Below are 43152 nucleotides of genomic sequence, written 5' to 3' on the forward strand. Positions count from 1 at the left end.
GCATTTGACACGGCAGCTGCAAGCTGAGCATCGGATATCCACGCCATTCCTCCTTGAAGAATGGGAAATTCAATGTTTAAAAGATCGCAGAGTGGTGTTTTAATCATGCTATTTCACCTAAGCGATTGCTTTTTCGATCAGGGTTACCACATCACCAATGGTTTTAATTTCGCCATCCATTTCAATGCTGGTATCAAAGGCTTCTTCAATTTCCATCACCAGTTCGACGGTATCCAGAGAATCCAGTTCCAGCTCTTCGAATGTTGAATCCATGGTTACTTCCAGATCTTGTTCATCTTTGTAATTCCGTAAAATTTCCACTACTTTTTCTAATACCATTTGATTAATCCTCCTAAGATTATAAATAAATTTTTGATTAAGATCCCGTACCGACCAATTGTTAATCTGTTGTATGCTGCACTATGCGAAATTCGCCACGCTCTTTTCGCATGAGTCGCGGGCAGTCGCCAACTATAAGCAAGCTTATGATTGGCTCGTTGCCTTCGCGCAGAATCGGACAGGCTATCGCCGTGTCCGCTCTGATGCATACAACATGATGTAACAATTGTCGGTACTACTTTTGACTTTAATCTGAAGTCTTTTTAATAACTAAATTGATGCCGTATGATGATCAGGCCCATTCGATAACGCAGGCGCCGGTTGTCAGGCCACCGCCGAAGGCGGTTAAGGCAATCCGGGTGCCGGGTTTAAAAGTGTTACTGCGGTTAAGTTCGTCCAGTACCAGGGGGATACTGGCGGCTGAGGTATTGCCGCAGCCGTTGACGCGCAGGACAAATTTGTCCATTGGCAGTTTCAGGCGTTTGGCCGCCCCTTCGATAATCCGCAGGTTGGCCTGGTGGGGGATGATATAATCCAGATCGGCCAGTTCAAGGCCGGCGGCTTTTGCCACTGAGCGTAAGTCACTGCAGATGGCCGCTACCGCAAAACGATAAACTTCCGGGCCATCCATCAGCAGATAGGGGGCCGGGCTGGGCTGATTTTGAGTCAGGGGATGATTTCCTTTCGGCCAGGGAATGCTTAAGGCATGCCGGTTGCCGACGGAGGTCAACTGAATCGATTTGAGACTGTTGCCGCTGGCCAGCACCGCAGCACCGGCACCGTCGCCGAAAAGAACGGCCGTCGCCCGATCCTGCCAGTCCACCAGCTTGGACATGGCGTCCACCGCAATGACCAGAATTTTCATGTCATCATTCCGGGAAAAATAAGCATCGGCTACATCCAGCCCATAGACAAAGCCGGAGCAGGCCGCATTGAGATCAAAGCTGGGGCAGTTCGCCCCCAACTTCTCCTGAACCAGGCAGGCCAGGGATGGGGTAACGGTATCGCCGCCCAGGGTCGGGCAGATAATAAGATCCAGTTCTTCGGGTTTTATTTGGGCATTTTCCAGGGCATTTATACTGGCTGCCAGCGAAATATCCAGAATCGATTCTTCGACACAGATATGCCGGGCTTCAATGCCCGTTCTGGTCACAATCCATTCGTTGGAAGTATCCAGAAACTGGGCGAGGTCGTGATTGGTCTGAATTGTTTTTGGCAATGCAGAACCGGTTCCGATAATTGTAAAGGACATTTGTTCCTCCAGGAATCAAGGCTCAGACGTTTCATTTTCGTCAGATAATCTTGATAATTTTTTTTTGAAAAAACCATTTAATTTTTCCATGCCATGAATTAATACTTCTTTTTCTTCATCAGTCATTTCTTTAGAAATATCTTTCACCATTTTTACATGAAAATACTGGTGAATTTTATCGATCCGCAAACCCTTATCAGTGAGCCGGACGTATACAACCCGTCCATCGGTATTGCTCTTCTCTTTCTTTACATACCCTTTCTTAGCCAGTTTATTGATCGCTACAGTGACAGAAGGGAGGGTAATATTAAGACTTTGGGCAAGATCACTTATGGTTCTTCCATCATTTTTGTTTTTTCCCACATGCTCAATCAGGTGCATTTCGTTGATTGATAAATCAATATTCGTAGATCGCTTGAGTAAATCTTCTTCAAACTTTAAAATATTATTGAATGTATCGACCAGAACGGCGTTGAGTTGGGAAGAAAAAGAGTCCAAAGGGTCACCTCCAATATCATTAGATTGTCTAACTAATTATAGCCCTAAAAAAATATTTGTCAAGAAAAGCACAGATATTAACAGTTTTCTTAGGGCTCATTAAGATTTAACGGATCGATAAATGAATGTCGGACAAACAGATCATTTATTTTAATTCTTTCGTCAATTCACGCATTAAGGCTTCGACCGTTGTGATCTCATCGATCTTGTAGGCATTGGCCCCGGAAAAAACATAGCCGTTTTCCAGATCGCCCTCTTTCCCGGCAATCAGCGCCAGACCGATACAGTAGGGAGCGGTTTTGTAATCACAGGATTTAATGCAATTAATGGGACAATTTTTGGGATGTCGCAGTCCTGATTTGACCTCTTCCAGAAAGCGGTTATGAATCGCCCGACCCGGCAAACCGGCAGGACTGACAATGATTTCGATATCGGTTTGTTTGGCATTGACAAGGGCCTCTTTAAATACCTGGGAGGCATCACATTCTTCGGTAGCCACGAATCGGGAACCGATCTGCACCGCATCGGCACCGGCTAACAGGGTTTCCCGGACATCGGCTGCTGTGGTAATCCCGCCGCCGGCGATTAAGGGAATATGTCGTCCGACCAGATCTTCATAGGGTTTGATTTCTTCCAGGACACCGGGAATCAGCGAGGGCAGCGTTTGTTCAGCCAGCCGTTCCGGGGTAAGATCCTCATTTTTAAAGCCTAAATGACCGCCAGCCAGTGGGCCTTCCAGGACAATGGCATCCGGAGTGACTTCATAGTGACGCCACCAATGTTTTAGAATCAGTTTGGCGACCCGTTTAGAAGAAATAATCGGGGCGATTTTAGTTAAGGAATTACGGGTCAATTCCGGTAGCGTTAAAGGCAGACCAGCACCGGCAAAAATAATGTCATAACCGGTTTGCACAGCATCCTTGACCAGTTGCTCGTATTGGGTCAAGGCCACCATAATATTAATCCCAATGGGACGATTACCGGATATTTCTTTGGCCCGCTTAAAGTGATCCACCATGGCCTGTCGGTTGGCTTCTTTCGGATTTTTCTGGTAGTTCGGGTAATCAGAACCCATTTCTACAGCCGACAAGACCCCGAGGCCGCCAAACTTTGAGACGTTTCCAGCCAGGTTGGAAAGGGAAATACCAATCCCCATGCCACCCTGGACGATGGGTTTGGAAAATTCCAGATTTCCAATATTAAATTGAGTTTTCAAAAAAAAACCTCCTCTGCAATTATTCTTGCGATTGGAGGTTATCATAGCATATTGGGAATTAATCTGTAAAGAAAAAGCTAAATCTCAGTAATTTTTTCAGAATTTTCCGGTTTTGTTTTAAGAAATAATGGTTTAAGAAAAGACCACTTGGTTTCAGCGGTGAGGATCCCCAGAAAAATGATCAGACAGCCCAAAAACATCAGGGAAGTAAAGTTATCATTAAGGATGAGAATGGACAACAGGCTTCCAAAAACGGCCTCCAGACTGAGAATAATAGCGGCATGGGTGGAGTTGGTATATTTCTGCGCCACCGTCTGGCCTAAAAAAGCCAGGAAGGTGCAGAATATCCCCAGATATAAGCCATTCAAAAGACCGGGCACCGGGATGGCCAGGGTAAATTCTCCGGAGATAAAAACATAGGCCAGGGATACCACCGCAGCAAAACCAAGCTGAATTACCGTCAGCGCAATCGGATCATGCTCTTTTGAGTAGATGCCCACAACCACAATATGACAGGCATATAAAAAGGCGCATAGCAGCGTTAAGGTATCCCCGGGATTGAAGGAAAACCCAACCGAAAAATCGATGGTCAGTAACGCCAGTCCCAACAGCATAATAAAGGCCGCCACAAAATTGTACTGATCCGGTCGTTGTTTTTTGACCGCCCAATAAATAAAGGGCACCATAATGACATTAGTGGCTGTTAAAAAGGCCTGTTTTCCGGCTAGCATATATTGCAGGCCAATCATCTGGGCAGCAAAAGCAGTAAACAGAAAAAATCCGATAACACAACCGGCCTTAATGGTTTCTTTAGCGACATTTTTTAAATTTTTCCGGAAGATAAATCCGGATAACAGGGCGGCAACTGTAAATCTGACCGCCATCAGCATCATCGGTGACATCGAATCCAGGGCATTTTTCGAAGCAACAAAACCGCTGCCCCAGACAAATGCCACGGCCACGAGACCCAGATCAGCTAAAAGAGCTTGTTTTTTTGTTTTTTCCATGGTGACTTCCTTTCTAAGGTACTTTATTAATTATAACTAAAAAGGTGGGTGTTAGCAAAAATATTTTGGTTTCCCGGTTAAAAATGAGTTATAATATAGTAAAAGTTTAAAAATGACGTAAGGAAGAATAGATGAAACTTGTAATGGTAAGACATGTCGAGACATATGGAAACGTGGAGCATCGCCTCAATGGCCACACCGAATCTGACTATACCCCTCGGGGCGAGGCAATGAAAGAGCTGTTGGTGGAAGAATTGATCGCGCTGGATGAGAAACTGTCATTTGATAAAATCTTTGCCAGTCCGACCTCCCGGGCCTTAAAAATCGCCAAGGAAGTGGGAAATTCATCCGGGAAAGAGATTCAGGTGGATCACCGGCTGCGGGAGTTCAACTTTGGTATTTTCGAAGGGAAAACCCGGGACGAATGCATTGAAAATTTTGAAGCTGAATGGGATCAATGGATGGAAAACTACATTGATTATGCCGTACCTGAGGGTCAGAGCCAGAGTGAATACCATGACCTCTGCGCCGAATTTTTAGCTGAATTGAATGAGGGTGAAACGATTCTGATGGTTGCCCATGGCGGTACTATCCACGGCATGCTGACTAATATGCTGAATCTGCCGCTTGACTGCAAATGGCATTTTGACATTAAATTGGGGAGTATCACTATTATTGATTATAACCATGGTTTCGGCATGCTTTCTCATATGACAACGCCCCCCTATGATGAACTGATCCCTGAAAAAACGTCCTTAACAGATACCAAAAAATCTGCCATGCGCGCCGCCGCACGAACAGAAGCACAAGCCAAAGCGGCGAACAAAAAAAAGAAATAAATTGACGAAACCCAGAGAGGAAATAATATGCTCGTAGTCGCTTATGATAATCGCAGTGATTTTGAAATCGCCGAAACCATCCTGGAAGAAATTGAAGACGCCATGATACGGACCCTGCTCGATCAGGAAATTGAGGTGGAATGCGAAGTGAGTTTTTCATTTGTCAGCGCCGCTGAAATAAAATCTCTGAACGCGGAGTACCGGGACAAAGATACGGTCACTGATGTGCTGTCCTTTCCGATGTATGAAGATTTTATCCTTCATCGGGAAGCGATTATTAAAGACAATCCCTTTCTACCCCTGCTGCTGGGGGATATTGTCATCTGTGTTCAACAGGCCAAAACGCAGGCCAAAGAATACGGAAACACCCTGACCCGGGAGCTTTCCTATCTGTCGGTGCATAGTGTATTGCACCTATTGGGTTATGACCATATGGAAGATGACGAAAAATCCATGATGCGGCGCATCGAAAAAGAAATTATGGGTGACGACTAGATCCCCGATCGACCTGAAATATTACGCTCTATATTTATCCAAATGACAAAAAACAGGAGGTGGGAAAGATCAGAAGAAAGTTAAAGAAAAGTTTTTCTTTTGCCATCGATGGTATTTTATATACCCTTAAAACCCAGCCCAACATGCGGATTCACTTCGGCGTCGGGGTATTAGCTGTGGCTTTTGGATTTATTTTTAAAATCGAGAGCTTTGAATGGCTGGCGCTGGTGATTGTGATTGGCTTTGTGTTTATCCTGGAAATCATCAACACCGCCATCGAAACCCTGGTGGATCTTTATACCGAAGAATACCATCACCTGGCCAAGGTCGCCAAGGACACCGCCGCTGGCGCCGTTATGGTGGCAGCGATCATGTCGGTTTGCGTGGGACTGATTATCTTTTTACCTAAAATTATCAATTGGTTTTTTTAACCAGAGAAAGAATGTGAATGATGAACGAAAACTTTAAATCTGGATTTATCAGCATTATCGGCCGCCCCAATGTGGGGAAATCGACCTTGCTTAACAATATCATGGGAGAAAAACTGGTGATCACCTCGGCCAAACCCCAAACTACCCGAAATGCCATTCGCTGTATTTATACCGATGAACAGGCTCAAATGGTCTTTATCGATACCCCGGGGATGCACCGCCCCAAAAACCGCTTAGGCGACTATATGCAAAAAGCCGCTGAAAACACCGTATCCGATGTTGACGTGGTCTTATATCTGGTCGAACCGGAAACAAAAATCGGACCGGGAGACCAGTATATCCTGGAAAAACTCAAGGCCAGTAAGACACCGGTCATTTTAGTTATCAATAAAATCGATCTGCTGCCCAAGGAAGAAGTTTTAATTACCATTGCGGCCTATCAAAAATATGATTTCCTCAGAGAAATTATTCCTATTTCCGCCGTTTCAGGCGATGGGGTTAAAGAACTATTGGATCTTATCACTGATCTGCTCAGTCCGGGACCGATGTTTTTCCCGGCCGATATGATCATTGATCAGTCAGAACGCTGGATTGTTCAGGAGCTGATCCGGGAAAAACTCCTGAACCTCTTAAATGACGAGGTTCCTCATGGTATTGCCGTGGAAGTGACCGCCATGAAACCCCGAAAAGGGAAGGATATCATTGATATTGAAGCTACCATCTTCTGTGAGCGAAAAACCCACAAGGGGATCCTGATCGGCAAGGGTGGCTCGATGCTGACCAAGATTGGCACTCAGGCCCGAAAAGATATTGAGTTTTTTCTAAAATCGCAGATCAATCTGCAGCTATGGGTGAAGGTACGATCGGATTGGCGGGATAAGAATTTTGATCTGAAAGATTTAGGCTATTTTGAATAAATCTTTTGTTGGGGAGAATGATGGCGCTGATTAAAACAAAGGGTCTGGTTATCAGAGAACAACCCTATAAAGAACAAGATAAAATTCTGACCATCTTCACTGAAGAAGAAGGTAAGATTCAATGCATTGCCCGGGGTGTCCGCCGTCAGAAAAGTGGCCTGCTGGCCAGCACCCAGATCTTTGCCTACAGTGAATTTGTTTATTATCCCGGCAAGAACTTTGGCATCATCAATCAATCCAATTTAATTGAGGCCTTTTATCCCTTGCGGAATGATCTGACCAAAATGGCATTGGCTTCTTATTTACTGGATCTGATGTATAATGCCTATGAATTTTACCAGAAAAGCCCGGAAATTTTAAAGCTGCTGCTCCACGTATTGTTTTATATCTCTGGCGGAAAAGCCAAAAACGATCTGGTCTTAGTGGGCGCCTTTCAGATGAAACTGGTCAGTTATTTGGGCTATCGCCCGGTTCTGGAAAAATGCATGATTTGTCAGGGTGATCATGATTTAAGCCTCTTCAGCATTGAAAACAATGGCATCATCTGCAGCGGCTGTCGGGAACAAAATGAAGGATATCTCTATAAGCTGAACCCCGCCATGCTGGAATTGCTGCGGGATTTTTTAAAACAGCCGATCAAACAACTTAAGGATCGGGAGGTCAATCCGACTGAGGCGATAAAAATTAATGATCTGTTAGATCACTATATCGGTTACTGCATCGGAAAATCTTCCAAAGCCTACGCCTTTTACAAAAGCATGCTCACCCCATTGACATAATAACAATATGAAATATTTGCAAATTAAATGGAGGAATAAATGAAAATAGCTATGACTACGAATGGAAAAACTTTAGATTCATTGATATCCGATAATTTTGACGCAAATCAAAAGTTTTTGGTAGTCAAAATTTCAGATATGAGTACCGAGGAAATTGCAATATCAAATGATTTAACCGCTGCGGATCTGGCTCAAAAAGTGATCGATTTGAATTGCGAGGGCATCATAACCGGTAACTTTCTGAGTGAGAAAGCCTTTGATCTTCTGGCTGATGGCTGTGTGACCCGCTATCTGGGCTCCGGTTATTCAGTAGCGGAAGCCATTAAACTGATGGAAAAGCGGACCCTGCCACTGATCAGAAACTTTGAGGGAACGGATAAGTGTTCCGGTGATCATCACTAAACGTAAAAAGGAGACGATGATGGGAAATTATAAAATAGCACATACGATGATTCGGGTATTGGATTTGGAACGATCGATTCAATTTTACAATGAGGCATTAGGATTTAAGGAAATAAGACGTCGGGATGAACCAGCCAATAAATTTACCCTGGTATTTTTAGGAGATAATGATCCCAATGGTCATCAATTGGAATTGACTTATAACTATGCGCAGGTCGCACCCTATGATTTAGGAAATGCCTACGGTCATTTAGCTGTTTTAGTTGACGATCTTGAGGCCTCCTGGACAGCCCATGAGGAAAAGGGTTATCATCCTACCCAGCCAAAAGGACTCAGCAGCGATGGCCGACCCCGTTATTATTTCATTGCCGATCCAGACGGTTATAAAATTGAAATTATCCGGAATTAGATCATGTTCTTCGGTATTTTAGAATTAAAAAAGAGAGGATATTTTCTCTCTTTTTTGGGTTAAAAAGCAAATAACCTCCCGGCCATTGCGTAAATATTCAACAATATGTCAATTCTTAATACTAGCTGATCTAAATAATAAGCTTTGTTTGGGATAGCTGCTATGGAGACCGAATATTTCATGTCATCATGGGTAAAAATAAATCAACACTATGAATGAAAATCATCCGCATTTTTTAAAAATGGAGTTGCCCTTGGAAACTAAACGAATAAAACTGGCGATCTTATCAATTGCATCATTGTTAATGATATCAATGACAGCATCCGCAATTTTAGCAGATATTGAGCTGCATTTTCCGAATGTGGAAGAATCTGTCATTCAGATGGTGCTAACCCTTCCGGCGCTATTTGGGGTTATTTTTGCTTTTGTAGCTGGCCCCTTATCGATGCGGATATCAAAAAAAAGTCTGGTCATTTTCAGCCTTGCCAACGGCTTAACCGGGGGATTAATGGCGATGATTCTGGGACCGCTGGCGATGGGATTTTTGTTATTCTCCAGCGTTCTAATTGGTGTCGCTCAAGGAATTAACGCAACGATGACACTGGCCTTAATAACCGATTATTTTGCTGGTGAAGAAAGCAGCGCGATGATGGGACTCCAATCGGCATTTCTCAACGGCGGCAGTATGGTGCTGCTATTTACATCGGGACTCCTGGCCAATTTCAAATGGAATCATGCCTATCTGGTTTACCTGGCTTTTCTACCCGTTCTTTTTATTGTAATCCGGTATCTGCCCCATGATCGGCCAATCCGTGCGAATTCCCGGAAAAACCCAGATGATTCCGGAAAACTTAATGCCAACGTCTATTTTATTGCCTTTTTTATCTTTTTATTCGGTAGTTTCTTTTTTGTTTTTCAAACAAATATAGCCCTTCTGGTCGTCAGTAAAGGCTACGGTGATGCTACTCTTAGCGGAATGATCAATGCTGCGGTTTCGGCTTCAGGGATGGTTACCGGTATTCAATACGGAAAACTGAAACGCCGGTTAAGAACAATGACAATCCCCATTGGCATTAGCGTTGTGGGATTGGGCATGGGGCTTATATACGTCCAGGGAACATTGACAAGTATTTTTGTTGCCGCCATCTTTATTGGTTTTGGGATCGGCATTGTGATGCCATCTGGAATTTTTATGGCAGCTAACGCCGTCAAAAATGAGATCCAAGCGACTGCCATCGCGCTTGTTACGGCAGCTGTCAATTTGGGCATGTTTATATCGCCGCTTCTTTTCAATATGATATCCTTCCAGGCGGCAACAGACAATCTGAGTATGAAATTTATTTTATCATCCATTGGACTATTGATACTGGCATTGTCGTTCATCTTTACCAATCAATTCATTTTAAAAAAACAACGATAAAGAAGCAAAACTTACGAGATTTTTTAACACCATTTGAAATCGAGGAGAAGATCATGAAAATTAAAAATAATAAAAATAAAAACCTGCTAATGCTGGGAATTATCTTCACTGGTTTGATTTTCATGATCTGTTTTCCCTTGACCAGCCAAGCCCTGGATAATAGTAAACGGGTATTGTTTATCAGTTCCTATAGTGAGAGTTTTCCCACTGTTCCGCAACAAATAAAAGGGATTCAGTCTGCACTCGCAGAAAACATTACCATGGAAATAGAATACATGGATACCAAACGACTGGATACTTCAGAGAACAAACGACTATTTTATGAACATCTGGCTTATAAGCTAAAAAATCTACCACCTTACGATGCCGTGTTAGTAGGGGATGATAATGCCTTGCAATTTATGATGGACTATCACGATGAGCTGTTTCCCCAGATTCCGGTAGTATTCTTTGGAATCAATGACTTGGAACGGGGCAAGAAAGCGGCAGAGAGTCCTTATTTCACCGGCATGATTGAAAAGTTTTCAATGGTTGAAACCATTGAAATCGCCAAGAAGTTCAATCCCCAAGCTAGCAGCGTTGTTGGAATTGTCGATTCAACCCTAACCGGACAGGGTGATCAGGGCCAATTCCTGGCAACGCAAACTGATTTTGATGAAATGGAATTCCGGGTCTTAAATGTATCAGATTATACCTTTGATGAATTTGGTCTAGCGCTGGTAGAGCTGGATCATGATGTGATTCTTTTGTACCTGAGCATGAATCAAGACAAATCTGGGGCTGTAATGAATCAGAACGAGCAATATCAGTTTCTCAAAAACCATACCACCATTCCAATTTATCGCACCAGTATCGGTGGTATTGGTAAAGGAATTTTCGGAGGGAAATTGATTGATTATGAGGCCATTGGAAGAACATCCGGTAATTTAGTGATGGAAATTCTCAACGGCAATTCTGTTGCCACGATGAGTCTTTTCGAAGAGACTCCCTATTATTATATATTTGATTATGAATTGATTAAGCTATTTAAAATTCCTGATAGCCTAATTCCGCAAAATGCCGTTTTAGTCAATAAAGACCCCTCTCCTTTGGAAACGTACCGGGAAATCTTAATCGGCATCGGCGTGATAATGTTCTTTCTTCTGGTTATTACGGTCATACTGATCGTTGATAATCTGAAACGTCGTACAATTCAAAAAGAACTGCGTCAGAGTTACCAAAAGCTACAAAGAACCAATGAATATCTCGCTAAGACGGAAGATCGACTAAGGAATCAGTATGAAGTAATTGAAAAAAGTCTAATGGAAGTGGGTATTCTGAACCAGAAATACGCAATTGCCACTGAAATAACAAATAGCGCAGTCTGGGAGTTGGACTTAGAAACGAAAGAAGTCAACTTGTCTGATAATTTTTCAATGATTGCCAATCATAAAATTAACGAAAATGAAAACATTGAGACTATCTTAAACCTGTTGAAAAATACAGAATACAGAGAAGCATTAATATCAGAAATCAAAGCTTATTTACAAGGCAGTAAGCAGGAAATAAACATTCAGGTACCCATTGAAGATGAGAATAACGAGACAAAATGGATATTAATCCGGGGAAGGGCCATCGCCAGAGGAGATGGAAGTATCAAACAGATTCATGGCATCCTGATGGATACAACTAAAATGAAGGAGCAGGAAGACTATATCGCATATCTTGCTACCCATGACTATTTAACAAAACTACCAAATCGGATGAGCTTTCTGGAAAAACTTACTGAAGTCCTGGAAGCTGATCGATCCGGCGCCGTGTTGCTATTTGATATTGATAATTTTAAGGAGATCAACGATACGCAAGGACATGTTTATGGTGATAAAATCCTTGAAAAAATTGCTTATCAGCTTGACAACATCTCTCGTGAAAAGATGTTTGTATCGCGGTTAGGCGGTGATGAATTTTTGATTTTACTTGAGAATGTTAATGACAAGGAAGAAATTGAAAAATTCGCTCAAATGACAAAAAAAGCTTTTGAAAACGCCTTCATCCTTGAAGGTAGAACAAATTTTATCAATATCAGTATGGGTATTACCTGTTTTCCGGAAGACAGTAACGACATCAATCAAATTATTATGAATGCCGATACCGCCATGTATCATGTCAAACATAGTGGAAAAAATAATTATATTTTTTATCATAATGATATGAAAAACGCTTTGAATGCGCGAATAGAAATTGAAGCGATTTTGAGAGAAGCTTTAGAAACAGATGGTTTCAAACTACTTTACCAGCCTCAAGTTGATTTGAATACGAGGCAAATTCATGGTTTTGAAGCATTGCTGCGACTAAAAAATCATCGTATCCGGCCGGATCAATTTATACCGGTTGCAGAAGAAACCGGTTTGATTATTGATATTGGTCGTTGGGTGGCCAAGGCAGCCATTGAACAATTTGCCGCCTGGAGAAAGAGCGGTCTGGGGGAAAAAACAATTGCCATCAATTATTCCAGCAAACAATTAAGTGATAAAGCATTTATTACTTACTTAACCCAACTGTTAAAAGCTAACCAAATCAGACCTGAACTGATCGAAATCGAAATAACAGAAAGTATTTTGCTGGAAAATAATAATGAAACCATGTTATTTCTTCAGGAACTGAAAGCTGCGGGTTTGAGAATTGCCCTGGATGATTTTGGCACCGGATATTCTTCGTTGAATTATTTGACCTATATTCCTGTTGATAAGGTTAAGCTGGATAAATCCATCAATGATAAATTTCTCAATCTTAAAAACAACAATGTGATGGACAGCTTAATTTTATTGGCTCATAGTTTGAAATTAAAAATAACAGCCGAAGGTATTGAGGAATGGGATCAATATCTGCAACTAAAACGTGGTGGTTGTGATTATATTCAAGGCTATCTTTTTAGTAAGCCATTAGATTCAATGGATGCCGAGAAAATTTACAATCACACTTTCGTGATGGCTGATGATTGAAATAAACAATGAATCTGCAAGATCACTCAAATTCAGATGTTAGAATGGGAGAACAGTGGCGGATGATTTCTTGTTCAAAAGCACTCATGATTTTACTCCCAGGAACTATGATTTTAACAGGCATTTGTCACGATTTTCACATTGAGCACAATGCTCTTCAAGAATATTTCTTAAGGCGGCCAAACTGCTGGTATGGGATCGTGCCAGCGGCAGGTTCAGTCTTTTTGCTTCAAATATGGCACAATTAACCATTTTATGAGAGACAGTCCCCGTAAATAAAACAATTAAATCTGGCACCCCTATTTTTTTCTTCAGAGCGCCCTGCATCTGAGTGAATACCTTGGCCCGGCAGTTGTACTCTTTACATAGGTCTTTATATTGATAAATCATCCGATCGTTTCCACCAATGATAACAATGCTCATCGCTAACCTCCAATCTTAGAATTAGTTAGTTAATTCTAACATTAAGTAAAATTTATCATAGCTTTTGTCGAATGTCAATAATTTAATCTTTTATTAAGGAAGTTTTTAGGATAAAAAAAAAGAAGTGCTTAGTGATGCAATAATATACATATAATATATTATCATGCAATATTATTTTTCTAGAGCATTCTATAGCCCTCTATATTCAAAACTGTCATTTTAGTTTAGTAGAGAAAAAAATGGCGGCAATATTAGATTATTATAATACAATTAATAGTTGATAATTAAATAACAATTATTTACAACATAATTCATAAATAGGCAAATGAAGATCCGGAAACAACAACGCTTGAAATGAATTTTGTAATTTAAAACAATAATATAAGAAAGGTAACAGTCACTAGATATTACTGTAAATATTTATAGAAAAATAAATATTCACGAAATATTCGCTTGACATATGCAAGATAATGCCTTATCATGATGCCAATAGAATATTTAGCAAACTTATCGAAAGGTAAGGACGCAAAGCTTTAGGGTCTAAGTAATTTTTTATATGACAGCCAGTTGCAAGAACACATCATTTTATGGTGTATTTAGTGCAACGTGTCAGAGCGTTGTTTTTTTATTCTTTAAGTCTCCTGTTGGAAAATTTAATATTCGGCAAACTTACCGAAAGGTAAGGACGCAAAGCTATAGGGTCTAAATAAGTATTTATATGACAGCCAGTTGCAGATGATAGGTGTATTTAATTCGCCTTTAGTGCAACGCGTCAAATCGTTGCTTTTTTATTCCAAAAAATTAATGGAGGGGTGCCAATGAATCAATTTACAACAACCGTACTGGTTTTTATTATCGGAGCAGTCGTTGGGGTATTGATGGAAAAATCTTCGGTGTACTTGATCAAACGAAGAGTTAACACACTGCAGCACCATCAATTTTCAGGCAGCTTTTATAAAACCATCGTTTGGGCGATGCTGAATGCAACGATCTGGCTGATCTTTGTAAAGATCAATGGACTGGAATCAAAAACACTGGAATGTATGATGCTCTTTTCCATTTGTATCATTCTTTCAGCGGTAGACATCAGTATTAAAAAAATTCCCAATGAACTGGTATTAATGACCATCTTTGTCGGTGGCGCATTCATCATAACGGGACAACCTATTTCCAGTATCGGGATGAATATTTTTGGTTTAGTGATTGGTTTTATTATTTTCTTCTTACCGGCAATGATAGGAAAGGGCGCTGGTTGGGGAGATGTAAAATATGCGGCAGCAGTTGGTTTTTGTTTAGGAGCTTATGGCATTATATCGGCAATTATGATTATGACATTCTTTCTGATGATCTATGCAATTTATCTGATAATCAGAGGAAAAGGTAATTTAAAATCAAAGGTTGCCTTGGGACCGTTTATGGCATCCGGTTTTGTATCAGTCTTAATTTTAAATCTTTTAAATACTAACTATCACCTATTAGATTTTGGAATGTTATTTTAAGGCTAACAAAGAAATATTTACGATTGCGAATTAAAACAGTAATTTAAAAGGAGAAGAAAGAAATGAAAAACGCATTTGCACGGATGATGAGCGAAGAAGATGGACAGGGACTGGTTGAATATGGATTGATTATTACCGGGATCGCACTAGCAGCCATTGCCGCTATCTGGTTATTAGGCCCTCAAATCGGCCAGATGTTTACTGATATTGGAACCCAATTAGCAGCATAATCACATTTATTAGTTAGACAAATAAATTATCTATTAAAAGGAGAAAATGAAATGAAAAACGTGTTTTCACAGATGATGAGAGAAGAAGATGGACAGGGTTTGGTCGAATATGGATTAATTATTGCCGGGATCGCATTGGCAGCCATTGCCGCTATCTGGTTGTTAGGACCACAAATTGGTCAGTTCTTTACCGATATTGGAACTCAGTTGGCACTTTAGAATAAACAAAACAATACACAACTAACAAAACTAAATCAAATAATTTAAAAGGAGAACTACGATGAAAAATTTGTTTACAAACATGATGAGAGAAGAAGATGGACAGGGCTTGGTCGAATATGGATTAATTATTGCCGGGATCGCATTGGCAGCCATTGCCGCTATCTGGTTATTAGGACCGCAGATTGGTCAATTCTTTACCGATATCGGAACCCAATTAGCATTATAAATCTATCGGTAGTTATTGTGTTTGCTGTGAAGAAACCAGTGGCATATTGGCAACGTCAGAGTAGAAATTTCTGCCAGACGTTATCAATATGCCTTTTTTATAAGCTGTACAATTGATTTTTATGATGATTTTTTAAATTAGATCTTCATTGAGGAATGATCGGGGAGGAAAAATGTTTGCAAACATAATCAAACGGATAAAAAAAGAAGACGGACAGGCTGTTGTTGAACTTGCTCTCACCCTGCCAATTTTGATTATGATTTTGTGTGGAATCATCGATTTTGGCTGGTTATTTACCAATCAGAACAGCATTGATAATTGTGCCCGAGAAGGTGCACGCTATGCAATCGTTAATTCAACCAGTGAAACAGCAATCGAAGATCATATCCGGGCGATTGCACCGGAAAACATCGCTGATACAATTGAAATTGATATAACATTTTCAAATGTATCAAATCCTCAGCTGGGTGATGTGATCGTCATAATTAGTGATGAAATTGATATCTTAACACCGATTGTTGGTGTTTTTGTTCAGGGTGAAACCATGAATTTAAGTTCATCCTGTACGATGAAGGTGGAATAAATGCAAACGATAATCAGAAAGCTAAAACGAAAAGCCTTTATCAATGAATTAGAAAACAATGAATCTGGAAATGTTATTATCATTGTCGCTTTATTAATGGTGGTCATTTTAGGTTTTGCAGCCTTAGTTATCGATTTAGGAATGGTCTCTTACACACAAACACGATTACAAAACGCTGCTGATGCAGCAGCCCTTGCCGGTGTACGAAATTTGCCAACGGCCACTTCAGCCAAAAATACCGCCATCACATATGCCGGAAAAAACGGGGTACTATCCACAGAAGTTATCGCTACAAGTCCCTATAATGGCGATGCCAATAAGATTGAAGTGGTCTGCACAAAAACTGTTGTGTACTCCTTTGCCCAGGTATTGGGATTCACAAACACAGAGGTGTCCGCCCGGGCAGTTGCTCAAAAGTCAGGGTCTGGTTTAGGTGCTGCCTTTGATTACGCAATTTTTTCAGGGAATAAATATCCGGATCCGCTCAGTTTTTCTGTTAGACTACAAAATGTTTTAACCATGTCAGGACTGACTAATGTTGTCAATGGAAGCGTTCATGGAAATTACAATATTGATGCGAATACCAGCACTATTATTTATAATGGCGAAGGCGTCGGCACCGTCGTCGGTAATAACATTGCCAATAAATTACCAGGTTCTCCGTATATCGAAATGCCAGACTTTTCATCTGCTGTTCCCACGATTAAAGAACAAGCAATCGCTGCCGGCCAGTATTATTCAGGAAATTTTTCCAGTGCAAACGCCAGTTCGTTAAATCTTGACCAACCCGTTTATGTTGAAGGAAATGCCAATTTGACTGGAATTTCCTTCAGTGGCGCAGGTTCCATTTATGTTAAAGGAAAAATTACCATTACCGGTTCCGCGACAAGCTATGCTTCAAATAGCAATATTTGTATGTATTCTGGATATAAATCGTCTTATAAAGCAGATGCAGCAATTGACTTTAGCGGTTCTGCACATGATTTCAAAGGCATTTTATACGCTCCCAATGGTTCGATTTTAGTAACTGGCTCCAATTATACCTTTAATGGCAGTGTTGTTGGTAGAGCTGTAGATATCAGTGGTTCTAATAAAACATTCAAATCAGCCGATGTAGCCGATAGTTTTCCATATTTTACGCCAATTTCTTTTAAACTTACAGAATGATCTGGTGAAGTATAATAGCATAACGAGTATACATCCGTTACTTTTAAAGTGGAGTGGGTAATATAAAAAAAAGAATCATTTAATATAGTGGAGAGATCAATGAAAAAACTTATTATTATCGCCCTGGTGGTTTCTATCATTACCGGGATTGCCGTATTTCAGTTTGCAACATCACTAGAAAAAGGAAAAAATCAGGAAACCCAACCGGTAGTTACAGCGGCACAGTCGATTTCCAAGGGCACCGTTATCGAAAAAGAAATGCTGACTATCGTGGAGATTCCCGTTGAAATGGTGCATCAACTGGCAATAACGAACCAGGAAGATGTTTTAGGCCGGATCACCAAAGAAAACATTGAAGCCGATGAACAGATTTTAACAAGCCGGTTAAGCGATACCAACCAGGAAAACAATAATTTATCCTACGCCATTGATCCGAATTATCGGGGGGTAACCATCCTGGTTGATGAAGAAAGAGGTGTGGCTGGTTATTTAACAAAGGGTGATCGGGTTGATCTTATTGCTGTAATGAGTGATCAAAACGGGATGGATTCTCAGTATGTTGTAGAGAATATTGAGATTCTGGAAATTGGTCCTAAAAGTACTGGTGACAAAGGTGGGGAATACACATCGGTGACATTATTAGTTCCCGCTTCAGATGTTACAAAATTACATTATGCCATTTTAAATGGTATGGAAGAGACAGACTACCGACTCGTTCTCCGATCACCTGTGGATAATGCTATTTTAGGTTCGACACCCTTTCCAACTTAGATTTCTCTGGCCAAATATAATTTTTTCAACTGCTAATAATGAAATGGGGTGAACCGATGGAAAAGATAAAAGTAATGATTATCGGGAACAATGATAATCGAATCTATGAAATTAAGAGCCTGCTGCGAAATGATACGGTCGCCTTTATCGGTTTTTCAAAACAGGACGAAAGTGTTCTGGATAAATCTATCAGTTTAAAACCCCATGTGATGATCATTCAATGCGAAGATGACTATAAAGCCGCCATCGATTTGGCCGAAAAGATCTACATTAATATTCCCGGCTGCGCCGTGATCCTGCTCTGTGACAATTTTGATATGAGCATGATTGAAAAAGTCATGCTGGCCGGCATCCGAAAAGTCTTGCAGTTTCCCATTGATGCCGAGACATTAACAGAGAACATCAAATTAGCCCATTCTATGGAAAAATCCCGGATGGAAAATTCTGACATCACTTCATCAAATAACATGCAATCCCGGATCATCACAGTATTTGGTGCGAAAGGCGGGATTGGCAGAACAACACTCACGGTAAATTTAGCTGTGTCACTGACAAAAATGGGCAAAAAAGTAGCTGTGATTGATGCCGATCTCCAGTTTGGGGATGTCAATGTCTATTTCGATATTGACCCGAAGGATACCATCTCTGAATTATCCCAGGGGAACGATGCCGGGGACATTGATGCCATCAAGCGGATGATGGCTTTGCATTTTTCAGGAGTCAGTATTGTCTGTGCGCCAAAGAGTCCGGAGTATGCCGAATATGTATCACCCAAAAACATCGAAACGATGATCAATACGATGCGACCCTTTTATGATTATATTCTCATTGATACGGCCCCGGTGTTCAGTGACATTACCATGGCTGCCATTGAGAATTCAAATCTGGTTTTATTAATTTCAGTTCAGGATATCTCGACTTTACGCAATACCAAGATCACCCTCAATATTCTTGAGTCCCTGCAGCAGAAGGAAAAAACTGAATTAGTTATCAATCGTTTGACTAAGGGACTGATCAGTTTAAAAGATATGCAACGGGTTTTAAATGAACAGGTTAAGAACACCATTGCTTTTGATTTTAAGACAGCGACAACCGCCCACAACAAGGGCATTCCCATTGTATTGGACTCGCCAAAATCGGAAATCGGTAGAGATCTTAAAAAACTTGCCAATTATGTGGTGCATACCATCGACCATCGGGTCAGCTAATAAAAATTAATAAATGAGGTAAAAAAAATGGGACTTCTGGAAAAAATGGAACAACAGCGGCTGGGACAAAAAGACAATGCCCAGGAAGAAGGCAAAAAGGAAGTTTTTCATGTTGACATCCATCAGGATCTTAAGAACAGAGTGCATCAGGAAGTTATTAATGAAATCAATAATAATAAGGTTGAAAAGGTTGGCAAAGAAAATGCCATTGAAATATTAAGAATTCTGGAAAATGTCATGACCGTTGAGGCGGAGAATGTCAACCGGCTGGATCGCAGCCGAATTACGGAAGAACTGCTTAATGAGATTATTGGTTATGGGCCGCTCGAGATTCTTTTAAATGATGCGGATATTACAGAAATCATGGTTAATGGATATAACCGGGTGTACATTGAAAAAAGCGGTAAGATTCAGTTGTCTCCGGTTGTCTTTAAAGACAATCAGCATGTGATGAATGTCATTGACCGGATCGTTTCGTCGGTGGGCCGGCACATTGATGAATCAAGTCCGATGGTGGATGCCCGGCTGCAAGACGGCTCCCGGGTAAATGTGGTGATACCACCGCTTTCCCTGGTGGGACCAGTTATCACGATTCGAAAATTCTCAAAAAAACCGATCACAACGGATCAATTGCTGGGTTATGGTTCGATCTCAAAAAAAATGCTATCATTTTTAGAAGCCTGTGTTAAAGGTAAATTGAACATCATCGTTTCAGGTGGAACCGGCAGCGGAAAAACAACCATGCTCAATGTACTGTCCAGTTTTATCCCAGATAACGAGCGGATTGTTACCATTGAAGACTCGGCTGAACTGCGGTTGAGCCAGGATCATGTCATCACCCTGGAAAGCCGGCCCGCCAACCTCGAAGGAAGAGGCAAGGTATCGATTCGGGAACTGGTTGTTAATGCCCTCCGAATGCGGCCGGACCGCATCATTGTCGGTGAAGTCCGATCAGCTGAAACCATCGATATGCTTCAGGCCATGAATACCGGCCATGATGGTTCTTTGACCACAATCCATGCGAATACCCCGCGGGATTCGCTGTCGCGTATTGAAACCATGGTTTTAATGTCAGGCATGGATTTACCTTTGCGGGCAATCCGGGATCAGACGACCTCCGCGATTGACATCATCATCCAGCAATCCCGACTCCGCGATGGAACTCGAAAGGTGGTCAATATTACCGAGGTCACTGGACTGGAGGGGGATGTTATCGTCATGCAGGATATTTTCAGCTATGAAATGACCGGGCAATTAGACACCGATGGAAAATTCAAGGGCCGCTTTAAAAGCATGGGGATCAAACCCCGGTGTTTAGAAAAAATTACCCATAATGGGGTTATGGTCAACGATGATTGGTTTATTGAATAAAGAAACGTAATGGGGTAATGCAATGAACGCGATAATGGTCACCTTACTAATTATGATCACAGTTTTCTTTCTGGTTTTGTTGCTGCTGTATGCCATTTCTGCGGATCAGCGTCAGATGAAAAAGCGATTTGAGGCAATGATAAGTCAAAGAAATTCAGATTTAGCAAGTCTCGAAAAAGTCAAAAGGAATCGTGATAAGTCAAAGCATAAGGTTCTTAAAAAACTGGAAAACGACTTGTCAATGTCCGGAATTCTGATCCGGCCATCAGAATTTCTGGTATTCTGGTTTGTCTTGGCCATTGTTCCCTCAACCCTGCTGTTTATGCTGAGCGCTAATATTATCTTCGTAATTATTATCTTGGTTTTTGGGTTATTAGCCCCACCCTTGTATGTCAATAAAAAAAGAGCGAAACGGGTCGAATTGTTTGAACAGCAACTGATTGATGCCATTAGTATTATGAGCAGCTGTTTAAAGGCTGGGCTCACCTTTCAACAGGCACTGGTCAGTATTTCAACCGAAATGCCAAATCCGATTTCGGAAGAATTTGGCCGAGTTGTCAAGGAATTAAAATTGGGAAGCTCCATAGAAACCTCTTTAACACGATTGTCTGACAAAATTGGCAGCCAGAACTTTATGATGATTGTCTCAGCGATCCTTATTCAACGTCAAACCGGGGGCAATCTTTCAGAAATTCTGACAAATATTTCAGGTACTATCAAGGAACGGTTTAAAATAAAAAACGAGATAAAAGTACTGACTGCCACGGCCAGAACCTCCGGTCTCGTGGTTGGTTTAATGCCGGTGGTAATTATTCTGGTATTTATGCTATTTAATCCCGATTATGTAACGATTTTTTTTGAATCCAATCTTGGCATCGCGATGATTGTTATTGCCATGATTATGGAGCTGATCGGTTACCTGTTAATCCGAAAAATTGTCAATATCAGATTCTAAGCATTAAGTGCAATGATTAAATTCAGATTGAAATGAGGTGGCCTTCAATGATGTTTTTAGTAATAAGTGTTTCGGCTCTGCTTTTTGTGCTGATTCTGATCGTTTTTTATAATAAAGCAAGCATCGCTGATAAAAAAAAGAAAAGACTTGATTCGATAAAAAAAAGAAATAAGAATGATCTTGATGATGTGTTTGAAAAGCCTTTTTTCCAACGGGTTATTCTGCCCAGCTATCAATCGTTGATTAAGAAAATATCATCGCTATTTCCCAAGAAAAGCGGTGTAAGCAATAAAAAAACCGAAACAAATCTAAGGCTTGCCGGTTTGCAGCTGGCCGTCAATGAATATAATGCTATTCGGATTGTTGTTTTTGGATGCTTTTTTATGGGATCATTTATTGTAACCTTTTTGACACGGTGGAACATCTTAAATGAATTGTTATTCGTTTTTGTAAGCATGTTATTGGGGATTGTTTTCCCGGTAATCTTTTTGAAACTTAAAATTAATAAACGTCAAGGTGCCATTTCCAATGAATTACCGGATATTATGGATATTTTATGTGTTACCATGGAAGCAGGCTTGGGTTTTGATTCGGCTTTAATTAAAATCGGCGAGCGATTGAGTGGTGTACTGGTTGCCGAGCTTAATATTGTGCATACTGAAATCAATTTTGGAAAACCGCGAAAAGATGCCCTTAAGAGTTTGGCCGACCGAAATTCGGTTGAAGAATTAAAAACCTTTGTCGGTTCAATTATTCAGGCTGAACAATTGGGAATCCCCATTAATCATGTGCTCAAGGCACAGTCTGAAGAATTGCGGATAAAAAGAAGGCAACGGGCCGAAGAAAAAGCAATGAAAGCACCGGTAAAAATGATGATTCCGCTGGTATTTTTCGTTCTCCCAGTTTTGTTTATCGTTCTTTTGGGGCCCACAATTTTACAGCTTGTTAAACAGTTTGGTTAAGGGGTATAATAAATGAAGAATTGTAGCATCTTAAAAAATGACAAGGTTTTGTTCAGTGAGGTAAAACTAGCTGATCGGTTTATTACCCGCTTGGTCGGCTTATTAAGAACCGCCGGGTTGTCTGAGAATCAGGGACTCCTGCTAAAAAATTGTAACCAGGTTCATACTTTTGGAATGAAATTTTCGATTGATGCGATATTTTTGTCCAAAAAGGGAGATATACTGCATATCGAACAAGAAATGAAACCAGGAAAAGTGAGTCCACATATCAAAAAGGCATACTGGGTATTGGAGCTCAAGTCTGGTTCCTGTAACCAACATCAGTTAGAAATCAATCACTGTCTCGTTGTCAGGCAATAATTTTAGAAAGGTATAATTAATCATGGCAAAAAAATCCGATCAACTAACCTTAGATGAGCTCAGAGATAAGTCAGTAAAATCAAAAACACAATTGTCTTTTGGAAAAGAAATGGGCGGATACAATAAAAAACAAGTAACGGAGTTTATTGACAATTTAAGCGAAAACTTACGTAGTGCTGAGGAATCGTTCAATAATCGGCTGGAAGAATATGCAGCCATGATAACGATGTTAAAACAGGAACGGGATCAATACGGAGAAATGTATAATCTCTGTAAAAGTTCGAAAGTGGAAATGTCAAATCAGATTGACGAACTAAAAAGAGAAAATGAAGAATTGAACCAGTTAATTAACGAATTAAGCACCAATCAAAATCCGCAGCAATCCGAATCTTTTAATACGGATCCCATAGAAGCCAGTATTGAATCGCAAAAAAAACTTGAGGAATACCTGATCTATGAGCAAGAAAGCAAGGAAATGAAGGCTCAGCTGGATCAGTTAAAGACTATGGTGCGAGAGTTGAATAATGAGCTTGCATCCTATGCAAAAGAAAATCTAAGCGGTCCTGATTTGGAAATTACATCTGTGGATAAGACACAGGAAGAAAATCATGTCTTAAAGAGTCAGTACGATGATATTCTTCGGGAAAGAAGTGCATTATTAACAGAAACAAATCGTTTATCCGCTGAGAACAGTAAATTGGTCGCCAGGGTAGATGATTTAAACGAGCACTTAAAAACCGCCAATCAGAAATGTGCTGCTAGAATTCAGGCGTTAAATTCAAATACCGATGAATTCATAAAAAATCATCAGGAAACCCTGATTCAACTGACTATCAATATAAAAAACTCGTTGAGTCTGATCAAAGCCGAAGACGATGATCTGTCAAATCTCAAGAACAAGATACAGCTTAGCGAAAACCATCAGGAGTTATGAAAGTAAAAATTATGGGGATTCAATAAAATAATTTCCCGTTATAAAATCAAAATAGAATTTAAAAATATAAATAACTGCTTCTGCTTGATTTGTCGATGATTCTATATTAGTATGGTATCAACGCTAAAAAAAGGAGTGGAAGTAATGAGCTTTGAAATTGTAACGGACTCTTCTGCTAATTTGCCAGATGAATTAATTAATCACTATAACCTGCATATATTATCGCTTTTATACCGAATCGGCGAAGAGGAATATGTAAGTTACGTCAAGGAGCAACGTACGGACTTAACAGAATTTTATAAACGGATGCGTAATAAAGAAGTCATCACAACCTCTTGCATGAGCTCTGGAATCTGTCGTGATTTGTTTGAGGGTATTCTCAGTCAGGGCAAGGATCTTCTTTATATTGGCTTTTCTTCTGCCCTCAGTGCAACCTATCAAACCGGCAGTCAGGTGCTGGAAGAAATGAAAACGGAGTATCCCGATGCAAAAATTCTGTCGGTGGATACCCTGGGAGCATCCCTTGGTGAGGGGCTTCTGGTAACTCATGCCGCTAAACTTCGTGAAAAAGGGCAATCAATTGAATCGGTTTACGACTGGCTCATTGAAAATCGATTGCATCTTTGTCACTGGTTTACTGTGGATGATTTGTTTTTTTTGATGCGTGGGGGAAGGGTCTCAACATCAAGTGCTATCATGGGGACAGTGCTTAGCATTAAGCCGGTCATGCACATGGACGATTATGGTCGCCTGATTCCGGTATCTAAGGTCCGTGGCCGAAAGAATTCGCTCCGAGTTCTTTTAGAACAAATGGAAAAAACGGCCATTGATCCTCAAAATCAGACCATTTATATTTCTCATGGCGATTGCCTTGAAGATGCCCTCTATCTGGCTGATAAAATAAAACAGAAATTCGGGTCTGAGGATATTCTCGTTCACCTGATTGAACCTGTTATTGGCGCCCATTGCGGTCCGGGAACAGTCGCCCTGTTTTTTATTGGCACCGAACGATAAGATCATTTTCTGATTGAAACATGCCTATAGCCTGATGATCACATCAGGTTTTTTTGTTTCTTAATAAAAAATCTTGAATTGATCAGAATGCCATAACAGCGTTTAATTGATTCCAAAAAGGTTATAAATATAAAGAAATCATTTACTGGCGGATTATTCTATAACCATGGAGGGTTGCTATGTTTGAAAAAATTATTGTTGTTTCTGAGGTTTCAAATGCGTCTAGTGAGATGGTGAAATGTACCAAGAGCCTGCGGTCTCTGGGTGCAACAGAATGTTTGCTTATTCAATGTTTTAATCCTCAGGATGTTGACGCCGGAGTTTCATCCTATTTAACGTCAATATTTAATGAAAATTTAAAAAACCAGTCTGCAATGTTAACTGAGCAGGGGTTTACCGTGAAAACTCAAATCATTTCCGGCAATTTAAAAAATGAAATTAATCGGATTGCTCAGGAAGATCATTATTCGTTAATCGTTGTCGGTGCCGATAAGCACTCGATCGTCGGTTCCTTGTTCCTCGGCGGGATTGCTTACGATATTTTATATGGTGCCACAAAACCAATCCTGCTGATCAGGGATTTAAATCAGGGACAGGCAACGCCGGATGCAAAGGATCTGATGCGTCATATTTTGTTTCCCACCGATTTCTCTGAAAATGCCGATATTGCATTTGAACAAGTTAAGGAAATGGTAAAAAATGGTGTCAAGAAGGTGACGATATTTCATATTCAGGATGAATCCAAAATCAATCCCTACCTCCTGCATCGACTGGTAGAATTTAATGAAATTGATAATGGGCGACTTCAAAAACTTAAAGAGGAGCTGCTTTCTCTTAACAAGGCCGAAGTTCAAATACAGATACGTTACGGGGCACCAACCTCAGAAATTATAAAACTTGTTGATGAGGAAAAGATTCCTCTGATAGTCATGGGAACCCAGGGCCGGGGATTTATCAAAGAAATATTTTTAGGCAGTGTCAGTCATAATATTGTCCGTCATGCCTCGGCAGCGGTTCTGTTAATACCGGGAAATCGTGAATGATGAACCGAAAATAGCCCAAAACTGACAAACAGCTGTAATCCTACGGACAACAGAATTCCTGCTGTTAATTCAGTTCAGCAAATAAAACTTGAATTTTTATACATTGCAAAATATAATGAAAGGCAAAGATTATACCACAGGAGGAAAAAATGAAAAGAAAAAGTTATCTACTGATCACAATTGTATTGGGAATTGCGTTGTTTTTAACAGGATGTGGCAGTAAAACTGCAAGCAATGAAGATCCGCTGGCCGATGGGGTGTTAACCGCCGGAACCAATGATATGTATCTGCCCCTGGAATTCCGGGATGAAAACAATCAGCTTGTCGGTTTTGATATCGACCTGGGTCAGGCCCTGGCAGATGAACTTGGCGTTAAAATCGAATGGGTTCCGACAGCATGGGACGGTATTTTCAACGGCCTTAACGCAAAGCAGTACGACATTGTTTTATCGGGAACCAGCATTACCGAAGAACGGTTAACCGGATTTAACATGACTGATCCTTATCTTGCCAATGGGATTGTCATTGTATCGCGTAAAGATGCAACCCCAGCTAAAACACCAAAGGATTTGGCCGGAAAAACAGTTGGCGTGCAAATTGAAACCACTGCCGATTATGCGGCAGAAGCCCTTAAAACCCAGGAAAATGTCGAATACACAGTGAATAAATATGATGCGATGCTTGACGCCTTTGCCGCCCTGGAAGGAAAACAGCTTGATAATATCATGACCGATATCAGTGTTGCTCAGTTTTATACGACTTTAAAACCAGACGTCTATGCTGTTTCTTCAGACGTGTTATCAAACGAACCAATCGGTATCACGGTTCGAAAAGCGGATACCGCATTTAATGAACAATTGAATACGGCATTGGATACTTTGCGAGAAAACGGAAAATTAACCGAGCTATCAATGAAATGGTTTGGTCAGGATGTCACTCAGAATATTGATACAAATTTAAAAGTCATTGAATAATCACCATTAAGTAAAATTGGGACCCTGCGCTAAGAAGTAATACCTGGCGCCGGGTCTTTTTATTTGTAAATGCTTTTCATTGCCATTATAATTGTGATACGATAAGGCATATGGATAAGAAGGGAAAACGGAACGATGAAAGATTTAATTTATTGGATATGGTTTATGAATCTTGAAAAAGTATCAATTAAGCAAAAGAACCTGCTGCTTGATCAATTTATATCCCCTGAAGAAATTTTTTCACTAAGTCCTGAAACCCTTGCAAAAACAAAAGTTTTGGATCAAAAGACGGTGAATTATCTGTGCCAGGTCAGATCCCTCGATAAAGCTAAACAGGATTTGACGTATATGGAGAAAAATAATATTCAGCTAATCTCCCGCTGTCATCCTGAATTCCCGGAATCGCTTGCTAATCTCTACATGCCGCCGCTGGGTTTGTATGCAAAAGGTGATTTATCACTACTGCAGGCACCCCTTACCATCGGGATTATCGGTTCCCGGCACCCCACAGTGGCAGGCGAAAAATATGCCCAATTATTTTCTTCGTCACTGTCAGCAGTCGGTGTTACAATCGTCAGCGGTTTGGCTGATGGCATAGATGGTAAAAGTCATTGGGGCAGTGTGAATGAATTGGGCAGCACCATCGGGGTTTTAGGCACCGGCATTGATATCTGCTATCCCCGGGTTAATAAAAAACTCTTTGAGCTGATGGCTAAGAAAGCACTGATTATTACGGAATTCAATTTAGGCGAAAAGCCGCTCCCCTATCACTTTCCTCAAAGAAATCGGATTATTAGCGGACTTTCGCAGGGGGTGCTGGTAATTGAAGCCCGCAAAAAAAGCGGTTCACTGATTACGGTCAACCATGCTTTGGAACAGGGCAAGAATATTTATGTGATTCCCGGAGATATCGGCGGCGCAACCTGGGTCGGCGGAAACCAACTGCTTAAAGAAGGTGCAAAACTTGTCACGAACCCTAATGATATCTTAGAGGACTATATTATTTTTGATCAGACTGCAACTAAACAAATTGAAAGCACGGAGCAATCATCATTAAAGATGGCCACCCCTGAGGAACAACTCCTGTTTGACCTGATCAAAAAAGGTTATCGTACCATTGATGAGCTGGTAGCTTGTTCCGGATTACCCATCAGTCGGGTAAATAGTCTGCTGACAATGATGGAAATCGAAGAAATTATTATGATTAAGTATGGAAATATCCTTTTAATTTAAGAACAATGGGTTATATTCGACTGCATAAGTTTGTATTTTGTGGAAATGTTTGCTATAATGTGGCTATTTCAAGTGAGAAAACGTCATTAGTATTAAGAAAGAAGGAGGTATTCTATGAGTAAAACCTTGGTTATCGTTGAATCACCGGCAAAAGCAAAAACAATCAAAAAGTATTTACCAAAAGGCTATGAAGTTGAAGCAACCATGGGACATGTGATTGATCTGCCTAAAAGTCGTATTGGTATTAATATAGAAGAAGATTTTAGACCCGATTATATTAAAATTCGGGGCAAAGCTGAGCTGCTAAAGAAACTAAAGAATGCCGCTAAAAAAGCCGATCAAGTCTATCTTGCCACTGACCCTGACCGCGAAGGGGAAGCCATATCCTGGCATATGGCAAATTTTCTGGAAATTGATTTAGCGACAAAATGTCGGATTGAATTTCATGAAATCACGAAAAAAGCGGTAAACGCCGCCATTGAAAACAAAAGAACAATCGATATTGACTTAGTCAATTCACAGCAGGCGCGACGTATTCTGGATCGACTGGTGGGGTATTCGCTGAGTCCTTTTTTGTGGAAAAAAGTTAAGAAGGGGCTCAGCGGCGGTCGGGTTCAGTCCGTTGTGACCCGCATAATTGTCGATCGGGAAGATGAGATCTCAGCATTTATTCCGGAAGAATATTGGAATCTGGAGCTACTCTTAAAAAAACCGGATGATGATAAATCATTTGTGTCAAAATTCTATTCTGAAGATGGTAAGAAAAAAACCATTACCAATGCCGAAGAGGCCATCCGTTTGGAAAAAGTGGTGGAAGCCAATACAATTGTAGTCGAAAACGTTAAAAAGCGAACCCGTTACCAAAAACCGCCCTTGCCTTTTACCACTAGTACCCTCCAGCAGGAAGCCTATAAATCACTTGGCTTTACAACCCAACGGACGATGCGGCTGGCCCAGCAACTCTATGAAGGGGTCGATATCAGAGGCAGCGGTCTAACCGGTTTAATTACCTATCTAAGAACCGATTCAACCCGGATCGCCGACGAGGCGGTGCAAGAGAGCAAAGAATATATCAAGCAGCATTTTGGCGAGGATTATCTGGGCAGCGAAAAAAAAGTTGGCAAAAAGAAAAATGTTCAGGATGCCCATGAAGCCATTCGTCCTTCGTCAGTTCTGTTGACACCAGACGAAGCCCGAAATTCACTGGAACCCGATCAGTATCGCTTATATAAGCTCATTTGGGAAAGACTGCTGTGCAGTCAGATGGCTGACGCGCAGTATTACGTTACCGATGTTGATGTCGCCTGCAGCAATCTGATTTTCAAAACGAAAGGCGAAACCCAAAAATTTGATGGATTTACCCGGGTTGGTAAAAGTGCTGGTAAAAATGATGACAGTATTCTACCTGAATTAACCATCGGTGATGACCTGGTCCGGCTTAAGACGACGAAAGAACAGAAATTTACCAAACCCCCGGCGCGTTATACCGAGGCCTCATTGGTTAAAATATTGGAAGAAAAGGGTATCGGCCGGCCGAGCACCTATGCCCCTACCATTGCTACCATCAAGAATCGTGATTATGTCGAAGTGGAAGATAAACATTTTAAGCCCACCGAGCTCGGCGTCACGGTTACCCATTTGATGAAAGAGTATTTTAGCGACGTGGTTAATATTTCCTTCACCGCCGAAATGGAAGACCGACTGGATTCCGTTTCTGAGGGCGAAACAGACTGGGTTGAACTGCTGAAGAATTTTTATCAGGGCTTTGAAAAGGAACTGACCAATGCCCAGGAGAAGGCTGAATCGGTGACGATTGCCGATCCTGAATCGGATGTGGACTGTGAATTGTGCGGCCGGCGGATGGTCATAAAAAAGGGAAAATTCGGACGGTTCCTGGCCTGTCCCGGTTTTCCGGAATGCAAAAACACGAAACCATTTTTTGAGAAAACTGGGGGCATCTGTTCTGTCTGCGGCGGGGATATCGTCAAACGGACCTCCAAAACGGGACGGACCTTTTATTCGTGCAGCAATTATCCGGACTGTGACTATATGAACTGGGACTTGCCAATCCCTGACCAATGCCCGGTCTGCGGATCAACGCTTTTTCAAAAAGGTCTGGGTAAACGAAAATCGATCTATTGCGATAAAAAAGACTGCGGATATAAAGCGCCAACAGCAGAATAAACTACAGTACATTTGATAAGAAAGTGAGAAAAACTATGTTTCATGCAACAACCATCGTAGGAATACGCCATAACGGCCAGGTCGCCATTGCCGGAGATGGGCAGGTAACCATGGGCGAAAAAACGATCATGAAAAATAAGGCCACCAAAATCAGAAGAATCTATCATGACAAAATCTTAGTCGGTTTTGCCGGATCAGTCGCTGATGCTTTTACCCTTTGCGAAAAGTTTGAACACAAGGTCGAACAATACAATGGCAACTTAAAACGTTCTGCCGTGGAACTGGCCAAAGAATGGCGTTCTGACAAAATCCTCAGAAAGCTGGAAGCGCTGCTGATTGTTATGGATGAAAGTGAAACCCTGGTCTTATCAGGAAATGGCGAAGTCATTGAACCTGATGATGATGTGGCGGCCATCGGCTCTGGTGGATCCTATGCCCTTGCGGCAGCTAGAGCTTTAAAAAGCCATTCAACCCTCAGTGCTGAAGAAATGGTCTATGAATCGTTAAAAATCGCCTCAGAAATATGTGTGTTTACAAATAATAATATTTCTGTTGAAGTATTATAGAAACGGAAGAATGGTTATGAAAGAATTAACACCTAAAAAAATCGTTACTGAATTAAACCGTTATATTATTGGCCAGGAGTCGGCCAAAAAAGCCGTCGCCGTCGCCATTAGAAACCGCTATCGCCGGTCGCTGTTACCGGCTGATCTGATTGATGAGTTTACCCCCAAAAACATCATCTTAATCGGGCCTACTGGGGTAGGCAAAACAGAAATAGCCAGAAGAATGGCAAAACTGGTAAAAGCACCGTTTATCAAGGTTGAGGCCACAAAATTTACCGAAGTCGGTTATGTCGGCAGAGATGTGGAATCGATGGTTCGTGATCTGGTCAACACCGCCATCCGAAATGTCCAACAGGAAAAAATGAAAGAGGTTTATGCCGAAGCCGAAAAGAATGCCAATAAAATCATTCTTGATACGCTGGTACCCTCTAAAAAAATAAAGGAAACCCTCAAGACCCCCTTTGATATCTTTATGAAACCTGCTCCACCGACGGCCCCAAGCCAACCTGAATTGGAAGGCGATGCCGAGAAGGAAAAAACAAAAAAAGAAAAACGGGAAGCGCTGTCAAAGGAATTGGAAGCAGGCCTGCTGGAAGACATGGTTATTGAAATTGAAGTGGATGATGATGGATCAAAATCCATTGGCATCATGCAAGGTATGAACAATGACAGCATGTCCTTTAATATGAATGATATCCTGGGTGATTTTCTGCCGCAAAAGAAAAAAAAGAAAAATGTGAAAATTTCCGAGGCCCGCAAAATACTGATCAATCAGGAAGCCCAAAAGCTGATTGATATGGATCAGGTCAATGAACTGGGCGTCAAGGAGGCTGAACAAAACGGCATCATCTTTATTGACGAAATCGATAAAATCATCGGAAATGGCAACAATCACGGGCCGGATGTTTCCAGAGAAGGGGTCCAGCGGGATATCTTACCGATCGTCGAGGGCAGTACCGTCAATACTAAATATGGTCCGATCAAAACGGATTTTATTCTATTTATTGGCGCTGGCGCCTTTCATGTTTCAAAAATATCGGACATGATTCCGGAGCTGCAGGGACGTTTTCCGATCAGTGTTCACTTAGACAGCTTAACTGAGGAAGACTTTATCCAGATTTTGACCCACACTGAGAATTCGGTGATTAAGCAATATCAGGAACTGATCCGAACCGAGGATGTCAATCTTATTTTCGCCGATGACGCGGTTAAGTACATCGCAAAAATTGCCTTTCTTCAGAATGAAGAAGACGAAAATATCGGCGCCCGGCGATTACACACCGTCATGGAAAAACTCTTGGAAGAAATATCCTTTTATGCTTCAGATTATGAACAGGATGATTTTACGATTGATATGAATTACGTCGAGCAAGTCTTCAATATATCCGAAAAACGCGATAATTACCAAAAGTATTTACTCTAAACGAAAATAAAACTTGCGCAAATCAAATGACTGTGCTAGTATATGAAGGTATGTATTACACACATTCTCTGAGAGACATCAGGTGCCTGTTTTCAGGTTGATGTTCTTGATTGATGAGGATGGAGGAAAAACCAAGGAGGAATGAATTATGGCATGTGTTTCAATGAAACAATTATTAGAAGCAGGGGTGCATTTTGGGCACCAGACACGCAGATGGAATCCGAAAATGGCTCCATATATTTTCACCGAAAGAAATGGTATTTACATCATTGATTTGCAACAAACGGTGAAGAGAATTGAAAAAGCTTATAGCTTTGTCAAAGAACTGGCTGAAAATGGCGAAGAAATTCTTTTTGTCGGCACCAAAAAACAAGCCCAAACCAGTATTGAGAGAGAAGCAAAACGTAGCGGCAGCTACTGTGTCAATCATCGTTGGTTAGGTGGAACCTTAACAAACTTCGGAACCATCAGCAAACGAATTGACCGCTTAAATGAACTTGAACAAATGGAAGAAGACGGTACCTTTGCGCTTCTACCTAAAAAAGAAGTTATTAAACTGAAACGTCAGCGAGAAAAACTACAAAAATTCCTGGGCGGCATCAAAGATATGAAGGGTGTTCCTGGCGCAATTTTTGTTATTGATACTAAAAAAGAAAGAATTGCTATCGCCGAAGCAAAAAAACTGGGCATTCCAATTATTGGAATCGTCGATACAAATTGCGATCCTGATGAAATTGACTATATCATTCCTGGTAATGATGATGCGATTCGTGCGGTTGCTTTAATCCTTTCGGTTATTTCAGATGCAATTATTGAAGGCCGACAGGGCGAGCAAGTTGAAGAAGAAATTGTCGTAGCACCAGTAGCAGCACCAGTTGTAGAAGCAGTAGAAGTAGCAGAAGTAGTTGCTGCCGACGTAGCAGTTGTTGCTGAAGTTGCTGAAATTGTCGAAGTTGCTGAAGTTACTGCAGCAGAATAATTTATAATTACTATCAGGAGGAGAAAAGTGGACGCAAAATTAGTAAAAGAATTAAGAGCTAAAAGTGGTGCCGGAATGATGGACTGCAAAAAAGCCTTAGTCGAAACAGATGGAAATATTGAAGATGCAATGGTCTTTTTAAGAGAAAAAGGACTGGCTGCAACCAATAAAAAAGCTGGACGAGTTGCTGCTGAAGGCATTGTTGAATCATATATTCATATGGGCGGTAAAATCGGCGTTCTGGTCGAAATTAACTGTGAAACAGATTTCGTCGCAAAAAATGAAGGGTTTAGAAACTTTGTTAAAGACGTGGCCATGCATATTGCCGCAGCCAATCCTTTGTATGTGAACAAAGAAGAAGTGCCAACTGAAGAACTTGAAAAAGAAAAAGAAATTCTACGAGCGCAAGCTTTAAATGAAGGTAAACCAGAGAAGATCGTCGATAAAATGGTTGAAGGCCGTGTTTCTAAATACTACAAAGAAATCTGTCTTCTGGAACAACCTTTTGTTAAAAACCCGGATCTGACCATTGAAGATCTGGTTAAAGAACAAATCATGACCATCGGTGAAAATGTCAAAATCAGACGATTTGCCCGATTCCAGATGGGTGAAGGTTTAGAGAAAAAAGAAGAAAACTTTGCCGAAGAAGTAGCGAAGCAATTAAACGCATAAACGCTTAAAAAGAACACATTCGTGTTCTTTTTTTACCGTTGATAAGATTGTAAATTATTACAGCTTACGTTATAATATAGAAAATGAAAGGGGGAGTCTTTTTGGAACCGAAATACAAACGTGTCATCATAAAATTAAGCGGTGAAGCTTTAGCCGGCAGCGCTGGTCATGGTATCGATACGCCAACAGTTCAATCAATTTGCAGCCAGATCAAAGAAGTTTTTGAGTTGGGTGTTGAAATTGCTATTGTTGTGGGCGGCGGTAATTTTTGGCGGGGCCGCAGCGGTGAAGGGATGGATAAATCCACCGCAGACTACATGGGAATGCTCGCCACCTGTATTAATGCTCTTGGTTTACAGGATGTTCTGGAAGAAATGGAAGTACCGGTGCGGGTTCAGACAGCCATCGAAATGAAGCAAATTGCCGAGCCCTATATTCGCCGAAAAGCGGTTCGTCATCTCGAAAAAAGAAGAGTTGTCATTTTTGCCTGCGGTACCGGAAATCCCTTTTTCACCACCGATACAACCGCAGCACTGCGAGCTGCTGAAATTGACGCCGAAATTATTCTTTTGGCAAAGAGCATTGATGCGGTATACGATTCAGATCCGCTGGTTAATCCAGATGCAATACGCTATTCCGAATTATCATACATCGATGTGTTGAATCAGGGCCTGAAAGTGATGGATTCAACAGCAACATCATTATGTATGGATAATCACATTCCAATTCTAGTGTTTGGTTTAAATGAACCGAAAAATATTTTACGTGCGATCATGGGCGAAAAAATCGGAACAATTATTCAGGAGGTATAGAAGATGGTAAATGAGATTAAAACAACAGCTAATGAAAAAATGGAAAAAGCCTTAAAAAACCTTAATGAGAGTCTTGGCACCTTACGGGCAGGAAGAGCAAATCCGCGCATTCTCGATAGGGTTATGGTTGATTATTATGGCTCACCGACAAGTCTGAATCAGTTGGCAAATATTAGTACTCCTGAAGCAAGAATGATCGTCATCCAGCCTTATGACGCAACTGCTATCGCCGCCATTGAAAAAGGTATTTTAAAGTCCGACCTCGGTTTTAATCCATCTAACGATGGAAAAATCATTCGTTTGCTAATTCCCCAATTAACCGAGGAACGACGAAAAGAATTGGTTAAGCTAGTAAAAAAATATGGTGAAGAATGCAAGGTCGCCATGCGGAACATCCGCCGACACGCCATTCAGGAACTAAAAGACGGTCAAAAAGAAGGACTGATCACCGAAGATGATTTGAAGCAAGGTGAAAAAGAAATTCAGAAGGTTACGGACGAAGAGATTAAAAACATTGAAACGATTCTAAAAGAAAAAGAAGCGGAAATTTTAGAAGTTTAATTGTTTTTTCGGGATATGATTTCTTTAATTGTTCATTCAATTATATAGTATTTCATTAAGAGTGGGGAGACCCACTCTTAACTATTTTTCGAGTCGATATCAATACAAGAACGACTTCGAATAAACAGTTCCTCATCAATTAAGATTAAAAATGAATAAAAAAGGAAAAAGTATGAAAAAAGTATCGAAAGAGTTCTTTTTAGAAGAACTAACTGCGCCAGTAGTGGAGTCTCTTGGTTACGAATTAACAGATCTAACCTTTGAAAAAAAGGGAAAAGACTGGTGTCTGACCCTTTTTATCGACTCTGAAAACGGGATTTCATTGGACGATTGTGAAACCGTCAGCCGACAGATCAGTGAATTGCTTGACGAAACGGACCCCATCGAACAAAGTTATTTTTTGGAAGTATCTTCACCAGGTATGGATCGACCCTTAAAAAAAGAAAAACATTTTCTGTCAAATCTTGATAAGAAAATTGCTGTCCATCTTTTCGCACCGCTGGATGGGAAAAAGGACATCGAAGGGGTATTAAAATTATATAACACTGACCAATTAACCCTTGAGCTGGAAACAGGTGAAATGCTGACCCTGGAGAATAGTAAAATCGCAAAAGCAAATCGGTTGGATGAGTTGAATTTTAAACCTCTTCCATCAGCTGAATAATACGGAAGGCGGAGAAAACCAATATGAATCAGGAGTTTATACGCGCTCTGGATGTAATTCAAGAAGAAAAATCAATTGATAAAGAAGAATTAATTCAAGCAATTGAGGCTGCCATTACCACAGCATATAAAAAGAATTATGGTAATGCCCATAATGTTGAGATTAATATTGACCGGGAAAATGGTGATATTCAGGTCTTTGCACTAAAAGAAATCGTAGCAGTTCCCGAAAATGATCACAGTCAGATTTCATTGGAAAAAGCCCGGGAAGTTGACAGCAACTATGCTGTCGGTGATTTTTTTAGAAAAGAAGTCCGACCCCGAGATTTTGGACGCATTGCCGCGCAAAATGCCAAGCAATTGATCATCCAGCGAATTAAAGAAGCTGAACGCAATATCATCTACGATGATTACCTTAAACGCCAGGATGAAGTATTGACCGGTATTATCAAACGAATCGAAAAAGGGGTCGTCTATGTTGAGGTGGGAAAACTTGAGGCAGTGATGCTGCCTTCGGAACAGACAACCGGTGAAACCTACGCGGTCAATCGACGATTAAAAGTTTACCTGCTGATGGTTAAGAAAACAACCAAAGGTCCCCAGGTTAATGTCTCCCGAACTCATCCGGGGCTGGTTAAACGCTTATTTGAATCAGAAGTACCGGAAATTTTCGATGGCATTGTCGACATCGTCTCCATTTCCAGAGAAGCCGGTTCTCGGACAAAGGTAGCTGTAAAAGCCAATGATCCCAGTATTGATCCGGTTGGTGCCTGTGTCGGTCAAAAGGGCGTCCGGGTCCAAAACATTATTAATGAACTGCAAGGTGAAAAAATCGACGTGATTAAATGGAGTGACAGTATTGAAGAATATTTGTCAAATGCCTTGAGTCCCGCTAAAGTTGTTGAGATCATCGCTAATAAAGATGAAAAAACAGCGGTGGCCATCGTCGACGACTACCAGTTATCCCTGGCCATTGGAAAAGAAGGGCAAAATGTTCGACTTGCCGCCAAATTAACGGGATGGAAGATCGATATCAAAAGTAAACTCAATTATGTAAATCAACATAAAAGCACAGCTGAAAGCACCAATGGCTTAACCGACGATATTTTACTGGAACTCAAAGAAGAGCTGGAATCAGCGGCAGCGCTGGACCTGATGGACGAGGCTATGGCTGAAGAAGAGTTAGTGTTTGAAGAGTCTTGAGACCTTAAAAATTAAAGCTTTAATCAATAATATAGCTTTTTATGCTATAATACTTAGATAAAACAATGTCAGGGAGGTACAATGAAAAAAGTTCCACAGAGAACCTGTGTTATATGCCATTCCAAATTTGATAAACGCGACTTATTTAGGATTGTATCAGATAAATCTGGAGAAATTTTTTTTGATCCCACTGGAAAAGCAAATGGACGCGGTGCCTATGTATGTAAGTCTGATGCCTGTGTGGATCAATTCCTGAATAAAAATTACCTGGAACGGGCTTTTAAAAGAAAAGTAGAAAGTGATGTTGTCGCGATTGTTCGGCAGCAACTGTCAGAGAAAAAACAAATGAAATAATATAATTTTGAAGGGAGGAATAATATGTCAAAATTAAGAGTATACGATTTAGCAAAAAAATATAATATTCCCAGTAAAGAATTCGTAACCATTTTAAATAAGTACAATATTCCTGTAAAAAACCATATGAGCGCCCTGACTGATCAACAGATTTCAGAATTTGATGAAAAATTCGATAAAGATAAGTATCAAGCAGAGCTGGGAGCTGAAAAGAAAAAAGAACCGGTTAAGGAAAGCGCGAAGACCAGTTCTAATCATGTTGCTCCAAAAGTGAGTTCAGATACGAAAAAGCCAGTAAAACCACCACAAAAAAATCAACAAAAAACAGGGGGCAATGTGCCGAAAAAAACAGACGATAAAAAGCGACCCGTTTCCAGCAACCAGGGTCAGCAACCAAAAGTTAGAGATCACAGTAAAAAAGAAAAGACAGCTCGAAGTGTTTACAAGCGAATTAAAGATGAAAAAAAGAAAACTGTTCAGTTAAACCAGACATTTGAAATTCCTGAGATTTTAACCGTTGGTGAGTTGGCCGATATTCTTGAAATAAGCGCTACCGAAGTCATTAAAACCCTGATGCAAGCCGGCACCATGGTCAGCATCAACCAGGAGATCGATTTTGAAACAGCCGCCATTGTTGCAGCTGAATTAGGCTTTGAAGTTGAAGCGATTAAAATTGAAGATGTCGTTTCAAAAATTCTGGAAGAATACGACGACGAAAAAAGCGAAAACGAAATTCCCCGCCCACCGGTCGTTACCGTCATGGGACATGTCGATCATGGTAAAACCTCACTCCTTGATCGCATTCGTAAAGCCAATGTTATCGCCGGCGAAGCTGGTGGTATCACTCAGCATATTGGTGCCTATACCGTTAATATCAATAACCATGCCATCACTGTGATCGATACCCCGGGACATGAAGCCTTTACTGCTATGCGTTCCCGAGGTGCCCAAATCACTGATATCGCAGTCCTGGTTGTGGCTGCAGATGACGGGGTTATGCCGCAAACCGTTGAAGCCATCAATCATGCTAAAGCTGCCGGTGTTCCGATTCTGGTGGCCATCAATAAAATTGATAAACCGGGAGCAGACCCGGAACGGGTTAAACAGGAACTGACTAAATACAACCTTGTTGTTGAAGAATGGGGCGGCGAAACCATTGCCGTTAAAGTCTCAGCAAAAACCGGTGAAGGGATCGAATCCCTGCTGGAAATGATCATTATGATGTCAGAAATGGAAGAATTAACCGCTGATCCCGGCCGCGAAGCCAGAGGAAGTGTCATTGAATCTCAGATCAAGCGCGGAAAAGGATCAGTTGCAACCTTACTTGTTCAACAGGGAACCTTGCATGTCGGGGATTCTATTATCTCCGGAACAACCTATGGTAAGATCCGGACCATGATTGATGATAAGGGCAAGCGGCTGAAGAAAGCAGGTCCATCGACACCAGTAGAAATTTCTGGTCTCTCTGATATTCCCGCAGCAGGGGATGATTTTATCGTGCTTGAAAATGAAAAAGAAGCCCGCTCATTGGCTGAAAAACGAAAAGAAATGCAAAAAGGCGAACGTCAGCGTCGTTCTAATATTTCCCTTGATGATCTGTTTAGTCAGATTCAGGATGGCAATATTCAGGATGTCAACATTATCATTAAAGCCGATGTTCAGGGTTCCATTGAAGCGATCAAACAATCCCTGGAAAAACTGGATAATGAAGCAGTTCGTATTAATATTATTCACGGGGCGGTTGGCGCCATCAATGAAACGGATGTCTTACTGGCATCTACCTCAAACGCCATCGTGATTGGTTTTAATGTCCGACCGGACAAAAATGCAGTCAAACTGGCTGAAACCGAAGAAGTCGATATTCGCCTCTACCGGGTTATTTACGATGCCGTCGAAGACATCAAGAAAGCCATGGAAGGCATGCTGGCACCAGAATTCCGGGAAAAAGTCATGGGTAATGCTGAAATTCGGGAAGTATTTAAGATCCCCAGCATCGGTACCATTGCTGGTTGCTATATCACCGAAGGAAAAATTAACCGGAATGATGATGTCCGTATTATTCGCGATGGCATTGTTATCCTGGAAGGGAAAATCGCATCTTTACGTCGTTTCAAAGATGATGTAAAAGAAGTAAACACCGGATATGAATGTGGAATTGGGATCGAAAGATATAACGATTTAAAAATTGGCGATAACATTGAAGCATTTACCATGGAAAAAATCGAAAGATAAGCGCAAGCCTGTCTTTCCCATGAAGGAGATAAAACAAAATGGCATCTCATCGAAATGAAAAAATTAACGGCTTAATCCAAAGAGAATTAAGCTTAATCATTATTCACAAAATGAAAGACACCCGTATCAAAGACAGCAATGTCAGTATTACCAGGGTTAAAGCAGCCCCCGATTTAAAGACCGCAACCGTCTATGTTAGTATTTTTGGCGATGATAGTCAGAAGCAGGTCGTGCTGGAATTATTGAATAATGCCAAAAGCTTTTTAAGATCGAGTTTGGGACATGTAATCACGGTTCATTCAGTACCGGCTCTGAGCTTTGAAATCGATAATTCGATTGAATACGGCATGCACATTGAATCGATTTTAAAAAGTTTAAAAGACGATAAAGAACTGAAGGATCAGAATGAAGAAGATTCCTGATGAAATATTAAATTGCTTAAACAACAATCAACGGTTTTTGATTCTGCTTCATCAAAAACCGGATGGGGATGCAATTGGTTCAGCAGTGGCTTTAGGAAAAGGTTTGAAGCAGCTGAATAAAACCGTTGATTATTACATCGACCTGCCGCTTGAGGACAAACTGGGTTTCTTTAATGAAATTCAGTACTTCAATCAATCGTTGCAGGACAGCTATGACGTTATTGTGTTTATGGACTGCTCCAGCAACAGTTTTGCCTTTGCCCCAGCCGAAATGCCGGCAGCCAAAACTAAACTGGTGATCGATCATCATAAAAGCAATGCCCATTATGGTGATCTTAACTTTGTCGAAATTACCGGCGCAACGGCCGAAATTGTCTTTCGCATTTTAAAAGGTCTGCAGGTGGTAATTGACGAAGAAATGGCTGATGCCGTTTTTACCGGGATCACCACCGATACCGGCAGTTTCCAATTTTCCAATGTGACGGTCGACACCCATTTAATTGCCAGTGAATTGTATGCCATCAAAACCAATTACGCCCATCTTTCCAAACGACTTCATACCCAAAAAAATATTGATCAGATGAAAATGACCGGAGCTGCCATCCATTCATTGGAAATACTGGACAGCATGCCGATTGCACTGATGATCCTGGATCATGACACGATCTTTAAATTCGGCGGCACCATTAACATCACCGATGATGTTGCCAATTTGGGTCAAAACACCATCGGGGTCTCAATCACGGCACTCTTAAAAGAAATCGACGCTGGCGAGTACCGGGTCTCGTTGCGGGCAAAATTCCCCTATGATATTCACGAAATTGCTTTAAAATATGGCGGTGGAGGACATGAACGGGCGGCAGGTTTTAACTTCAGTGGTGACATTAATGAACTGAAGCGTGATCTGATGGACGTTTATGAGAATCAAAATGGAGAAGGTTAACAGCTACAATGGCTATCTTAATGTCTACAAAGAGAAGGGCATGACCTCTCATGATGTGGTTTTTAAGGCCCGAAAAATTTTAAAAACGAAAAAAATCGGTCATACCGGAACGCTGGATCCTGATGCTCAGGGCGTTCTTGTTTTATGTGTTGGCCAGGCGACAAAAATGGTTGAATATATCACTGACCACGAAAAAGTCTATGAAGTGGAAATGGTGCTCGGGCGGGAAACCGATACCTGTGATTTATCAGGTACGGTTATCCGGGAAAGCGATCAGCGGATCTGCCGGGACGCTTTTGAAAGTATTTTGAGTCAATTCAGCGGTAATATTCGCCAGAAACCACCGATCTATTCAGCTATCCGGGTCAATGGAAAAAAACTCTATCACTACGCCAGAAACGGTGAAACGGTGGAAATACCGGAACGGGACGTTCATATTGCAGACATCAGTTTGTTGGAATTCTGTGAAGAGTCCCAAAAAGCTAAAATCATGGTAACCTGTTCGAAAGGAACCTATATGCGCTCACTGTGCCGTGATATCGGAAGCGCTCTGGGGACAGTCGCCTGTATGGGAAACCTGATCCGTCATCAAGTCGGTGGCTTCAGCATTGACGATGCCTTAACCTTGGCTGAGATCGCCAAGATAGTCGACCAGGACCAGAGTGAACCGCTTTTTTATCCATTGGCGTATTCCCTTGACCGTTACCAATGCGTCCGGGCAACCGAACAGGGGCGCAAGTTTTTACTCAATGGCAATAAGCTCTTTCAATGGAATATCCATGAATCCCTGGACGATTTTTACCCCGGTGAAACCCTGCGCTTATACGACGGCGATCAGCTCATTGGCATGGGCAGATATGTTCAGAACGAAGAAGGCAACTTTATCAAACCGACAAAACTACTGTGAGGTGAATAATGACAACAAAAACTTATCATGGCGAAGAAATTGTTTTAGCTCTGGGCTTTTTTGACGGGGTTCATCTGGGACATCAGGCATTGCTGGAAGAGACGAAAAGAATTGGTCAGCGATTAGGCTGTAAAACCGGAGTGATGACCTTTAAAGAACACCCCCTGGAATTAATTTTTCCAAATTATACGCCCTGGCTGATTACCTCCAATGCTGAAAAAGAAGCGATGATTCAGGAGTATGGCGTTGATTTTGTGTTTTTGAATCCGTTCACTGAAAAGCTGATGAAGTTAACTCCGGAGAAGTTTATCACTGACTATCTGCTCAAAAAATATAATGTCAAAGTCGTGGTGGTCGGTTTTAATTATAACTTTGGTTATAAGGGCGCGGGGACTACCGATACCTTAAAAGAGCTGGGCAAAAAATATGACTTCGCAGTTGAAATTCTGCCGCCGTTTATTATCAATACCCACTCGGTCAGCTCCACCTTTATTCGCGAGCTGATCAGCTGCGGTCAGGTGGATGAGGTCAAAACTTTTCTGGGCCGGAATTATGCATTAAGCGGTGTTGTTGTTCAAGGCAAGGGTCTGGGTCACCAGTTTGGCATTCCCACTGCCAATATTAAACTAGATAAAAAAATTATTTTGCCGAGTACCGGCGTTTATTATACCCACGTTCATTATCGGGGGAAATGTTTAAATGGACTGACAAATTTGGGTTTTAACCCGACTTTTGAAAAACATCCTTTCAGTATTGAAACCTATATCTATGATTTCGATGAGGATATATATAATCAGGAAATCACTATTGAGTTCAAGAAAAAAATCAGAGATGAAATAAAATTTGATTCCATCGATGATTTAATCACCCAAATTAAAATGGATATTGACCAGATCAGAAAAGATTTTATTGATTAATACATTTACAACAATAAATGTTTATGATATACTCATTAAGTTATTACCATTCACTTAGTTTTTTGACACTCCAACAAAATACTCGGTCTATGGCTAAATTAAAAAACAAGGAGATTTTAAATGATCAGTAAAGAATTAAAAGCACAGGTAGTTG

General features: G+C 41.0%; 48 protein-coding genes and 2 riboswitches. Of the genes, 41 read left to right on the forward strand and 7 right to left on the reverse strand.

Annotated elements, in window-relative coordinates; all coding sequences use genetic code 11:
* From ACEW8F_RS14410 to ACEW8F_RS14435, 6 genes are all read right to left on the reverse strand, one after another.
* Positions 1-107, reverse strand: a 107-nt coding sequence (locus ACEW8F_RS14410) for a nitronate monooxygenase (protein ID WP_373484205.1), incomplete at its 3' end; no start/stop codon positions are given.
* Positions 108-117: 10 nt separating this feature from the next.
* Positions 118-339, reverse strand: coding sequence for an acyl carrier protein (locus tag ACEW8F_RS14415; RefSeq protein ID WP_373484162.1), 222 nt, complete (start codon positions 337-339; stop codon positions 118-120).
* Positions 340-631: 292 nt separating this feature from the next.
* On the reverse strand, positions 632-1591 hold the full coding sequence (locus tag ACEW8F_RS14420; RefSeq protein ID WP_373484163.1) for a beta-ketoacyl-ACP synthase III: 960 nt from the start codon (positions 1589-1591) through the stop codon (positions 632-634).
* Positions 1592-1606: 15 nt separating this feature from the next.
* Complete coding sequence (locus ACEW8F_RS14425) at positions 1607-2089, reverse strand: MarR family winged helix-turn-helix transcriptional regulator (RefSeq protein WP_373484164.1); 483 nt, start codon at positions 2087-2089, stop codon at positions 1607-1609.
* A gap of 145 nt (positions 2090-2234) precedes the next feature.
* A complete protein-coding gene (locus ACEW8F_RS14430) occupies positions 2235-3305 on the reverse strand; it encodes an NAD(P)H-dependent flavin oxidoreductase (RefSeq protein ID WP_373484165.1) in 1071 nt (356 codons plus the stop codon).
* Between the two features lie 77 nt (positions 3306-3382).
* On the reverse strand, positions 3383-4312 hold the full coding sequence (locus tag ACEW8F_RS14435) for a DMT family transporter (RefSeq protein ID WP_373484166.1): 930 nt from the start codon (positions 4310-4312) through the stop codon (positions 3383-3385).
* 131 nt (positions 4313-4443) lie between these two features.
* Here ACEW8F_RS14435 and ACEW8F_RS14440 point away from each other — a divergent pair, with 131 nt between their 5' ends.
* From ACEW8F_RS14440 to ACEW8F_RS14480, 9 genes are all read left to right on the forward strand, one after another.
* On the forward strand, positions 4444-5151 hold the full coding sequence (locus ACEW8F_RS14440; protein ID WP_373484167.1) for a histidine phosphatase family protein: 708 nt from the start codon (positions 4444-4446) through the stop codon (positions 5149-5151).
* Between the two features lie 27 nt (positions 5152-5178).
* On the forward strand, positions 5179-5646 hold the full coding sequence (ybeY, locus tag ACEW8F_RS14445) for an rRNA maturation RNase YbeY (protein ID WP_373484168.1): 468 nt from the start codon (positions 5179-5181) through the stop codon (positions 5644-5646).
* A 59-nt stretch (positions 5647-5705) separates the two neighbouring features.
* On the forward strand, positions 5706-6077 hold the full coding sequence (locus ACEW8F_RS14450) for a diacylglycerol kinase family protein (RefSeq protein ID WP_373484169.1): 372 nt from the start codon (positions 5706-5708) through the stop codon (positions 6075-6077).
* 20 nt (positions 6078-6097) lie between these two features.
* Positions 6098-6994: a GTPase Era gene (gene era, locus ACEW8F_RS14455; RefSeq protein ID WP_373484206.1), complete on the forward strand. Its 897-nt coding sequence runs from the start codon at positions 6098-6100 to the stop codon at positions 6992-6994.
* A 17-nt stretch (positions 6995-7011) separates the two neighbouring features.
* The gene (gene recO, locus ACEW8F_RS14460; protein WP_373484170.1) at positions 7012-7773 is read left to right on the forward strand and encodes a DNA repair protein RecO; all 762 of its coding nucleotides are present in this window, start codon (positions 7012-7014) and stop codon (positions 7771-7773) included.
* A gap of 39 nt (positions 7774-7812) precedes the next feature.
* Positions 7813-8175 carry a hypothetical protein gene (locus tag ACEW8F_RS14465; protein ID WP_373484171.1) on the forward strand — a complete coding sequence of 121 codons (363 nt, stop codon included), beginning with the start codon at positions 7813-7815 and terminating at the stop codon, positions 8173-8175.
* A 19-nt stretch (positions 8176-8194) separates the two neighbouring features.
* Positions 8195-8584, forward strand: coding sequence for a VOC family protein (locus ACEW8F_RS14470; RefSeq protein ID WP_373484207.1), 390 nt, complete (start codon positions 8195-8197; stop codon positions 8582-8584).
* Positions 8585-8837: 253 nt separating this feature from the next.
* On the forward strand, positions 8838-10004 hold the full coding sequence (locus ACEW8F_RS14475) for an MFS transporter (protein ID WP_373484172.1): 1167 nt from the start codon (positions 8838-8840) through the stop codon (positions 10002-10004).
* A gap of 53 nt (positions 10005-10057) precedes the next feature.
* Positions 10058-12985, forward strand: a complete 2928-nt coding sequence (locus tag ACEW8F_RS14480; protein WP_373484173.1) for an EAL domain-containing protein — start codon at positions 10058-10060, stop codon at positions 12983-12985.
* 105 nt (positions 12986-13090) lie between these two features.
* Here the strand turns inward: ACEW8F_RS14480 and ACEW8F_RS14485 are convergent, their stop codons facing one another.
* The gene (locus ACEW8F_RS14485; RefSeq protein WP_373484174.1) at positions 13091-13408 is read right to left on the reverse strand and encodes a DUF2325 domain-containing protein; all 318 of its coding nucleotides are present in this window, start codon (positions 13406-13408) and stop codon (positions 13091-13093) included.
* Positions 13409-13898: 490 nt separating this feature from the next.
* A riboswitch (cyclic di-GMP riboswitch) is annotated at positions 13899-13983 on the forward strand.
* A 77-nt stretch (positions 13984-14060) separates the two neighbouring features.
* Positions 14061-14145, forward strand: a riboswitch (cyclic di-GMP riboswitch).
* A gap of 81 nt (positions 14146-14226) precedes the next feature.
* On the opposite strand from ACEW8F_RS14485, the gene ACEW8F_RS14490 reads away from it, so the two are divergent.
* The 32 genes from ACEW8F_RS14490 (at position 14227) to ACEW8F_RS14645 (ending at position 42998) form a co-directional block, all read left to right on the forward strand.
* A complete protein-coding gene (locus ACEW8F_RS14490; protein WP_373484175.1) occupies positions 14227-14907 on the forward strand; it encodes a prepilin peptidase in 681 nt (226 codons plus the stop codon).
* A gap of 62 nt (positions 14908-14969) precedes the next feature.
* On the forward strand, positions 14970-15137 hold the full coding sequence (locus tag ACEW8F_RS14495; protein WP_373484176.1) for a Flp family type IVb pilin: 168 nt from the start codon (positions 14970-14972) through the stop codon (positions 15135-15137).
* A gap of 51 nt (positions 15138-15188) precedes the next feature.
* Positions 15189-15356 (forward strand): Flp family type IVb pilin, encoded by a 168-nt coding sequence (locus ACEW8F_RS14500; protein WP_373484177.1) that lies wholly within the window; start codon positions 15189-15191, stop codon positions 15354-15356.
* A 61-nt stretch (positions 15357-15417) separates the two neighbouring features.
* Positions 15418-15585, forward strand: a complete 168-nt coding sequence (locus ACEW8F_RS14505) for a Flp family type IVb pilin (protein WP_111886960.1) — start codon at positions 15418-15420, stop codon at positions 15583-15585.
* Between the two features lie 172 nt (positions 15586-15757).
* Positions 15758-16168 (forward strand): TadE/TadG family type IV pilus assembly protein, encoded by a 411-nt coding sequence (locus ACEW8F_RS14510; RefSeq protein WP_373484178.1) that lies wholly within the window; start codon positions 15758-15760, stop codon positions 16166-16168.
* Positions 16169-17335, forward strand: a complete 1167-nt coding sequence (locus tag ACEW8F_RS14515; protein ID WP_373484179.1) for a pilus assembly protein TadG-related protein — start codon at positions 16169-16171, stop codon at positions 17333-17335.
* Between the two features lie 99 nt (positions 17336-17434).
* Entirely contained in the window at positions 17435-18106 is a 672-nt protein-coding gene (gene cpaB, locus ACEW8F_RS14520) for a Flp pilus assembly protein CpaB (RefSeq protein ID WP_373484180.1), read from the forward strand.
* 56 nt (positions 18107-18162) lie between these two features.
* Complete coding sequence (locus tag ACEW8F_RS14525; RefSeq protein WP_373484181.1) at positions 18163-19314, forward strand: AAA family ATPase; 1152 nt, start codon at positions 18163-18165, stop codon at positions 19312-19314.
* A gap of 27 nt (positions 19315-19341) precedes the next feature.
* The gene (locus tag ACEW8F_RS14530; RefSeq protein ID WP_373484182.1) at positions 19342-20685 is read left to right on the forward strand and encodes a CpaF family protein; all 1344 of its coding nucleotides are present in this window, start codon (positions 19342-19344) and stop codon (positions 20683-20685) included.
* A gap of 22 nt (positions 20686-20707) precedes the next feature.
* Entirely contained in the window at positions 20708-21640 is a 933-nt protein-coding gene (locus ACEW8F_RS14535) for a type II secretion system F family protein (RefSeq protein ID WP_373484183.1), read from the forward strand.
* 47 nt (positions 21641-21687) lie between these two features.
* Positions 21688-22602 carry a type II secretion system F family protein gene (locus ACEW8F_RS14540; protein WP_373484184.1) on the forward strand — a complete coding sequence of 305 codons (915 nt, stop codon included), beginning with the start codon at positions 21688-21690 and terminating at the stop codon, positions 22600-22602.
* A gap of 12 nt (positions 22603-22614) precedes the next feature.
* The gene (locus tag ACEW8F_RS14545; RefSeq protein WP_373484185.1) at positions 22615-22962 is read left to right on the forward strand and encodes a DUF192 domain-containing protein; all 348 of its coding nucleotides are present in this window, start codon (positions 22615-22617) and stop codon (positions 22960-22962) included.
* A gap of 22 nt (positions 22963-22984) precedes the next feature.
* Positions 22985-23896: a hypothetical protein gene (locus ACEW8F_RS14550; RefSeq protein WP_373484186.1), complete on the forward strand. Its 912-nt coding sequence runs from the start codon at positions 22985-22987 to the stop codon at positions 23894-23896.
* 144 nt (positions 23897-24040) lie between these two features.
* A complete protein-coding gene (locus tag ACEW8F_RS14555) occupies positions 24041-24910 on the forward strand; it encodes a DegV family protein (RefSeq protein WP_373484187.1) in 870 nt (289 codons plus the stop codon).
* Between the two features lie 179 nt (positions 24911-25089).
* Positions 25090-25953, forward strand: coding sequence for a universal stress protein (locus ACEW8F_RS14560; RefSeq protein ID WP_373484188.1), 864 nt, complete (start codon positions 25090-25092; stop codon positions 25951-25953).
* A 149-nt stretch (positions 25954-26102) separates the two neighbouring features.
* Positions 26103-26927, forward strand: a complete 825-nt coding sequence (locus ACEW8F_RS14565; RefSeq protein WP_373484189.1) for a transporter substrate-binding domain-containing protein — start codon at positions 26103-26105, stop codon at positions 26925-26927.
* Positions 26928-27092: 165 nt separating this feature from the next.
* On the forward strand, positions 27093-28160 hold the full coding sequence (gene dprA, locus ACEW8F_RS14570) for a DNA-processing protein DprA (RefSeq protein ID WP_373484190.1): 1068 nt from the start codon (positions 27093-27095) through the stop codon (positions 28158-28160).
* A 114-nt stretch (positions 28161-28274) separates the two neighbouring features.
* Positions 28275-30344 (forward strand): type I DNA topoisomerase, encoded by a 2070-nt coding sequence (gene topA, locus ACEW8F_RS14575; RefSeq protein ID WP_373484191.1) that lies wholly within the window; start codon positions 28275-28277, stop codon positions 30342-30344.
* Between the two features lie 35 nt (positions 30345-30379).
* Positions 30380-30910 carry an ATP-dependent protease subunit HslV gene (hslV, locus tag ACEW8F_RS14580; protein WP_026393155.1) on the forward strand — a complete coding sequence of 177 codons (531 nt, stop codon included), beginning with the start codon at positions 30380-30382 and terminating at the stop codon, positions 30908-30910.
* 16 nt (positions 30911-30926) lie between these two features.
* Positions 30927-32333: an ATP-dependent protease ATPase subunit HslU gene (gene hslU / locus ACEW8F_RS14585; protein WP_373484192.1), complete on the forward strand. Its 1407-nt coding sequence runs from the start codon at positions 30927-30929 to the stop codon at positions 32331-32333.
* Positions 32334-32481: 148 nt separating this feature from the next.
* The gene (gene rpsB / locus ACEW8F_RS14590; protein ID WP_373484193.1) at positions 32482-33312 is read left to right on the forward strand and encodes a 30S ribosomal protein S2; all 831 of its coding nucleotides are present in this window, start codon (positions 32482-32484) and stop codon (positions 33310-33312) included.
* 27 nt (positions 33313-33339) lie between these two features.
* On the forward strand, positions 33340-33984 hold the full coding sequence (gene tsf, locus ACEW8F_RS14595; RefSeq protein WP_373484194.1) for a translation elongation factor Ts: 645 nt from the start codon (positions 33340-33342) through the stop codon (positions 33982-33984).
* Positions 33985-34067: 83 nt separating this feature from the next.
* On the forward strand, positions 34068-34796 hold the full coding sequence (pyrH, locus tag ACEW8F_RS14600; protein WP_373484195.1) for a UMP kinase: 729 nt from the start codon (positions 34068-34070) through the stop codon (positions 34794-34796).
* A gap of 3 nt (positions 34797-34799) precedes the next feature.
* Entirely contained in the window at positions 34800-35357 is a 558-nt protein-coding gene (frr, locus tag ACEW8F_RS14605; protein WP_373484196.1) for a ribosome recycling factor, read from the forward strand.
* A gap of 172 nt (positions 35358-35529) precedes the next feature.
* Complete coding sequence (gene rimP, locus ACEW8F_RS14610; protein WP_373484197.1) at positions 35530-36021, forward strand: ribosome maturation factor RimP; 492 nt, start codon at positions 35530-35532, stop codon at positions 36019-36021.
* Between the two features lie 23 nt (positions 36022-36044).
* On the forward strand, positions 36045-37223 hold the full coding sequence (gene nusA / locus ACEW8F_RS14615; RefSeq protein ID WP_373484198.1) for a transcription termination factor NusA: 1179 nt from the start codon (positions 36045-36047) through the stop codon (positions 37221-37223).
* An 81-nt stretch (positions 37224-37304) separates the two neighbouring features.
* On the forward strand, positions 37305-37577 hold the full coding sequence (rnpM, locus tag ACEW8F_RS14620; RefSeq protein ID WP_373484199.1) for an RNase P modulator RnpM: 273 nt from the start codon (positions 37305-37307) through the stop codon (positions 37575-37577).
* Between the two features lie 24 nt (positions 37578-37601).
* Entirely contained in the window at positions 37602-39809 is a 2208-nt protein-coding gene (gene infB, locus ACEW8F_RS14625; protein ID WP_373484200.1) for a translation initiation factor IF-2, read from the forward strand.
* 38 nt (positions 39810-39847) lie between these two features.
* The gene (rbfA, locus tag ACEW8F_RS14630) at positions 39848-40231 is read left to right on the forward strand and encodes a ribosome-binding factor A (RefSeq protein WP_373484201.1); all 384 of its coding nucleotides are present in this window, start codon (positions 39848-39850) and stop codon (positions 40229-40231) included.
* On the forward strand, positions 40215-41174 hold the full coding sequence (locus ACEW8F_RS14635; RefSeq protein WP_373484202.1) for a bifunctional oligoribonuclease/PAP phosphatase NrnA: 960 nt from the start codon (positions 40215-40217) through the stop codon (positions 41172-41174). The genes rbfA and ACEW8F_RS14635 overlap by 17 nt, the downstream gene beginning before the upstream one ends.
* On the forward strand, positions 41161-42081 hold the full coding sequence (truB, locus tag ACEW8F_RS14640; protein WP_373484203.1) for a tRNA pseudouridine(55) synthase TruB: 921 nt from the start codon (positions 41161-41163) through the stop codon (positions 42079-42081). The genes ACEW8F_RS14635 and truB overlap by 14 nt, the downstream gene beginning before the upstream one ends.
* Before the next feature lie 8 nt (positions 42082-42089).
* Positions 42090-42998 (forward strand): bifunctional riboflavin kinase/FAD synthetase, encoded by a 909-nt coding sequence (locus ACEW8F_RS14645; protein ID WP_373484204.1) that lies wholly within the window; start codon positions 42090-42092, stop codon positions 42996-42998.
* The last annotated feature ends 154 nt before the right edge of the window (positions 42999-43152 follow it).

Source organism: Acetobacterium sp. (assembly GCF_041752335.1).
Taxonomy (GTDB): domain Bacteria; phylum Bacillota; class Clostridia; order Eubacteriales; family Eubacteriaceae; genus Acetobacterium.

Bases quoted from the DNA above. Each gene is read 5' to 3' on its own strand.
- ACEW8F_RS14540 (WP_373484184.1), top strand. From the start codon at position 21,688: ATGATGTTTTTAGTAATAAGTGTTTCGGCTCTGCTTTTTGTGCTGATT.
- ACEW8F_RS14505 (WP_111886960.1), top strand. From the start codon at position 15,418: ATGAAAAATTTGTTTACAAACATGATGAGAGAAGAAGATGGACAGGGC.
- ACEW8F_RS14420 (WP_373484163.1), bottom strand. From the start codon at position 1,591: ATGTCCTTTACAATTATCGGAACCGGTTCTGCATTGCCAAAAACAATT.
- ACEW8F_RS14435 (WP_373484166.1), bottom strand. From the start codon at position 4,312: ATGGAAAAAACAAAAAAACAAGCTCTTTTAGCTGATCTGGGTCTCGTG.
- ACEW8F_RS14525 (WP_373484181.1), top strand. From the start codon at position 18,163: ATGGAAAAGATAAAAGTAATGATTATCGGGAACAATGATAATCGAATC.
- ACEW8F_RS14545 (WP_373484185.1), top strand. From the start codon at position 22,615: ATGAAGAATTGTAGCATCTTAAAAAATGACAAGGTTTTGTTCAGTGAG.
- hslU (WP_373484192.1), top strand. From the start codon at position 30,927: ATGAAAGAATTAACACCTAAAAAAATCGTTACTGAATTAAACCGTTAT.
- rnpM (WP_373484199.1), top strand. From the start codon at position 37,305: ATGAAAAAAGTTCCACAGAGAACCTGTGTTATATGCCATTCCAAATTT.
- ACEW8F_RS14565 (WP_373484189.1), top strand. From the start codon at position 26,103: ATGAAAAGAAAAAGTTATCTACTGATCACAATTGTATTGGGAATTGCG.
- era (WP_373484206.1), top strand. From the start codon at position 6,098: ATGAACGAAAACTTTAAATCTGGATTTATCAGCATTATCGGCCGCCCC.
- infB (WP_373484200.1), top strand. From the start codon at position 37,602: ATGTCAAAATTAAGAGTATACGATTTAGCAAAAAAATATAATATTCCC.
- ACEW8F_RS14510 (WP_373484178.1), top strand. From the start codon at position 15,758: ATGTTTGCAAACATAATCAAACGGATAAAAAAAGAAGACGGACAGGCT.
- ACEW8F_RS14440 (WP_373484167.1), top strand. From the start codon at position 4,444: ATGAAACTTGTAATGGTAAGACATGTCGAGACATATGGAAACGTGGAG.
- ACEW8F_RS14555 (WP_373484187.1), top strand. From the start codon at position 24,041: ATGAGCTTTGAAATTGTAACGGACTCTTCTGCTAATTTGCCAGATGAA.
- rpsB (WP_373484193.1), top strand. From the start codon at position 32,482: ATGGCATGTGTTTCAATGAAACAATTATTAGAAGCAGGGGTGCATTTT.
- ACEW8F_RS14530 (WP_373484182.1), top strand. From the start codon at position 19,342: ATGGGACTTCTGGAAAAAATGGAACAACAGCGGCTGGGACAAAAAGAC.
- topA (WP_373484191.1), top strand. From the start codon at position 28,275: ATGAGTAAAACCTTGGTTATCGTTGAATCACCGGCAAAAGCAAAAACA.
- nusA (WP_373484198.1), top strand. From the start codon at position 36,045: ATGAATCAGGAGTTTATACGCGCTCTGGATGTAATTCAAGAAGAAAAA.
- ACEW8F_RS14515 (WP_373484179.1), top strand. From the start codon at position 16,169: ATGCAAACGATAATCAGAAAGCTAAAACGAAAAGCCTTTATCAATGAA.
- dprA (WP_373484190.1), top strand. From the start codon at position 27,093: ATGAATCTTGAAAAAGTATCAATTAAGCAAAAGAACCTGCTGCTTGAT.
- cpaB (WP_373484180.1), top strand. From the start codon at position 17,435: ATGAAAAAACTTATTATTATCGCCCTGGTGGTTTCTATCATTACCGGG.
- ACEW8F_RS14550 (WP_373484186.1), top strand. From the start codon at position 22,985: ATGGCAAAAAAATCCGATCAACTAACCTTAGATGAGCTCAGAGATAAG.
- ACEW8F_RS14645 (WP_373484204.1), top strand. From the start codon at position 42,090: ATGACAACAAAAACTTATCATGGCGAAGAAATTGTTTTAGCTCTGGGC.
- ACEW8F_RS14560 (WP_373484188.1), top strand. From the start codon at position 25,090: ATGTTTGAAAAAATTATTGTTGTTTCTGAGGTTTCAAATGCGTCTAGT.
- ACEW8F_RS14465 (WP_373484171.1), top strand. From the start codon at position 7,813: ATGAAAATAGCTATGACTACGAATGGAAAAACTTTAGATTCATTGATA.
- ACEW8F_RS14500 (WP_373484177.1), top strand. From the start codon at position 15,189: ATGAAAAACGTGTTTTCACAGATGATGAGAGAAGAAGATGGACAGGGT.
- ACEW8F_RS14480 (WP_373484173.1), top strand. From the start codon at position 10,058: ATGAAAATTAAAAATAATAAAAATAAAAACCTGCTAATGCTGGGAATT.
- ACEW8F_RS14470 (WP_373484207.1), top strand. From the start codon at position 8,195: ATGGGAAATTATAAAATAGCACATACGATGATTCGGGTATTGGATTTG.
- pyrH (WP_373484195.1), top strand. From the start codon at position 34,068: ATGAAAGGGGGAGTCTTTTTGGAACCGAAATACAAACGTGTCATCATA.
- ACEW8F_RS14635 (WP_373484202.1), top strand. From the start codon at position 40,215: ATGAAGAAGATTCCTGATGAAATATTAAATTGCTTAAACAACAATCAA.
- frr (WP_373484196.1), top strand. From the start codon at position 34,800: ATGGTAAATGAGATTAAAACAACAGCTAATGAAAAAATGGAAAAAGCC.
- rbfA (WP_373484201.1), top strand. From the start codon at position 39,848: ATGGCATCTCATCGAAATGAAAAAATTAACGGCTTAATCCAAAGAGAA.
- ACEW8F_RS14535 (WP_373484183.1), top strand. From the start codon at position 20,708: ATGAACGCGATAATGGTCACCTTACTAATTATGATCACAGTTTTCTTT.
- ACEW8F_RS14415 (WP_373484162.1), bottom strand. From the start codon at position 339: ATGGTATTAGAAAAAGTAGTGGAAATTTTACGGAATTACAAAGATGAA.
- recO (WP_373484170.1), top strand. From the start codon at position 7,012: ATGATGGCGCTGATTAAAACAAAGGGTCTGGTTATCAGAGAACAACCC.
- truB (WP_373484203.1), top strand. From the start codon at position 41,161: ATGGAGAAGGTTAACAGCTACAATGGCTATCTTAATGTCTACAAAGAG.
- ACEW8F_RS14490 (WP_373484175.1), top strand. From the start codon at position 14,227: ATGAATCAATTTACAACAACCGTACTGGTTTTTATTATCGGAGCAGTC.
- rimP (WP_373484197.1), top strand. From the start codon at position 35,530: ATGAAAAAAGTATCGAAAGAGTTCTTTTTAGAAGAACTAACTGCGCCA.
- ACEW8F_RS14495 (WP_373484176.1), top strand. From the start codon at position 14,970: ATGAAAAACGCATTTGCACGGATGATGAGCGAAGAAGATGGACAGGGA.
- ACEW8F_RS14485 (WP_373484174.1), bottom strand. From the start codon at position 13,408: ATGAGCATTGTTATCATTGGTGGAAACGATCGGATGATTTATCAATAT.
- hslV (WP_026393155.1), top strand. From the start codon at position 30,380: ATGTTTCATGCAACAACCATCGTAGGAATACGCCATAACGGCCAGGTC.
- ybeY (WP_373484168.1), top strand. From the start codon at position 5,179: ATGCTCGTAGTCGCTTATGATAATCGCAGTGATTTTGAAATCGCCGAA.